This is a genomic window from Leifsonia sp. 2MCAF36 (genome assembly GCF_052115525.1).
In the GTDB taxonomy this organism is placed as follows: Bacteria; Actinomycetota; Actinomycetes; order Actinomycetales; family Microbacteriaceae; genus Leifsonia.
Genome location: NZ_JBFRGV010000005.1, coordinates 1 through 56,987, shown reverse-complemented (window position 1 = coordinate 56,987; position 56,987 = coordinate 1). Strand labels below are relative to the sequence as shown.

General features: G+C 65.0%; 56 protein-coding genes and 1 tRNA gene (1 of these 57 running past the window's edge). 40 read left to right on the top strand and 17 right to left on the bottom strand.

Annotated elements, in window-relative coordinates:
• On the top strand, positions 1–722 hold the 3' portion of the coding sequence (locus AB4079_RS09175) for an ice-binding family protein (protein ID WP_441786986.1). Its footprint begins 487 nt before the window's first position; only the last 722 of its 1,209 coding nucleotides appear in the window; its start codon lies beyond the left edge, outside the window; the stop codon is at positions 720–722.
• A gap of 122 nt (positions 723–844) precedes the next feature.
• On the opposite strand, the gene AB4079_RS09170 is transcribed toward AB4079_RS09175, so the two are convergent.
• Genes AB4079_RS09170 through AB4079_RS09160 form a run of 3 tightly spaced genes read right to left on the bottom strand, consistent with a single transcriptional unit; the run spans position 845 to position 1,729 of the window.
• A complete protein-coding gene (locus tag AB4079_RS09170; RefSeq protein ID WP_441786985.1) occupies positions 845–1,033 on the bottom strand; it encodes a hypothetical protein in 189 nt (62 codons plus the stop codon).
• Positions 1,034–1,061: 28 nt separating this feature from the next.
• On the bottom strand, positions 1,062–1,370 hold the full coding sequence (locus AB4079_RS09165) for a DUF7882 family protein (protein WP_441786984.1): 309 nt from the start codon (positions 1,368–1,370) through the stop codon (positions 1,062–1,064).
• Positions 1,371–1,372: 2 nt separating this feature from the next.
• The gene (locus tag AB4079_RS09160) at positions 1,373–1,729 is read right to left on the bottom strand and encodes a hypothetical protein (RefSeq protein ID WP_441786983.1); all 357 of its coding nucleotides are present in this window, start codon (positions 1,727–1,729) and stop codon (positions 1,373–1,375) included.
• A gap of 95 nt (positions 1,730–1,824) precedes the next feature.
• Between AB4079_RS09160 and AB4079_RS09155 the strand changes: the two genes are divergently transcribed.
• Positions 1,825–2,229 carry a DUF6855 family protein gene (locus AB4079_RS09155; RefSeq protein ID WP_441786982.1) on the top strand — a complete coding sequence of 135 codons (405 nt, stop codon included), beginning with the start codon at positions 1,825–1,827 and terminating at the stop codon, positions 2,227–2,229.
• A gap of 20 nt (positions 2,230–2,249) precedes the next feature.
• Here the strand turns inward: AB4079_RS09155 and AB4079_RS09150 are convergent, their stop codons facing one another.
• Positions 2,250–3,323, bottom strand: a complete 1,074-nt coding sequence (locus AB4079_RS09150) for a DNA glycosylase AlkZ-like family protein (protein WP_441786981.1) — start codon at positions 3,321–3,323, stop codon at positions 2,250–2,252.
• A gap of 36 nt (positions 3,324–3,359) precedes the next feature.
• On the opposite strand from AB4079_RS09150, the gene AB4079_RS09145 reads away from it, so the two are divergent.
• From AB4079_RS09145 to AB4079_RS09065, 17 genes are all read left to right on the top strand, one after another.
• Positions 3,360–3,977, top strand: a complete 618-nt coding sequence (locus tag AB4079_RS09145; protein WP_441786980.1) for a DUF1349 domain-containing protein — start codon at positions 3,360–3,362, stop codon at positions 3,975–3,977.
• Positions 3,978–4,040: 63 nt separating this feature from the next.
• Positions 4,041–5,045: a LacI family DNA-binding transcriptional regulator gene (locus AB4079_RS09140; protein ID WP_441786979.1), complete on the top strand. Its 1,005-nt coding sequence runs from the start codon at positions 4,041–4,043 to the stop codon at positions 5,043–5,045.
• A gap of 126 nt (positions 5,046–5,171) precedes the next feature.
• On the top strand, positions 5,172–6,482 hold the full coding sequence (locus AB4079_RS09135) for an ABC transporter substrate-binding protein (protein WP_441786978.1): 1,311 nt from the start codon (positions 5,172–5,174) through the stop codon (positions 6,480–6,482).
• A gap of 113 nt (positions 6,483–6,595) precedes the next feature.
• Positions 6,596–7,543 (top strand): carbohydrate ABC transporter permease, encoded by a 948-nt coding sequence (locus AB4079_RS09130; protein ID WP_441786977.1) that lies wholly within the window; start codon positions 6,596–6,598, stop codon positions 7,541–7,543.
• Positions 7,540–8,373: a carbohydrate ABC transporter permease gene (locus tag AB4079_RS09125; protein ID WP_441786976.1), complete on the top strand. Its 834-nt coding sequence runs from the start codon at positions 7,540–7,542 to the stop codon at positions 8,371–8,373. The genes AB4079_RS09130 and AB4079_RS09125 overlap by 4 nt, the downstream gene beginning before the upstream one ends.
• 37 nt (positions 8,374–8,410) lie before the next feature.
• Positions 8,411–10,699: a family 78 glycoside hydrolase catalytic domain gene (locus AB4079_RS09120; RefSeq protein WP_441786975.1), complete on the top strand. Its 2,289-nt coding sequence runs from the start codon at positions 8,411–8,413 to the stop codon at positions 10,697–10,699.
• A 129-nt stretch (positions 10,700–10,828) separates the two neighbouring features.
• Positions 10,829–11,839 carry an aldo/keto reductase family protein gene (locus AB4079_RS09115; protein ID WP_441786974.1) on the top strand — a complete coding sequence of 337 codons (1,011 nt, stop codon included), beginning with the start codon at positions 10,829–10,831 and terminating at the stop codon, positions 11,837–11,839.
• A 61-nt stretch (positions 11,840–11,900) separates the two neighbouring features.
• Entirely contained in the window at positions 11,901–12,536 is a 636-nt protein-coding gene (locus AB4079_RS09110) for a TetR/AcrR family transcriptional regulator (RefSeq protein ID WP_441786973.1), read from the top strand.
• A gap of 154 nt (positions 12,537–12,690) precedes the next feature.
• The gene (locus AB4079_RS09105) at positions 12,691–13,554 is read left to right on the top strand and encodes an ABC transporter substrate-binding protein (protein ID WP_441786972.1); all 864 of its coding nucleotides are present in this window, start codon (positions 12,691–12,693) and stop codon (positions 13,552–13,554) included.
• Positions 13,555–13,557: 3 nt separating this feature from the next.
• Complete coding sequence (locus AB4079_RS09100; protein ID WP_441786971.1) at positions 13,558–14,355, top strand: amino acid ABC transporter permease; 798 nt, start codon at positions 13,558–13,560, stop codon at positions 14,353–14,355.
• A gap of 19 nt (positions 14,356–14,374) precedes the next feature.
• Positions 14,375–15,151 (top strand): amino acid ABC transporter ATP-binding protein, encoded by a 777-nt coding sequence (locus tag AB4079_RS09095; protein ID WP_441787153.1) that lies wholly within the window; start codon positions 14,375–14,377, stop codon positions 15,149–15,151.
• 44 nt (positions 15,152–15,195) lie between these two features.
• Entirely contained in the window at positions 15,196–16,761 is a 1,566-nt protein-coding gene (locus tag AB4079_RS09090; protein WP_441786970.1) for a gamma-glutamyltransferase family protein, read from the top strand.
• Entirely contained in the window at positions 16,761–17,462 is a 702-nt protein-coding gene (locus AB4079_RS09085) for a YoaK family protein (protein WP_441786969.1), read from the top strand. The genes AB4079_RS09090 and AB4079_RS09085 overlap by 1 nt, the downstream gene beginning before the upstream one ends.
• 102 nt (positions 17,463–17,564) lie before the next feature.
• Positions 17,565–18,632: a sodium:calcium antiporter gene (locus tag AB4079_RS09080; RefSeq protein WP_441786968.1), complete on the top strand. Its 1,068-nt coding sequence runs from the start codon at positions 17,565–17,567 to the stop codon at positions 18,630–18,632.
• A gap of 109 nt (positions 18,633–18,741) precedes the next feature.
• Positions 18,742–19,065, top strand: coding sequence for a hypothetical protein (locus AB4079_RS09075; RefSeq protein ID WP_441786967.1), 324 nt, complete (start codon positions 18,742–18,744; stop codon positions 19,063–19,065).
• A 6-nt stretch (positions 19,066–19,071) separates the two neighbouring features.
• The gene (locus AB4079_RS09070) at positions 19,072–19,704 is read left to right on the top strand and encodes a DUF2510 domain-containing protein (RefSeq protein WP_441786966.1); all 633 of its coding nucleotides are present in this window, start codon (positions 19,072–19,074) and stop codon (positions 19,702–19,704) included.
• A gap of 70 nt (positions 19,705–19,774) precedes the next feature.
• Positions 19,775–19,863 (top strand) — tRNA-Ser (locus tag AB4079_RS09065).
• 736 nt (positions 19,864–20,599) lie between these two features.
• Here the strand turns inward: AB4079_RS09065 and AB4079_RS09060 are convergent.
• Complete coding sequence (locus tag AB4079_RS09060; RefSeq protein WP_441786965.1) at positions 20,600–21,181, bottom strand: TetR/AcrR family transcriptional regulator; 582 nt, start codon at positions 21,179–21,181, stop codon at positions 20,600–20,602.
• Positions 21,182–21,306: 125 nt separating this feature from the next.
• Here AB4079_RS09060 and AB4079_RS09055 point away from each other — a divergent pair, with 125 nt between their 5' ends.
• Genes AB4079_RS09055 through AB4079_RS09035 form a run of 5 tightly spaced genes read left to right on the top strand, consistent with a single transcriptional unit; the run spans position 21,307 to position 26,793 of the window.
• Positions 21,307–21,648: a cupin domain-containing protein gene (locus AB4079_RS09055; protein WP_441786964.1), complete on the top strand. Its 342-nt coding sequence runs from the start codon at positions 21,307–21,309 to the stop codon at positions 21,646–21,648.
• A gap of 9 nt (positions 21,649–21,657) precedes the next feature.
• Positions 21,658–22,995 carry a flavin monoamine oxidase family protein gene (locus AB4079_RS09050; RefSeq protein WP_441786963.1) on the top strand — a complete coding sequence of 446 codons (1,338 nt, stop codon included), beginning with the start codon at positions 21,658–21,660 and terminating at the stop codon, positions 22,993–22,995.
• A 31-nt stretch (positions 22,996–23,026) separates the two neighbouring features.
• A complete protein-coding gene (locus AB4079_RS09045; RefSeq protein WP_441786962.1) occupies positions 23,027–24,517 on the top strand; it encodes an APC family permease in 1,491 nt (496 codons plus the stop codon).
• 32 nt (positions 24,518–24,549) lie between these two features.
• The gene (locus AB4079_RS09040; protein ID WP_441786961.1) at positions 24,550–25,968 is read left to right on the top strand and encodes an aldehyde dehydrogenase family protein; all 1,419 of its coding nucleotides are present in this window, start codon (positions 24,550–24,552) and stop codon (positions 25,966–25,968) included.
• Between the two features lie 27 nt (positions 25,969–25,995).
• Positions 25,996–26,793 carry a MoaF C-terminal domain-containing protein gene (locus AB4079_RS09035; protein ID WP_441786960.1) on the top strand — a complete coding sequence of 266 codons (798 nt, stop codon included), beginning with the start codon at positions 25,996–25,998 and terminating at the stop codon, positions 26,791–26,793.
• 40 nt (positions 26,794–26,833) lie between these two features.
• On the opposite strand, the gene AB4079_RS09030 is transcribed toward AB4079_RS09035, so the two are convergent.
• The 4 genes from AB4079_RS09030 to AB4079_RS09015 form a co-directional block, all read right to left on the bottom strand.
• The gene (locus AB4079_RS09030; RefSeq protein ID WP_441786959.1) at positions 26,834–27,010 is read right to left on the bottom strand and encodes a hypothetical protein; all 177 of its coding nucleotides are present in this window, start codon (positions 27,008–27,010) and stop codon (positions 26,834–26,836) included.
• A 453-nt stretch (positions 27,011–27,463) separates the two neighbouring features.
• Positions 27,464–28,147 carry an SGNH/GDSL hydrolase family protein gene (locus AB4079_RS09025; protein WP_441786958.1) on the bottom strand — a complete coding sequence of 228 codons (684 nt, stop codon included), beginning with the start codon at positions 28,145–28,147 and terminating at the stop codon, positions 27,464–27,466.
• Complete coding sequence (locus AB4079_RS09020; protein ID WP_441786957.1) at positions 28,144–29,196, bottom strand: Gfo/Idh/MocA family protein; 1,053 nt, start codon at positions 29,194–29,196, stop codon at positions 28,144–28,146. Before AB4079_RS09020 ends, AB4079_RS09025 begins: the two co-directional genes overlap by 4 nt.
• A 105-nt stretch (positions 29,197–29,301) precedes the next feature.
• On the bottom strand, positions 29,302–30,840 hold the full coding sequence (locus AB4079_RS09015; protein WP_441786956.1) for an alpha-L-fucosidase: 1,539 nt from the start codon (positions 30,838–30,840) through the stop codon (positions 29,302–29,304).
• 150 nt (positions 30,841–30,990) lie between these two features.
• On the opposite strand from AB4079_RS09015, the gene AB4079_RS09010 reads away from it, so the two are divergent.
• The 9 genes from AB4079_RS09010 (at position 30,991) to AB4079_RS08970 (ending at position 41,712) form a co-directional block, all read left to right on the top strand.
• Complete coding sequence (locus AB4079_RS09010; protein ID WP_441786955.1) at positions 30,991–32,034, top strand: hypothetical protein; 1,044 nt, start codon at positions 30,991–30,993, stop codon at positions 32,032–32,034.
• Positions 32,035–32,087: 53 nt separating this feature from the next.
• Positions 32,088–33,443: a carbohydrate binding domain-containing protein gene (locus tag AB4079_RS09005; RefSeq protein ID WP_441786954.1), complete on the top strand. Its 1,356-nt coding sequence runs from the start codon at positions 32,088–32,090 to the stop codon at positions 33,441–33,443.
• Between the two features lie 153 nt (positions 33,444–33,596).
• Positions 33,597–34,610, top strand: coding sequence for a LacI family DNA-binding transcriptional regulator (locus AB4079_RS09000; RefSeq protein ID WP_441786953.1), 1,014 nt, complete (start codon positions 33,597–33,599; stop codon positions 34,608–34,610).
• A gap of 112 nt (positions 34,611–34,722) precedes the next feature.
• On the top strand, positions 34,723–36,000 hold the full coding sequence (locus AB4079_RS08995) for an ABC transporter substrate-binding protein (RefSeq protein WP_441786952.1): 1,278 nt from the start codon (positions 34,723–34,725) through the stop codon (positions 35,998–36,000).
• A 69-nt stretch (positions 36,001–36,069) separates the two neighbouring features.
• Positions 36,070–36,945 carry a carbohydrate ABC transporter permease gene (locus tag AB4079_RS08990; protein WP_441786951.1) on the top strand — a complete coding sequence of 292 codons (876 nt, stop codon included), beginning with the start codon at positions 36,070–36,072 and terminating at the stop codon, positions 36,943–36,945.
• 1 nt (position 36,946) lies between these two features.
• A complete protein-coding gene (locus tag AB4079_RS08985; protein WP_441786950.1) occupies positions 36,947–37,840 on the top strand; it encodes a carbohydrate ABC transporter permease in 894 nt (297 codons plus the stop codon).
• 2 nt (positions 37,841–37,842) lie between these two features.
• Positions 37,843–38,784 carry a glycoside hydrolase family 43 protein gene (locus AB4079_RS08980; protein ID WP_441786949.1) on the top strand — a complete coding sequence of 314 codons (942 nt, stop codon included), beginning with the start codon at positions 37,843–37,845 and terminating at the stop codon, positions 38,782–38,784.
• A 40-nt stretch (positions 38,785–38,824) separates the two neighbouring features.
• The gene (locus AB4079_RS08975; protein ID WP_441786948.1) at positions 38,825–39,787 is read left to right on the top strand and encodes an acetylxylan esterase; all 963 of its coding nucleotides are present in this window, start codon (positions 38,825–38,827) and stop codon (positions 39,785–39,787) included.
• A gap of 161 nt (positions 39,788–39,948) precedes the next feature.
• Positions 39,949–41,712 (top strand): right-handed parallel beta-helix repeat-containing protein, encoded by a 1,764-nt coding sequence (locus AB4079_RS08970; protein WP_441786947.1) that lies wholly within the window; start codon positions 39,949–39,951, stop codon positions 41,710–41,712.
• A 151-nt stretch (positions 41,713–41,863) separates the two neighbouring features.
• Here the strand turns inward: AB4079_RS08970 and AB4079_RS08965 are convergent, their stop codons facing one another.
• The 4 genes from AB4079_RS08965 to AB4079_RS08950 are packed head-to-tail and all read right to left on the bottom strand — an operon-like array spanning position 41,864 to position 45,426.
• A complete protein-coding gene (locus tag AB4079_RS08965; RefSeq protein ID WP_441786946.1) occupies positions 41,864–42,286 on the bottom strand; it encodes an RbsD/FucU family protein in 423 nt (140 codons plus the stop codon).
• Positions 42,280–43,164, bottom strand: a complete 885-nt coding sequence (locus tag AB4079_RS08960; RefSeq protein ID WP_441786945.1) for an amidohydrolase family protein — start codon at positions 43,162–43,164, stop codon at positions 42,280–42,282. Before AB4079_RS08960 ends, AB4079_RS08965 begins: the two co-directional genes overlap by 7 nt.
• On the bottom strand, positions 43,161–44,147 hold the full coding sequence (locus AB4079_RS08955; RefSeq protein ID WP_441786944.1) for an aldo/keto reductase: 987 nt from the start codon (positions 44,145–44,147) through the stop codon (positions 43,161–43,163). Before AB4079_RS08955 ends, AB4079_RS08960 begins: the two co-directional genes overlap by 4 nt.
• Positions 44,140–45,426 (bottom strand): enolase C-terminal domain-like protein, encoded by a 1,287-nt coding sequence (locus AB4079_RS08950; protein ID WP_441786943.1) that lies wholly within the window; start codon positions 45,424–45,426, stop codon positions 44,140–44,142. The genes AB4079_RS08955 and AB4079_RS08950 overlap by 8 nt, the downstream gene beginning before the upstream one ends.
• A 548-nt stretch (positions 45,427–45,974) precedes the next feature.
• Here AB4079_RS08950 and AB4079_RS08945 point away from each other — a divergent pair.
• Positions 45,975–48,410, top strand: coding sequence for a right-handed parallel beta-helix repeat-containing protein (locus tag AB4079_RS08945; RefSeq protein WP_441786942.1), 2,436 nt, complete (start codon positions 45,975–45,977; stop codon positions 48,408–48,410).
• Between the two features lie 82 nt (positions 48,411–48,492).
• Here AB4079_RS08945 and AB4079_RS08940 read toward each other — a convergent pair whose 3' ends face one another.
• On the bottom strand, positions 48,493–49,200 hold the full coding sequence (locus AB4079_RS08940) for a FadR/GntR family transcriptional regulator (protein WP_441786941.1): 708 nt from the start codon (positions 49,198–49,200) through the stop codon (positions 48,493–48,495).
• A 9-nt stretch (positions 49,201–49,209) separates the two neighbouring features.
• Positions 49,210–50,022 (bottom strand): alpha/beta fold hydrolase, encoded by an 813-nt coding sequence (locus tag AB4079_RS08935; RefSeq protein ID WP_441786940.1) that lies wholly within the window; start codon positions 50,020–50,022, stop codon positions 49,210–49,212.
• Between the two features lie 354 nt (positions 50,023–50,376).
• On the opposite strand from AB4079_RS08935, the gene AB4079_RS08930 reads away from it, so the two are divergent.
• From AB4079_RS08930 to AB4079_RS08920, 3 genes are all read left to right on the top strand, one after another.
• Positions 50,377–51,660, top strand: coding sequence for an ABC transporter substrate-binding protein (locus tag AB4079_RS08930; RefSeq protein ID WP_441786939.1), 1,284 nt, complete (start codon positions 50,377–50,379; stop codon positions 51,658–51,660).
• Between the two features lie 87 nt (positions 51,661–51,747).
• A complete protein-coding gene (locus tag AB4079_RS08925) occupies positions 51,748–52,569 on the top strand; it encodes a carbohydrate ABC transporter permease (protein WP_441786938.1) in 822 nt (273 codons plus the stop codon).
• A complete protein-coding gene (locus AB4079_RS08920) occupies positions 52,570–53,439 on the top strand; it encodes a carbohydrate ABC transporter permease (protein ID WP_441786937.1) in 870 nt (289 codons plus the stop codon).
• 218 nt (positions 53,440–53,657) lie between these two features.
• On the opposite strand, the gene AB4079_RS08915 is transcribed toward AB4079_RS08920, so the two are convergent.
• Both AB4079_RS08915 and AB4079_RS08910 read right to left on the bottom strand, forming a co-directional pair.
• Entirely contained in the window at positions 53,658–53,837 is a 180-nt protein-coding gene (locus tag AB4079_RS08915; protein ID WP_441786936.1) for a hypothetical protein, read from the bottom strand.
• 61 nt (positions 53,838–53,898) lie between these two features.
• Complete coding sequence (locus AB4079_RS08910; protein WP_441786935.1) at positions 53,899–54,678, bottom strand: IclR family transcriptional regulator; 780 nt, start codon at positions 54,676–54,678, stop codon at positions 53,899–53,901.
• Between the two features lie 63 nt (positions 54,679–54,741).
• On the opposite strand from AB4079_RS08910, the gene AB4079_RS08905 reads away from it, so the two are divergent.
• From AB4079_RS08905 to AB4079_RS08895, 3 genes are all read left to right on the top strand, one after another.
• Positions 54,742–55,623: a fumarylacetoacetate hydrolase family protein gene (locus tag AB4079_RS08905; protein ID WP_441786934.1), complete on the top strand. Its 882-nt coding sequence runs from the start codon at positions 54,742–54,744 to the stop codon at positions 55,621–55,623.
• On the top strand, positions 55,620–56,369 hold the full coding sequence (locus AB4079_RS08900) for an SDR family NAD(P)-dependent oxidoreductase (RefSeq protein WP_441786933.1): 750 nt from the start codon (positions 55,620–55,622) through the stop codon (positions 56,367–56,369). Before AB4079_RS08905 ends, AB4079_RS08900 begins: the two co-directional genes overlap by 4 nt.
• A 40-nt stretch (positions 56,370–56,409) precedes the next feature.
• Positions 56,410–56,987, top strand: a 578-nt coding sequence (locus AB4079_RS08895; RefSeq protein WP_441786932.1) for an alpha-hydroxy acid oxidase, incomplete at its 3' end; no start/stop codon positions are given.

Here is a 56,987-nt window from a genome sequence, read left to right as displayed (position 1 = left end):
CAAGCACGCTGATTACGAGCTCCGCGAGCACTATCACGCTCACCGGCGGGGCAACCTCGTGCAACGTCTTCTGGCAGGTGGGCAGTTCCGCCACGCTGGGGAGTTCGTCACTGTTCGTCGGCACGATCATGGCCGACCAGGCCATCACCGCGACGACTGGAGCAGCGATCGATGGGCGACTCCTCGCTCGGACTGCGGCTGTCACTCTCGACGACAACACCGTCACACTGCCTCAGGGGTGCGCAGCTCCTGGTACGCCCGTTCTCACCAGCGGCCCGGCGATCACCTCCGGTACGCCGACAAGCGGTGTCGTCGGCACCCCCTACAGCTTCACCGTGACAGCATCGGGCACGCCCTCGCCGACCTTCGCTGTCACGGCCGGCGCACTCCCCGTGGGCCTCCAGCTGAACGGAACCACCGGCCAGATCTCGGGAACTCCGGCAGCTGCCGGCAGCTCGACGTACACCATCACCGCCTCGAACGGGACCGTTCCGGACGTCTCCGCGCTCTACACCACGGCGATCGCGCCAGCGGCCGTCCTTCCCGCACCGATCGCACCTGTGGCGGGCTCGACAGCTACGGCGTCCCCAGCAGCCGCGGGTGAGTTGGCGGACAGCGGCTCGTTCGTGGGCGGCTGGTGGGCGGCAGGAGTAGGCGCGGTCGCGGCCGGCGCGCTCCTTTTCAGGATCGCCTCACGTCGCCGCGCGATGCACCGATCATGACGCCCGCGTTGCTTCACCGCAATGACACCTTCAGTGAACAGGGCGTGACCTGCCCAGTGTGCGGGGCGAGCGACGCCACAGTGGCAGAGAAGATTGATCCGGTGAGAGCGTACCTCGCGGCGCTAAGGTCGCGGTTCCTTATTGGTCTGCCGCGCCTTCACCCCGGCGGAGCGGCGAATGAAGCCGATAATGAGGGTCGCGATGACCAGGACTATTCCGATAAACCCCAGCCAGAGGAGCCCCTTGATCGCAAAGCCCACGATCGCGAGGATGACCCAGAGCACGACGAGCACGATCACCAAGATAAGCATGCCGCCAAGATACGCCGGGAATCCGTTCTCAGGTTGATTCCGGAGGTTCCGGGATGACGCGAAGCCCCGACGGGGAGTTCGCCAGCCGCACGAGTTCCTCCACCCATGCCCGGTTGAGGATCGGCTCCCGGCTGCCGGCGAAGTCGAACTGCAGGGGGATGGCAGGGTTGATCCAAATCGAGCTGTGCCCGCTTCCCGAAGAAGCTTTGTACTCCCAGGAGAACGAGAAGCTCTCCCCTCGGCGTACCTTCGAGAGGATCACAACCTTCAGGTGAGCGAGCACCCGATCGTCGAAGTCGACGGAGATCGACGGGGTCCCGTAAATGAACTTGCCCATGCCTATTGACCCAGTCCGTCGTCGATTTCCGCCATGACCTGATTGAAGTCGTCCGCCGTCCGGCCGGCGTGACCACCGGTCTCGACCACTCCGCTGATGCCTGTTCTCGGCAAATCCGGCACAGGGAATCGGATTGCCTCTTCCTCTTCTGTCAAACCGCCGACGTCAGCGACATCGAATTGGCTGGCCGGGCTCAACAGCAGCGTATGGATGGAGGTCTCGCCGTTCTCTTCCAGTACGGTGATGTCCACTGTGACACTGCTTTCTGCATCCGCGACCGTGGTCGTGTAATCCAGCAGCGCCGCCGTGATCGCGTTTCCAGTGACGATCGACCCTCCGCTGAAGGTAATCCGCTTCATCCCTTGACCGTACGCCAAATCCAGATTCGGTACAGCCCGCCAGCCAGCCCGACGCACTGGGGCTGCATACTCAGGGGAGAGAGTGAGGAGCCGCCATGCCCGACGGAACGAAAGAGGACCCGTGGGTCCTGACCACCGCACCGGGGACCTCCACATACACGATGTGGCGAGACGTCACGGCGGATCCGCCTGCGCTGGTCTGCCAGGTCGGTTCGACCACCCTGCGCTACCACGTGAGCGCGGTCGAGGATCTGGCGGCGTGGCTGGATCAGCAGGGCGACTGGGTGCCTCTCGGTGCTGCCGACGAGCAGAAGCCGGCGGCCGAGGGGACGGTTGAGGCGTGGGGGCGCTCGGAGGCCAATCCGGTCGGCGGCTGGTACGGGCTGCGCAAGGGATACCGCGGCCGGTTCGGCATGTACCTCCCGCCGCTCCTGGAGGAACTGGGTCTCGCCGAACTCACCCACAACCCCCGAAACAACCAAGTCCGGTCAACTCGCTGACTCCCGGGTTCCGGATCGCGTCACCACTCCGGGATCCCGACGCCCAACCACCGACCCAGGTCGGCGATCTCGGCCCGGACCATGTCGTGCTCGTCGTCGTCGAAGGGCGCGAACTCGTGAACGGCGGTGACCTTCAGCTCGTCGCGCTCCCTGTCGACCTCGGCGTCGAGCATCCCCACGAAGCGATCGCCCATCAGGATCGGATGGGCGAAGTACCCGAACTTCCGCTGCGGCTTCGGCTTGAACTGCTCGAGCACGTAGTCGAACTCGAACAGCTCCCGCAGCCGCGGACGATCGAAAAGCATCCCGTCGTACGGGCTGAGGAAGGCCGCCCGCCCACCCGAGTCGTTCTCGAGCGCGGCGAGTGCCTCAGGGTCGACGCGCCACTTCTGGCGCATCCCTTCGACCACCGCCGGCTCGCCGGCATCCCCGACCGGGCTCCACGGTGATCGCTGCTTGGCGATACCGACCGCCTGCAGCCGCCGCTCGTTCAGCATCCGCTCGGCCTCGTCCTCCTCGTATTCGGGCAGATCGCGCGGGTAGACCCGCTCGGCCAGATCCCAGCGCCGGTGGCGTCCGTCGCGCCCAATGACCGCCACCTCGCCCTGCCGCTGCAGAAAGTCGAGCATGTGCACGACCTGGTTGGGCCCGTACCAGCCATCCGGCGGACGAACCACGTCGGCGGTGTCCGGGATCTCGCTCGCCAGGAGGGGACCTTCCGCCCGCAGTCGCGCCAGAACCTCGCTGCGGAAGCGGTCGTTCGCCTGCAACCACTGCCGGCTGGTCTCGCGGCGCGGCCAGCGCCGCATGGCCGGCATCATCAGCGGCAGCAGGCTCACCGGACGGAAGGCGCCGTCGAACTCGAACAGCAACCGGTCCGATTCGACGGCCTTCGAAAGCTGCGCCCTGTCGTACGTCCAGCCGATCCGCGACCAGAGGATGGTGTGCTCGGCCGGCGCGATGGTGGCCGTCGGGTCGATCTTGATGGCGCCGAGCTGCTCGGCGACCCCGACGACATCGTCGGGACGATCTGCATCCAGGAGCTGCGCCTGCACCGCGATGCGGCGCGCTTGGTCACGGGTGAGCTGGTGCATGAGTGAGTTTAGGACCCGGTTCGGTACTGTGCACGGATGACGATCAACATTCCCGCCCTTCCACCGCTCGACTGGAGCGGCACCCACGGGACGGCCGAGTACGTCGAGCACGACTCGACTGCCGGCGACGGCCTGCTCACGGTGACGGCGGATGCCGGTTCCGATTGGACGAATGACGCGTTCGGCGGCCCGCAACAGCATGCCGCGACAGCGCTCGGCTTCGTGCCGACCGGAGACTTCTCGCTGTCTGCGCGCATCCGCGTCCTCACGGAGCGGACGACCTTCGATGCCGGCGTGCTGGCGATCTGGGGAGATCGGGATCACTGGGCGAAGTTGTGCTTCGAGTTCTCACCCCAGGGGGAGGCGATGGTCGTCTCGGTCGTGACCAACACGTTCTCCGACGACTGCAACTCGGTACGCGTACCGGAGGACGCCGTTTACCTACGGATCGTGCGCTCCGGCAGCGGGTGGGCGTTCCATTCCTCGGCTGACGGCCAGTACTGGCACTTCGTCCGGGTGTTCCGGCTCGCGTTCGACGGTCCCGTCCGCGTCGGCTTCCTCGCCCAGGCGCCCATGGGCGACGAATGCTCCGCCGCCTTCGACCACATCACGTACAGCACGACGATCCCGAGCGACTTTCGCGACGGCAGCTAGAACCGGCCCGCCACATCAGGCCAGCCGGGCGCCGGGCGACCGCCGATGCGGGAGAATGACCGTGTGGTATTCGTTCGGGTGGCAGACGTCGCGGCGCACGCCGGTGTGTCGCCGGGAACGGTGTCCAACTACTTCCACAATCCGTCACGCGTCGCCGAGGCGACCGCCGAGCGCATCCGCGGGGCGATCGAGGAGCTCGGCTACGTGCCGAACGACGCCGCGCGATCGCTGCGCCGCCGCGAGACGAAGACGATCGGCCACCTGGCGTTCGAGGTTGCGAACCCCTACTCGGCCGAGTTCGTCGCCGCCGCTGATCGCGAGGCGCGGCGTCTGGGGTACATCGCGCTCAACGTGAGCAGCGAGGGAGATCCAGAGCTGCAGACCGAGCTGCTCGACATCTTCGTCCGGCAACGGGTCGACGGTGTGATCCTGACGCCGGTCGGCGACGCAGAGGGCGCTGCGAAGCGCCTCACCTCGCAGGGAATCGCGGTCGTCTTCACCGACAGCGTCGACGGCTTCGCGTCGTCGGTATCGTACGACGACGTCGAAGGCGGCCGGCTTGCCGCTGAGCACCTCGTCGACGTCGGGCACCGTCGTCTGGCTTTCGTCGGCGACAACGATGGGATCGGCATCATCGGCCGACGGCTGGAGGGCGTCCGCACGGTCGTGGACGCGACTCCCGGCGCATCGCTGACGGTGATCCCTCTCGACGAGCGCAGCATCTCGAGCGGCCGTCGGGTGGGCGAACAGTTGGTGGCGATGCCGCCGGACGAGCGGCCCAGCGGCATCGTGGCCGTCAACGACCTGGTCGCTGTCGGCGTGCTGAACGCCGTCTTCGGCACGATCCGCGTCCCGGACGAGATGGGGATCGTCGGGTTCGACGACATCGACTTCGCTTCCGGAGCCGTGGTCCCGCTCACCTCGGTGCGCCGGCCGGTGGAGGAACTGGCCCAGCGCGCGGTGCAGATGCTGCACCGCAGCATCCTGAACCGGGACGAACCTCCGGTGATTTCGGTCGAGATGCTCGAGTCGAGCCTCGCGGTGCGGGGAAGCACGCTGCGTCCGTAACAAGCCGCGCTGAATCGTTACAGAATTTTTCTTGACGAACCGCGGCGAGTCCCCTACGGTCCTATCAAATCGATTTAATCGATTGTGCTACGTCACGCACCCAGGGTCGATACAAGGAGGTACTCGATGCACATCACTACGAGCACAGGGAGGGTCGTCGCCGTGCTGGGCGCCCTCGCGCTCGCCGGAGCGGCGCTTGCCGGCTGCAGTTCATCGGGCGGTTCGTCCGGCGCCACGACGATCTCGCTCCTGGCCGGCGGCAACGACCCCGCCGCCACGAAATTCGCCAAAGACCTGGCGACCGGCTTCCACAAGGCGAACCCGTCCATCACGGTCAAGGTCGAAACGCGTCCGGGAGGAACCGACGGCGACAACCTGATCAAGACCCGGCTCTCGACCGGAGACATGAACGACGTCTTCCTGTACAACTCCGGCTCGCTCCTCCAGGCGCTGCACCCCGACACCACTCTCCAGCCGCTGACCGACGAGTCGTGGGCGAAGCAACTGACCGACGACTTCAAGAAGACCGTCAGCACCGAGAAGGGACTTTACGGCGCCCCGTGGGGCACCACCTTCGACGGCGGCATCATGTACAACAAGAAGGTCTACGAGAAGCTCGGCCTCACCGTGCCGAAGACCTGGGACGAATTCATCAGCAACAGCGAGAAGATCCAGGCCGCCGGCATCGCCCCCGTGATCGTCTCGTACGGCGACACCTGGACCAGTCAGCTGTTCGTCCTCGCCGACTTCGCCAACGTCAGCGCCCAGGATTCGAACTGGGCCACGGACTACACCGACAACAAGGCGAAGTACTCGAACCCCCCGGCTCTCGCCGGGTTCTCCCACACCCGTGAGATCTTCGACAAGGGGCTGATGAACAAGGACTACGCCTCGCTCACCAACGTCAACGCGCTGAAGATGCTGGCGACGGGTGCGGGCGCGCAGTACCCGATGATCACCACGGTGATCAGCAACGTGGTGCAGAGCAACCCCGACCAGCTGAACGACATCGGCTACTTCGCGATGCCGACCGAGTCGGGCGACCCGCACGCGACGGTCTGGGAGTCGAACGGCGCCTACATCCCGAAGAGCACGACAGGCGACAAGCTGGCAGCCGCCAAGAAGCTCGTGGCGTTCATCAACTCGCCGGCCGGATGCGACATCCAGAACAGCGCAGGAACCCCGGCAGGACCGTTCGCCATCAGCACCTGCAAGATTCCGGATGACGCACCGGCGCTGGTGAAGGACGAGCTGAAGTACCAGGACGACAAGAAGACCGGCCTGGCGCTCGAGTTCCTCTCGCCGATCAAGGGTCCGAACCTCGAGAAGATCCTGATCCAGGTCGGCTCGGGCATCTCGTCGGCCAAGGAGGGCGCTGCCCTCTACGACCAGGATGTGAAGGCTCAGGCGCAGCAGCTCGGCCTGAAGGGCTGGTGATTCCCGCCCGGGCCGGTGATCCGTCGCCGGCCCGGGCGCCCCTCGCGGCCCCGAGCCGCAGGCGTCCCGGCCGGGGCGCAGACGCAGACAGAAGACTCGACGAGGAGCACACTATGTCGACGGCCACTCCCGCGACCGCCGTCCAGGCGGGCGACATCATCACAGAGGTCAGCAGCCCGCCCCCGCAGAGCACGCGGAGGGCGCGGATGCGCTCCCACTACCCCACCTGGTTCTTCATCCCGGCGCTCGTGCTCTACGTGGTGTTCTTCGCCGTCCCCACGATCGCCTCGTTCTACTTCTCGCTGACGCGGTGGTCGCTGTTCGACTCGCAGTTCATCGGGTTCGCCAACTTCGTTCAGTTCTTCCAGGATCCGCAGCTCTACACGAGCTTCATCCACACCCTGATCTACGCCTTCCTCACGTCGGCGGCGAAGGTCGTCATCGGGTTCCTGCTGGCGCTGCTGCTGACCTCGCCGGTGGTCGGGCGCGGCTACCTGCGGGCGGTGGTGTTCTTCCCGGTGCTGCTCTCGACGATCGGCGTCGGCATCCTCTGGAAGTCGCTGCTCGATCCGTTCCACGGCATGGTCAACGGGGTGCTGGGGTTCTTCGGGCTGCCCCAGCCGGGATGGTTCACCGACCCCAACCTCGCGCTGTACTCCATCGCCGGCGTCGACATCTGGAAGGGCGTGGGCATCGCAACGTTGATCTTCATGGCTGGCATCGTCGCCATCCCGAGTGAATACTTCGAGGCGGCGAGGATCGACGGGGCGAGTTCCTGGCAGATCCTGCGGAGGATCACCCTCCCGCTCAGCCGCGGGGCCACGGCGACCGTGATCATCCTGTCGCTGATCGGCGGCCTCCGCTCGTTCGACATCATCTGGGCCACCACCGGCGGCGGCCCCGGCTTCACCAGCGACGTGATCGCCTCCGTGATCTACAAGCAGTACCAGGCGGGCTTCTTCGGACTCTCGACCGCCGGCAACGTCGTCCTCTTCCTGGTGGTCACCATCATCATGGTGCCGCTGTCGTACGTCCTGAACAGAAAGCAGGTGGAGCTGTGAAGCGGCAGCACACGCGGGCCTGGATCGTCGGCGTCATCGCCATCGTCGTCTCTGCCGTCGTCTTCCTGGTGCCCCTCGTCTTCGTCATCCTGCAGGCGTCCAAGTCGCCGGAGGACGCGTCGAGCCTGGGGTTCACCTGGCCCAAGGAGTGGCAGTTCTTCCCGAACCTGGTCGCCGTGCTGCAGAGCGGCGACGGTCTCATCTGGCGCGCCTTCGTCAATTCGGCCGTGCTGACGATCTGCTCGGTCGCCCTCGTGGTGGTGCTCGCCGCCATGGCGGGCTACGTGCTCGCCCGCAAGCGCAGCAAGTGGGGTCCGGTGGTCAACTTCTTCGTGCTCGCCGGGCTGATCGTGCCGCCGGCGGTGGTCCCGACCATTTGGGTGCTCCAGGCCGTCGGACTGTTCAAGACCATGCCGGGGATGATCCTGATCGAGACGACATTCGGACTCTCGTTCTCCATCTTGCTGTTCCGCGCCTTCTTCAACACCGTGCCCCGCGAGCTCGACGAAGCGGCGGTCCTCGACGGCGCGGGCCGGATCCGCCTGTTCTTCCAGGTGATCCTGCCCCTGCTGCGGCCAGTGATCGTCACCGTCATCGTCGTACAGTCCGTCTTCATCTTCAACGACTTCCAGGGCCCGCTGTACTTCCTCCCCGGGGCGGACAACGCGACCGTGCAGACCACGCTCTACACGTTCTCGGGTCAGAACCTCAGCTTCTACAACCTGCTGTTCATGGACATCCTGCTGATCACCATCCCGCCCCTCGTGGCGTACATCTTCTTCAACCGCCAGATCGTCGCCGGCATCACCAGCGGCGCGGTCAAGGGTTGATTTCCGCATCACAATGAACCGACTGGAGAACGAACGCATGAACTGGAACGCCCGCATGATCGCCCCCGACGCCGCCTTCGACGGGGCACCCCTGCTGCGCAGGGAGTTCGCACTGGAGGAGGGCCACGGTGCCGTGACCGCCGCCACGCTCACCCTGACGGCACGAGGGATCGTGGAGGCCTGGGTCAACGGACGCCCCGTCGCCGACGACCTGCTGACCCCCGGCTGGAGCAGCTACCAGTGGCGGCTGCGGTACGCGACCTACGACGTCGCCCCGCTGCTGGAGGGCACCAGTGTTCTGGCTCTGGCCCTGGGCAAGGGCTGGTTCGGCGGCCGGCTCGGCTGGGCAGGCGGCGGGTCGTACTACGGAGACGAGCTCGGCGCCTTCGCCCAGCTCGAGGTGACCTTCGCGGACGGCGCGACGCAACTCGTCGTCACCGACGAGTCGTGGGCGTCCGGTCCGAGCGCGGTGCTCGCCAACGACCTGTACGACGGTCAGACGATCGACGCCCGCCTCCGGGACGACTCGTGGAAGCGGGCCGGGTTCTCCGGCGCCGGATGGACGGGCGTGCACGCGGTCGAGTTCGACACCGCGACCCTCCAGCCGTACATCGGGCCGAAGGTTCGGCGCTGGGCCGCGCTTCCGGTTCATGAGATCACCACATCCCCGTCGGGGAAGACGCTGGTCGATTTCGGGCAGAACCTGGTCGGCTGGATCAAGCTCCGTGTCCAGGGACCGGCAGGCACGGAGGTGACCATCCGCCACGCCGAGGTGCTCGAGCATGGCGAGCTCGGCATCCGCCCGCTGCGCAGCGCGAAAGCGACCGACCGGTACATCCTCAGCGGTGGCGTGGACGAGTTCGAGCCCACGTTCACGTTCCACGGGTTCCGCTATGCGGAAGTCTCGGGCTGGCCGGGGGAGCTGAAGGCCGAAGACCTCACGGCGGTCGCGATCAGCTCGGAACTGCAACGGATCGGTGAGTTCCGCACCTCCGACCCGCTGCTGAACCAGCTGCACGAGAACGTGGTGTGGGGGATGCGCGGCAACTTCGTCGACGTTCCGACGGACTGCCCGCAGCGCGACGAGCGCCTGGGGTGGACGGGCGACATCGCCGCCTTCGCGCCGACGGCCGCGTTCCTCTATGACGTCGACGGGTTCCTCAGCGATTGGCTCGTCGATCTCGCACTTGAGCAGGAGCATCACGACGGGATCGTCGGCTACGTCATCCCGGACATCCTCACCATGATCGGCGTTCCGGAGGAGATCGGACCGATCGAGTCGACCGCCGTCTGGAGCGACGCCGCCGTGTGGGTGCCCTGGGCGCTGTACGAGGCGTACGGGGACGAGGATGTCTTGCGTCGGCAGTTCGACTCGATGGCGTCGCATGTGCGCCGGGTCCACTCCCGACTGTCGCCGGCCGGTGTGTGGGACGGCGACTTCCAGTTCGGCGACTGGCTCGACCCGGATGCGCCGCCGGAGGACCCTGCCCGGGCGAAAGCGGACAAGGGTGTCGTTGCCACCGCGTCCGCCTACCGGTCGGCGTCGCTGGTCGCTGAGACCGCGCGCCTGCTGGGCCGGACGGCGGAGCAGCAGGAGTTCGAGTCGATCGCCGCTGGGCTCCGGACCGCGTTCAACGCCGAATACGTGGCCGCTGACGGCACCATCCGCAGCGACTGCACGACCGTCTACTCGCTTGCGATCGTGTTCGGCATCCTCGACTCCGCTGAGGAGACGTTCGCGGGCAACCGGTTGGCCGAGCTGGCGGCCGAGGCGGGCTACCGCATCTCGACCGGTTTCGCCGGCACCCCGTTCATCACCGACGCGCTGAGCCGCACCGCACACGTGGACGACGCCTACAACCTCCTCCTCGAGCGGGAGGAACCGTCGTGGCTGTACCCGGTGACGATGGGCGCCACCACGATCTGGGAGCGCTGGGATTCGATGCTCCCCGACGGTACCATCAACCCGGGCGAGATGACCTCGTTCAACCACTACGCGCTCGGCGCGGTCGCCGACTGGATGCACCGGGTCATCGGTGGGCTGGCGCCGCTAGCGCCCGGGTACTCCTCCGTTCTCATCGCCCCGGTACCCGGCGGCGGGCTGACGGAGGCCGAGACGTCACTGCTGAGTCCGCACGGCCCCATCGCCGTGCGCTGGAACCTCCACGGGGACGAGCTCACGGTCGAGGCGGAACTCCCCACGGGCGTCGATGCTGTTCTGCGCCTCCCCGGAGCACCCGACCAGCGGTTGTCCGGAGGTTCGTTCCGAGTGTCGGCGACGGTTCCGACGTCTCTCCCGGCGGGTGAGCTGCCCTCCCGAGGCTGACTCCGAGCCGGGCGGCGCCGATTGATCGACCGTTCGACTCAATTCGAGAAGAAGTCTCTGTTGGAGGTGTCGGATGCGGCGTGCCTACGATCGCAGTGGCGAAGCGCCGTGCCAGACGAAGGGAACGACATGCAGTTCAGGTACTTGGGGAACTCCGGTTTCAAGATCTCCGAGATCACGTACGGCAACTGGCTGACCCACGGGTCGCAGGTCGAGAACGACACCGCTACCGCGTGCGTTCGTGCTGCTCTGGATGCGGGCATCACGACGTTCGACACGGCCGATGTCTACGCCAACACCGCGGCCGAGACCGTGCTGGGCGAGACCTTGAAGGGCGAGCGCCGGCAGTCGCTGGAGATCTTCACCAAGGTGTTCGGGCCGACGGGACCGAAGGGCCACAACGACGTCGGGCTGTCGCGCAAGCACATCCTCGAGTCGATCGACGGTTCCCTGTCCCGTCTGCAGACGGACTACGTCGACCTGTACCAGGCGCACCGCTTCGACTACGAGACGCCCCTCGAGGAGACGATGCAGGCGTTCGCCGACGTGGTCCGGCAGGGCAAGGCGCTGTACATCGGCGTGAGCGAGTGGACGGCGGAGCAGCTGCGTGCCGGAGCGGCCCTTGCGAAGGAACTCAAGATCCAGCTGATCTCGAACCAGCCGGAGTACTCCGCTCTGTGGCGCGTGATCGAGGCGGAGGTCGTACCGACCTCGAAGGAACTCGGCATCTCGCAGATCGTCTGGTCGCCGGTCGCGCAGGGCGTGCTCAGCGGCAAGTACCTGCCGGGGGCGCCGCTGCCGGATGGCAGCCGGGCCACCGACGAGAAGGGCGGCGCCGGCGCGGTCAAGCGGTGGCTCACCGACGACGTCCTGACCCGCGTCCAGGAGCTGGCGCCGATCGCGCGGGAGCTCGGACTCACTCCTGCGCAGCTCGCGGTCGCCTGGGTGCTGCAGAACGAGAACGTCGCCGCGGCGATCATCGGCGCGTCCCGTCCGGAGCAGGTCGCGGAGAACGTGAAGGCCTCCGGCGTCACCATCCCGGGCGAGCTGCTCGGACGCATCGATGAGGTGCTCGGCGGAGTCGTCGAGCGCGACCCGTCGCGCACCCACGAACGCTCGCCGAAGCAGCGGGAGTCGTAGCAGTTGCCGCGTGGAGGGCCTCCGAAGAGCACCCTCCCGCGGCGCTGGATAGAGTGAGGACATGACAGGGGGCAGCACGCGACAGCAGATCCTGTTGCAGGCTGCGCGGCTGTTCGGCCGGCACGGGTACTACGGCACCACCACGCGCGACATCGCGGACGCGGTGGGCATCCGGCAGCCGTCCCTCTTTTATCACTTCTCGGCGAAGCACCAGATCCTCGCCGAGTTGGTGGATGCGGATCTGCGGCAGACCATGGACCGGCTGGTGCAGGCGGAGGCGCTGGACACATCCTGGGCCGAGCGGTTCCACTTCTTCCTGGCGGCGAGTTCACGGGACTATCTGACGCTTCCGTACGACGCCCGCGGGTATTACAGCGATGCCATTTTCACCGAGCCGGAGTTCGAGGGCCAGCGGCGGGAGATCGAGCGCTTCCACCAGCGCACTCAGCAGCTCGTGAGCGCGGGCGTCGAGGCGGGGGAGTTCCTGGGGGTGGACCCGGTGTTCATCCAGCGGGCGATCACCGGTTTGCAGTTCGAAGGGATGCGCGAGCGCGAGACGAACGCGACCGCCCCGGTTTCTGAGCGACCGCTGCAGCTTTCCGACTTCATTCTGCGCGCCGTTCTGTCGGACCCGGCCCGGCTGGCCGCCGTTCGGGCCGCGACGGAGTCCCGTCTGGACGCCGTCGACCCCGTCTAGCGACGTCCGCTTCGGGTTCTTCTTCGAGCCGAGACCTGCTCGAAACAGGTTGGCAACATCCATCGTCTATCAATTGATAGACAAAGAACCTATCGATTGATAGTCTGCTCACGGCTCATCCGAGCCGTGAGCATCGAGCATCGACGGAGATCCCATGCACACCACTACACGCTTCATCGCCGCTGCGGTCGCGACCGCAGCCGCCCTCACGCTTGTCGGCTGTTCCGCCGCTTCGGGCCAACCGGGGGGCGGCAGCACCGCCGTCGCAACGGTCGCGCCGCCGGCCATCCGGAGCGCCGGCACGCTGTCGATCTGCACGACCAACCTCGGCTCGCCGCCGAACATCTCGACAGACGCCAGCGGCGCACTGATCGGCAGCGAGATCGACCTGGCGAAGGCCGTCGCCGGTCGCCTCGGGCTCAAACCCGACTTCGTCACGGTCGACTTCTCTGCGCTCATCCCGAGCCTGCAGGCGAAGCAGTGCGACGTGATCATGGCGTCGCTGTACATCAAGCCGGCCCGTGAGAAGGTCGTCGACTTCGTCCCGTACCTGACCTCGGCTTCCGGCGTCGCGGTGAAGAAGGGCTCCAAGAACGGGGTCACCGGGCTGAATGACAGCCTGTGCGGCAAGAAGGTCATGGTCACCGTCGGCACCACCGCACAGTCGCTGGCCGAGGCGCAGTCCACCAAGTGCACCAGCGCAGGCAAGAGCGCGCTCGACATCAGCACCAACAACCAGGCGACGGTCGGCTTCCAGCAACTCGTGAGCGGCCAGATCGACGCCTACATGGACGCGGCGGAGCTGATCGGCTACTACCAGAAGCAGGGCACCGCAGGCATCCAGCAGGTGGGGAAGCCGACCGACGCGGTGGACATCGGAGCGGCCACGCTGAAGGGCGACGCGAAGCTGCATACCGCCGTCCAGAAGGCCTTCGACGACGTGGTGAGCTCGGGCGACTACAAGAAGATCCTCAGCCAGTGGGGTCAGTCGCAGCTCGCCTACACGCAGAAGGGCTGACGCATGAGCTTCGACTGGGCGTTCTTCTGGAAGAACCTGCTGACCCCCGGGGCGCCGTTCCTGCAGGGGCTCGTCCTCACGATCGTGATCTCCGTGCTGGCGATGGTCGGCGCGCTGATCGTCGGACTGGTGGTCGCGCTGATGAGGCGCTCGCGGTTCGCCCCGCTCAGGGTGGTCGCGAGCTTCTACATCTGGCTGATCCGGGGGACGCCGCTGCTGGTGCAGCTCGTCCTCATCTACACCGGGTTCGCGGCGGCGAATGTGTTCCGATTCGAGGATGTGGAGCTGGGCGGCCTGCTGGTGAAGGCGGCCGTGCAGGCCGCGATCGTCGGACTCGTGGTCAACGAGAGCGCCTATATCTCGGAAATCATCCGCGCCGGTCTCGACTCGGTTCCGATCGGTCAGAGCGAAGCAGCCGAAGCGCTCGGGATGTCCGGCGGCTCTGCGATGCGGTGGATCATCCTGCCGCAGGCGCTCCGGCTGATGGTCCCGCCGCTGGGCAACTCGTTCAACGGGCTGATGAAGAGCACGTCGATCCTCAGCGTCATCGGGGTCTCCGAGATGTTCCTCGTCTCCCAGAGCATCAGCGCGGCCACGTTCCGCACCTTCGAGATCTTCGCGGTCGTCGCCATCTACTACCTCGCACTCACCACGGTCTGGACGGTGGTGCAGGCCTCCATCGAGAAGCGGCTGAACGCGCGCGTCGGTATCGAGGCGACCGTCTCGCCGTGGCAGCGGCTCTTCGGCGGCCGCCGCGGAGCACCGCTCACACCCATCGCCGTCCCCCAGCAGGAGCTCTGACGTGAACGACACGAACACCATGGGCACGGATGCGGCCCCCCTCGTCACCGCCCGCAACGTCTGTCGCAGTCTCGGCGGTCGGGAGATCCTCCGGGACGTCTCCCTCGAGGTCCGGCCGGGCGAGGTGGTCGTGCTCGTCGGGCCGTCCGGCGCCGGCAAGACCACATTCCTCCGCACCATGAACGGCCTGGAGACCATCGACCGGGGCGACCTCCTCGTCGCCGGGCAGCCGGTCGGCTACCGCGTGACCGGTGACGGCAAGCGCACGGCCGCATCCCGTACCGCCCTCATGCGGCAGCGGCAGGAGATCGGCTTCGTCTTCCAGCACTTCAATCTCTTCCCCCACATGACGGCGCTGGAGAACATCTGGCACGCACCCGTGCGCGTTCGCGGAGTGGCGAAGAAGGAGGCACTCGCGCAGGCCGAGTCGCTGCTCGCCCGGGTCGGGCTGGTGGACAAAGCCGACGCGCGTCCGAACAAGCTGTCGGGCGGCCAGCAACAGCGTGTCGCCATCGCGCGAGCGCTGGCCATGCGGCCTCGCCTGATGCTGTTCGACGAGCCGACCAGTGCCCTCGACCCGGAGATGATCGGCGAGGTGCTCGACGTGATGAGGGAGCTCGCCGCCGACGACATGACGATGGTCGTCGTCACCCACGAGATGGGGTTCGCGCGCGAAGTCGCGGACCGCGTCGTCGTCATGGATGCGGGCAGCATCATCGAGGTCGCCACGCCCGCCAACCTCTTCGCTTCCCCGCAGCATGCGCGGACTCAGGCGTTTCTGTCGAAGATCCTCTGAGCGAACCGGCTGCTCCACCGCTGCCTCCGAAACAAGGGAGAACCATGCCTGCCACCACCCTCACCGGCGCCGTCGCCACCCCGCACTCCGCGGCCACCCGCTCAGCGGAGCGAGCGTTCGAGCGCGGTGGGAACGCCCTCGATGCCGCACTCGCGGCCGCGGCAACGCTCAGCGTCGTCTACCCGCACAACGTCAGTATCGGCGGCGACCTGATCGCGCTGGTGCGCGATCCCTCCGGGCGCACCCGGTGCGTCAACGCGTCCGGCCCGACCGGGTACGCGGTCGACCCGGTGAAGCTCCGGGATGTGCACGGCGAGACCCTGCCCTATCGGGGTATCGACACGGTCACGGTCCCGGGCGCGGTGCGCGGCTGGGACTCGATTCACCGGATGGGCGGGCAGCGTCCGTGGGACGAGCTCTTCGCCGACGCTGTCGACGCCGCACGCGACGGCATGACCGTGTCGCGGTCGCTGGCCGCGGCGTTCGTGGAGGAGCGGGACGCCATCCGATTCGACCCCGGCTTCCGGGAGGTGTTCCTGCCGGGGGGCCGTCCGCCGGCTCTGGGAGATGTCCTGCGTCAGAGCGCGCTCGCCGACACCCTCGACGCGCTTCGCAGCGAGGGTGCATCGGCACTCTACGACGGGTCGTTGACCGCCTCCTTCGTCGCCGGGCTGATCGGCCTGGGCTCGCCGATCGGCTACGCCGACCTCATGCTGTTCCACCCGGAGATCGTCGAGCCGCTGGTCGGCCGGTTCCGCGGCCTCGACCTGCTCACCAGCCCGCCTAACACGCACGGATTCGTGCTCCTGCGCGTACTGGAAGGACTGGAGAGGGACGGCGTCGTCGACCCGTTGGGGGCGTCGTTCGGGACGATGCTGGAGCGATTCTTCGAAGCCAACGCCGTCCGCGACGAATACCTGGGCGACCCGCGCCTCACCCACGGCAGCACGGCCACCCTCTTCGAGGAGACCGCCGAGGCGTCGACGGAAGCGGTCGCGCCGGGGTTCCGCCCGCCCCGGGGTGACACAGTGGGCATTGCGGCGTCGGACTCCTCCGGCTGGTCGGTGTCTCTCATCCAGAGCGTCTACCACGCCTTCGGGGCCGCCGTCGTCGAGCCGGCCACCGGCATCCTGCTGCACAATCGCGGTACCAGCTTCTCGCTCGACCCCGCCTCGCCGAACGCGCTGGCGCCGGGAAAGCGACCCCTGCACACCCTGATGCCGGTGATCGTCACTGAGGGGTCGGCCGTCCGCTACGTGTCGGCGGTGATGGGTGGCCAGGGGCAGCCGCAGATCCATGCGCAGACCTTGTTGCAGGCGATGGCCGGAAAGACGGCGGCCGAGGCGGTCTCCGCTCCGCGTGCGGTGGTCGGCGCACAGCGCGACGGGGACCGGCCGTCAGCCGTCTACGCGGAGGACGACCTCGCCGATGCTGCCCGGGTGTCGCTCGACGACACGGGCCTCAGTGTTACTCCGGCACCGCGCCTCAGCGAGCTGGTGGGCCATGCCAACCTCATCGTCGTCGGGCGGCCCGGGTCGATGGATGCGGGCAGCGACCCGCGCTCCGACGGTGCAGCCAGCGTGCGTTCGTATCCCGGAGGCGCGGCGTGATGCCGGGTGGCAAGGAGCGACAGCGGGACCTGACCGTGCTGCTCATGCTCGCGCTCACCTTCTCCACCGGGATCGTGGATGCCGTCGGCTACCTCGGGCTGGACAAGGTGTTCGCCGGCAACATGACCGGCAACGTCGTGGTACTCGGCATGGCGCTGGCCGGCGCCGACGGCCTGCCGTGGGTGGGTCCCCTCATCGCGCTTTTCGCCTTCATGGCCGGGGCGGTGATCGGCGGGCGGACCCTGCGTCGGGAGTCGACGGGGTGGAACACTCGCACCAGCTGGTCGTTCACCGCCGTCGCCGTCGCCCTGCTGCTGCTCACGACCATCACCATCCTGACGGGAGGCGTCCCACCCAAGCCGTGGGAGCTCGCCATCACCACCCTGCTGGCGGCGACGATGGGATTCCAGGCGGCCGTCGCCCGGCACCTCGCCGTGAAGGACGTCACCACGGTCGTGGTGACCTCAACGCTGACCGGCCTCGCGGCGGACTCGCGGCTCGCGGGCGGCTCCGGCCAGCCCTGGCGCCGTCGCGCCGCGGCCGTTGCGCTGATCGCGCTGGGCGCGCTGGTCGGCGCTCTGCTTCTGCGTCTGAACATCGCGGCGCCGCTGGGACTCGCCGCGGTCATCAGCGCGCTGGCAGCAACGGTCGGCCACAGCGCGGCGCACGAGAAGACCGTTCTTGCCCGCGACATGCGGTGAGTGCCGTCTCGATGCGCACATCCTGACGTCCAGGGGATTGCCTTTCTTTGCGCGTGTGCAATATTTGCATTTGAGTACACGTTCTCGGAAGGCTGATCGCCAATGGACTCCCTGCCGCTCTGGCTGTTGTTGCTGATCTTCGTCGCCGGCGCGGCCGTCATCTGGTTCGCCGGCATCCAACTGTCGAAGACCACGGATGTGCTGGACGGGAGGCTGCACCTGGGCAGCGCCCTCGGCGGCCTCATCGTGCTGGCGGTGGCGACGAACCTGCCCGAGATCGCGATCACGGTCAGCGCCGCCGGCTCCGGCTCCATCGACGTCGCCGTCGGCAACATCCTGGGCGGCATCGCCCTGCAGACGGTGGTCATCGTCGTGCTGGATGTGTTCGGCAAGCGCGGCGCCGGGGTCCAGCCGATCACCTACCGCGCCGCATCCCTTGGGCTGGTGCTGGAGGCCGTGGTCGTCATCGCCGTCCTCGCGGTCGTGATCGCCGGCAGCCAGCTTCCGTCCGGCCTGCTTTTCGCACGGCTGACACCCGACGTCGTCCTCATCGCCGCGATCTGGGTCGTCGGACTGTTCCTGGTGCGGCGCGCCGGCAAGGGCCTGCCCTGGCACGAGGACGGCGCAGCACCGGACACGACGACTCCGCACCCGAGCGGCCACCGCACCCGTACCGCGAAGGACTCCGACCGGATGAGCACTGCGAAGGCCGCGGTCATCTTCGGGGTCGCCGCCCTCGCCACGCTCGCCTCCGGTGTCGCGCTCGAACTCGCGGGCGACGCGGCGTCCAAGCAGGTCGGCATCTCCGGGGTCCTCTTCGGGGCGACCGTCCTCGCGTTGGCGACCAGCCTTCCCGAGATCTCCACGGGTCTCCAGTCGGTCAGGCAGGGCGACGACAACCTGGCGATCAGCGACATCTTCGGAGGCAATGCCTTCCTTCCGGTCCTCTTCCTCGTGGCCACGCTGATCAGCGGTCGATCGGTGCTGCCCCGGGCGAACGCATCCGACATCTACCTGACCGCAATCGCGGTGCTGCTGACCGTCGTCTACGCCGTCGGGCTGGTCTTCCGGCCCCGCAAACGAATCGCCGGGATGGGCGTCGACTCGCTGAGCGTCCTTGTTCTGTACTTCTTGGGCGTCGCGGGACTCATCGCGATCACGGTGAGCTGAGGGGGCATCGCCGAGCGTTGGCGGATCCGCGTTAGGATCGCGCCAGCGCAGTGGCGAGGGCAGGCTCGATTCGACCCTCCTTGAGCCGTTGCCGACTGAGAGGAATCGCATGACCGACAGCCCCGTACCCTCGTTCGAACTGCTGGCCGCCGGCCTCCTGGAGGACCCGGACCTGGACGTCACGGTGACCGCGACCGGTCTGCACGTGCACGGGAGGCTGTTCGCCTACCTCGACGGCACCGAGCTCGCGCTCGACCTTCCGCAGCAGCGCGCCGAGGACCTCATCGGCCGCGGGGTCGCCACCGCGGTCCCCGCCGGTCGCAGCGAGGCGAAGGGCGCCTGGGTGCGGATCGCGGACGCGCAGGACTGGCCGGAGCTGGCCTCCGAAGCGCACCAGTTCGTCGGCGAGCCCGCCGTCGGCAAGGACTCCTGAGCCCCGATGTCGGATGCTGCGGCGCCGCTGGCCGGCTGGTACCCGGACCCGCACGGCTCCGGCGGGCTCCGCTGGTGGGACGGCGTCCGGTGGACCGAGCAGGTCACGGCGTCCCCGTATGGTCGGTCGCCGTACGCGCCCGCGCAGCGCCGGCGGCTGCCCGACGAGACGCCCGTCTACACCGTGTGGATCTGGTTGGTCGCCGTCCTGCCTCTCATTTCGACGCTGCTGCTGTTCCTACTGCACCCGCAGCCGCTGTTCGAGGAGGCGGCGACGGGTTCGGCCGTTGTCGTCCGCGACCCGCTCGCCTTGCTCGGCGGACCGGCGTACTTCGCCGTGATGGGCATCAGCTGGCTGCTCGCGGCCGCAACCATCGTCTTTTCGTGGCTCGACTACCGTGAGTTGACCCGTCGCGGTGTCGAGCGACCCTTTCACTGGGCGTGGTCCTTCCTCGGGATCGTGTACCCGATCGGCCGCAGCATCATCGTCCGCGGCGTGGCCGGGGGCCGTGGAATGGCGCCGCTGTGGGTGGCGGTCGCGGTCTGCATCGCGAGCTACGCGATCGCCTTCACCTGGTTCATCCTGATGGTCAGCCAGATCGTGGGAACCGCAGTCGACAACGTCCCTGTCGGCACCTGAGAGCCCCCTGTTCGAACGGCCGCGCATCGTCCGATATGATGGTCGTCGTGCGTCCGCTCGCGGTCGCGCTGGAGACGTCGCATAGTTCGGCCTAGTGCACCACCCTGCTAAGGTGGAGTCCCCGTAAGGGGACCGAGGGTTCAAATCCCTCCGTCTCCGCCCTGTCATGAGTCGCGACATAGGTCTCACCTGAGTCGCGTCATAGGTTACTGAGGGAGAGCCCGGCCATTGGCCGGGCTCTTGTCTTGGTTGCGCCAGTAGCTGTGGTCGGGGTCGATGGTGTGGGTGGAGCGTGGCCGAGGTGGGTGTGCCGGCCAAGCCCGGGGGACGGGCCTCGGCTGAAACTGCCTTTCACGGTGCTGCGGAGAGGAGCCGCCCCGCGGCCTCGGCGTAGCGTCGGAGATCCGGACGCTATCGTCGGCGATCCGGCCGTTATCGTCGGAGACTCGCGCTCATCCGGGCCAGATCTCCGACACACCGCGGCCGGTCGGAGATTCGCGCCCGTTTCTCCGACACCGCGACACACCGCGGCCGGTCGGAGATTCGCGCCCGTTTCTCCGCCACCAGGCACGCCCCCGCCCGGAGGGAGAATGAGCGGATGGTCCCGCCCGCGTCCGAGCGAATCGTCCGCGTCCCGGTCAACCGGATCGAGTTGGAGGCTGCGGTCGCCTTCGGGACGCCGTGTCGCACCCTCGAGGCCGAGGCCCACCACTGGATGTGGCCCACCTGTGCGAACTGCGGTCAGCGACCGACTGTCGCCTATGACCCGACTCAGCTGTCACCTATCAACTGAGACCTATGTCGTGAACTCAGACACCTCCGTCTCCGCCCAATAAATATGCTGGTCAGGGCCTACCAACTAAGTGGCGACGTTAGTGCGCGCGCGCTCCGCCGATCATGATCGATTCGGCTGCCCGGCGAGCGCCGAGAGCTCGTTCCAGACCGCCCGGATGGCATCCCGGATGGATTCCTCATCGACTCCGGCGATGTACTGCATCACGAGCCCGTCCAGGCTCGCGAAGGTCATTCGGGCGACTGAGACGATGTTGTCGGTGATCCCGAATGCCGTCAAACCGTCCCTCATCGCCTCGATGTAATCCGCGTACAGCTTCTGCACTGCGGGACGAAAGGCGGGATTACGCCTGGCCTCCAGGATCATCTCGTACTGGAACGCATGGAGTTCGGGGGTGGATCTCGTGGTGTTCAGCAGGGCCTCGATGAACTCCTCTTCCGAGGTGGAGAACAGAATCAGCCGGGTCGAATCGATTGCGGCTTGCGTCACGCCGTCGAGGGCTGCCGCGAGGAGGGCGTCCCTACTACCGAAATGGTGCGCCACCAGGGTGTTGTTCACGCCGGCTTCCTCGCCGACCGCACGGTAGGTGAGCCCCCGGAGGCCCTTGCTCGCGACCACGCGGATCGCGGCCTCGATCAGCAGGTCGCGCCCCGTGCCGTACGCCGCGCGGCCGTTTCTCTTCATTCGTCGATGGTACCGACTCGAACGCACCTGTTGACACGGAACTAAGCATCTGCTTACATTCACTAAGCAGTTGCTTAGTTTAGCCGCGCTCCGCGCCGGCACCTCAATGTGGAGGAGAGACCCCGATGGCTGATCAAACTGAATTCTCCGCAGGTTCGTACGACGAATCGGCGCTCGAACCGTTCGAAGTCGGTCGGGTCCAGTGGGTCCGTCGTTTCGGCGAAGGAGGCCGTGTCACCAGCGCGGCCGGCTTCTGGGTCGTCAGCCCCGAAGACGCTCCCGAACCGTTCACCGTGGTGGGTGAGGCCGACGAGTCCATCTTCATCTTTCAAGGCCGTCTGAGCCTGGAGATCGACGGCAATCCGGCACTCGAACTCGGCCCGGGAGCAGGCGCGACACTCAACGAGGGCGTCTCGACCCGCTGGACCATCCATGAGCCGGTCGTCGAGTTCTTCGTCTACAGCTAGGCACGTGCGATGAACGAGAACCATTACGACGTCGTTGTCGTCGGCGCCGGGTTCGCCGGCCTGGTCGCCGCGCGCGAGCTCTCGCAGCGGGGACGCCACGTCGCCGTCGTCGAGGCACGGGACCGGATCGGCGGCCGCACCTGGACGCGTCCGGAGTTCGGGATCGAGTTGGAGCTCGGCGGCACGTGGGTCCACTGGACCCAGCCGTTCGTCTGGGCCGAGCTGCAACGCTACGGGATCGGGATCCTCACGAGCCCCACTCCTGAGATCGCTCACTGGTGGAGCGACGGACGCGCACACACGGGAACTCCTGACGATCTGCTCGAACTGCTGGATCTCCCCAACGTCCTCCTCGGCCGCGAGTCGCGCGCGTTGTTCCCGCAGCCCTTCGACTGCCGGGCGATCGGCGCGCGAGCTCTGTCCGACGCGGACAACATCAGCATGACGCGGGCGATCGCCGAACTCGACCTGCCGCCTGTGCAGCAGGAGCTCCTCGAGTCGTTCTGGACTCTGAACTTCAACGGGCGGCTGGACGACGCAGCTTTCTCCCAAGCGCTCCGCTGGGTCGCGCTGACCAACGGGGACTGGCGGGTCAACTTCGAAGCGTGCGCCACCTACAAGATCGAGGGCGGTACCCGACGGCTTGCCGAAGCCATCGCCGCCGACATCGCCGGAGACCTGCGGCTCGAGAGTGAAGTGCGACGGATCGTCGAGACGCCAGACGGTGCGACGGTCGAGCTGGTCGACGGCTCCGTCTTGCACGCCTCCGCTGTGATCGTCACCGCACCCTTGCACGCTCTCCGACGCATCGTGTTCGAGCCTGAGCTTCCGGCACCGTCGACGAGCGCGATCGAGCGAGGTCAAGCGGGCCTTGGCACCAAGATCTGGGCACGGCTGGAAGGCGAGCGGGCTCCGTTCGTCGCCCTCGGCTCCGCCGACTGGCCGCTCAACTTCTTCCAGACCGAGTACATCCGGGATGGCTCGACGATCGTAGTCTGCTTCGGCCCCGATGCAACGGCGGCCGGCCCAGCCGACCTGGGTCTCGTTCAGGAGACGTTGCGACGTCTGGTACCCGACGCGGTCGTCCTCGAGACGGTCGGCCACGATTGGGTCGCTGACCCGTACGCAGGAGAGACGTGGCCGATGCACCGAACGGGATTCCTTACGGAGTCGCTCGCGTCGCTCCAAGCTCCTGTCGGCACCATCCGCTTCGCAGGATCCGACCTCGCCGACGGCTGGGGCGGTTTCATCGACGGGGCGATTCAAAGCGGGCTCGCCGCAGCCCGCAGCACCATCCGCACTGACGCACCCCTCACCACCCACGCATCGGCGATCGCCGGCGCGTAACATTTCCCACCCGAGATCAAGGAAGATCCTCATGACCGCTTCAGCGTCACCCTTGCCTGTCGCCTCCGAGTCCGCCGAGCCGGCGTCGCCGTCGTCCGGTCTGCGCCGAAACGCCGTCGGCGTTCTCGGCATCCTGTTCTTCGTCCTCTCGGCGCAAGCGCCGCTGACCGCCATCGCAGGAGCCCTTCCGCTGACTGTCTTCCTGGGCAACGGTGCGGGAGCCCCCGGGGCGTATGTGGTCATCGGCATCGTGATCACCCTCTTCGCCGTCGGGTTCATCGCCATGTCGCGCCGAATCAAGGTGAACGGCGCGTTCTACGCATACGTCGGAGCCGCGTTCGGCCGACGTACCGGTTCCGGCGCGGCGTGGCTCGCGATCCTCGCGTATGCGACCGTGCAGGCAGCCATGTACGGGCTCTATGGCGTATCGGTCTCTGCCCTTTTCGCCGGCCTCGGGCTCAGCCTGCCCTGGTGGGTGCCGGTGATCGTGACGGTGGCGCTGGTCCAGGTCCTCGGATCGCTGAACATCGAACTCGGCGCCCGAGTGCTCGCGATCCTCGTTGCGTGCGAGGTGGCCGTCCTGCTGGCTTTCTCCTTCGGTGTCCTCTTCATGGGCGGCGGACCGGAAGGCTTCAACCCGGTCGCCAGCTTCTCGCCGAGCGCGGTTCTCTCCGGCGCACCTGGAGTCGCCCTCATGTTCGCCGTCGCGTCCATGTTCGGGTTCGAGTCGACCGCCATCTACTCCGGCGAGGCGAAGGACCCCCGTCGCACCGTGGCACGCGCGACGTACCTGTCGGTCGCCGTCATCTCGATCTTCCTGTCGTTCGTCGCGTGGATGTTCGTGAGCTACTACGGCGCATCGAAGGTCACCGCGGCCGCCGGCAAGGCGGTTCAGTCGGGCGACTCCACCTCGTTCGTGTTCAAGGCCCTGGACGGTGTGCTCGGCGGCTGGTCGGGAATCGTTGCGAGCATCCTGCTGGTGACTTCGCTGTTCGCCGGTATCCTCGCGTTCCACAACGGCATCAACCGGTATCTCCACTCCCTCGGCGTCGACGGCTCCCTGCCCCTTCGGGTCTCGCGGACGAACCGGCACCAGGCACCGTTCGCCGCAGCGTGGGTGCAGACCGTGATGTCGCTGGTGCTCGTCCTGCCCTTCGCCCTCCTCGGACTCGACCCGGTGCTCACCCTGTTCTCGTGGCTCAGCGGGGTCTCCGTCGCCGCGCTGGTGGTGCTCTACGTCCTCTGCTCGGCCTCCGTCGTCGTCTATTTCGCCCGAAATCGGGAGGGCGGCAAGCCATGGCAGACGGTCATCGCCCCGAGCCTCTCCGCCGTCCTCCTGCTGGGCGTGCTCTTCCTGGTCGTGTCGAACTTCACCGCACTGATCGGCGGCGAGCTGACGACCGCGATCGTGCTTCTGATGATCGTCCCGATCTGCTTCCTCGTCGGGTTCCTGGCCAGCCGGCCACGCCGCACCGCTCCCGAGGTGCCGGGTCCGCTCGCCTCCGCTTCCGACCACCACTGACCCCCGAACCGACGAGATCGAGGTTTCGCACCATGACCACCTACGATGAACTGCTCCAGCGAGTGCTGGGCGATGACACCTCCGGCAAGCCGGTGCGCGAACCCGCGACCGGCGAACTGATCGGCTACGCGCCGCTGCACAGCGCCGACGACCTGGAATCGGCGATCAGCCGCGCGGACAGGGCCCAACCCGGCTGGGCCGCCCTGGGTGATGCCGCTCGTGCGAACGCGCTCCGCCGGGCCGCCGACCTCGTCGACGGGTCGTCCGAGGCCCTCGTCGAACTCCTGGCCCGTGAGCAGGGAAAGCCGTTGAACGGCCCCAACGCCCGCTTCGAGGTCGGGGCCGTGTCCACCTGGCTGCGCGTCACCGCCGACCTCCAGCTCGACCCGCAGGTGGTGGTCGAGGACGAGAATCTCGTCGCCGAGCTCGTGTATGAGCCGCTCGGGGTGGTCGCCGCCATCGGTCCGTGGAACTGGCCCCTGATGATCGGCATCTGGCAGATCGCCCCATCCCTGCGCATGGGCAACACTGTGATCGTCAAGCCCTCCGGTTACACACCGCTGAGCGTGCTGGCACTCATCTCCATACTGAACGAAGCGCTCCCGGCCGATGTCCTCATCGGCATCTCTGCCGGCCGCGATGTCGGAGCGCTCCTCGCCGCGCACCGTCGCATCGCGAAGATCATGTTCACCGGCTCCACGGCCACCGGCCGGAGCATCATCGAGAGTTCGGCCGGCAACCTCGCTCGCCTGACGCTGGAACTCGGCGGCAATGACGCCGGCATCGTGCTCCCTGACACGGACCCCGAGGCCATCGTGGGTGACCTCTTCTGGGGCGCCTTCATCAACACCGGCCAGACCTGCGCCGCGCTCAAGCGACTGTATGTGCACGAGTCGCAGTACGAGAACGTCATCGACGCGCTCGTCCGTTTCAGCACCTCCGTGCCGCTGGGTCCCAGCCTGGATGAGACCAGCCTGCTCGGACCGGTGCAGAACCAGGCTCAGTTCGAGATCGTGAGCGGACTCGTGGAGGATGCGCGCGCCCGCGGGGCACGCATCGTCACGGGAGGCAGCCCGGCGAAGGAACTGGGCGACCTGTTCTACCCTGTCACCCTCGTCGCCGACGTCACGGACGGCGATCCCATCGTCGACGAAGAGCAGTTCGGGCCGGTGCTGCCGATCATCAAGTACACCGAGGTGGACGAGGCGGTGAGGAACGCCAATCGCCTGAACGTCGGTCTTGGCGCGTCCGTGTGGTCCTCCGACCTCGCGGCCGCATCAGAAGTGGCCGGCAAGCTCAAGGCGGGCTCGGTGTGGATCAATCGCCATGGCACCCTTCACCCGCTGGCGCCCTTCGGCGGCGTGAAGGGCTCGGGTTACGGGCTCGAGTTCGGCGTCGACGGCCTGAAGGCGGTCGCGGCTCCCAAGGTGATCCACCGCCCGAGAGCCTGACCGACACGACCACCAGAGGAGCTACCCATGAACACAGAAGATCGAATTCAGGACTTCGTTGCGGAGGCCGACTGGCCGAGCACCGCGACGATGCTGCAGGGTTTCGGCGAACCCGGGCTGCCTGCTTCAGGTGAGCTTGTCGGCCGCACGCTCGACGTCCTCTACGACGATGCACCGAGGACGACATACGAGTTCCTCACATCGGGCGAGATCGCCGTGGCCGAAGCGGGGCAGGAGCGCCGGATCGTCCGGTATCGAGCGGTCGAGGCGCGCCCGGGGATCTTCTACCTGGACCTGGTCGACGGCGAGCTGACCGCTACCATCAACGACTCTCTCGCCCTCGAACTGTCCGACGGTCGCGTGACTCGTGCGCGATCCAGCTTCGTCGATCGTGACGGCGCGGTGCGTACGACCACCGACTTCTCCTCGGGCCGGGTGGCCGGCACAGGGCCGACCGAACCGCGTCAGCGCACTGACGCACTGGTCGGGCTCCGCATCTTCTACCGCTACAGCGCCACCGAGGCCTACGAGCACATCTACCTCGACGCCGGCACCTTCGTCTGGCACTGCGTGCGGGGCGGAGAGGCTGGACTCGCCGACGTGGACCGCGCCGAAGCCTGGGAACTCGGCGACGGTCTGTACCTCCTCTACTGGCAGGAGTCCGTCATGGCCGTCGAGAGCTTCCTCATCGTCGATCTCCAGAAGGAGAGGTCGATCGGCCGCATGTTCTGCTGGGATGCCCCCACGCTCGACGCGGTGCACATCCCGTTCGACAGCCGATTCACCATCCTCAACAAGACCACCTACCCCCTCGATCCGAAGTGATGTCCGTCCGCCGCCTCGCGCATCCAATGAGATAAGAACGCTAGTGGACCATAGCGGCGTTTTCGCCGAGCGCCGGCCGCCGCTTGATGAAGAGCGAGAGAAGGACCGGGACAAGAGAGATGAATGCGCCCCAGATGAATGCCGTGTGCACGCCGGCAACCTGGGCACTGACGGGGTTCACCCCAGCTGCTGTCGCGTTGATGGTTCCGGTGGTCATGAGAGTTGATGAACAGGGCAGTGCCCGCAGCACCGCCGACCTGCTGCAAAGTGTTCACGATCGCGGACCCGTCGGAGTAGAGCCGCTTGGGGAGCGACCCGAGGGCTGACGTGAGAAGAGGCGTGAGCATGAATCAAAGACCGATGTTCAGCGCGACGTGGATCGCGATGACCACGACCACATCCGTTCGTTCATTGAGCATCGTCAGACCCCAGAGAGAGAGAGAGAGAGAGAGAGAGAGAGAGAGAGAGGCTGAGGAGCACTGCACCGGGCGTGACGAGGGGCCCGGGACCGAATCGATCGAAGAGTCGGCCGACGATCGGGGCCGCGACACCCATAGCCACCCCTCCTGGAAGGAGCGTCAATCCGATGCAGTGCGGCTGCACCGGAAACTCGTGAACGCCGGTGTCAAGACGGAACTGCACGTCTGGGAGGCGGCGCCTCACGGCCTCTTCATGGGGCAGGCACCCGAGGCCCGCGAGCAGCTTCAGCAGGTGAGAGAGTTTTTGCTGGCGCAAACGAAGTAGGCAGGAGTAGCCACGCCTGAGCGATGATGCGATGCCCGAGTTCGCTCGGATGGATGCCGTCCGTTGCAAGGTCACTTGCTTGCACCTTTTTCGCGGCCGTGTTGAGGAGCTTGTGCAGATGAATCACCGGCGCGCCATAGGTTGCGCCGAGATCGTTGACGATCGAGAGCTTCTCGCGAAGCTCGGGCAGCCAGTGCAGCTGCTCAGGGAACAGGGGCAGGAGGAATGGCTCCAGGAGAATGACAGGGGCACCTATCGCGACCGCCGCCTCCATGATGAAGGAGAGGTCCTCCCGGAAGGCCTCCGGGGAGGTGTGTTCGCCCTGGTCGAAGTGACGCCAGACATCGTTGATGCCGATGAGAACAGAGAGCACCCCCGGTTGTGCGGACTCGACTTCGTTCCAGCGAGCTCGTAGATCTCGGACTCGATTGCCTCCGATGCCCAGGTTCACCACTTCAGGTGCTCCGGTCGTCGAGCCGAGCGTTTCGGCGATGACCCGAACATAACCAGTCCCCAGATCGCCCTCCACGAGGGGATTGCGGCCGGCAGCGGTGACGCTGTCTCCGAAGAAGACCAGAGGCCGTCGGCCGCGGAGCCGCCGGGAACTCATGGTCGCGATCCTCTCCGCTGGTCGTCCAGGCCGACCGCGACACGCTCGCCCCTGGTAGCCGACAGCACTGCCGCCTCAACCATGGCGAGCGATGGGATGTTGCGATGAATCTCACCCGACGGTTCAACGCCTGTCCTGAGGGCGCCGACGAATTCGCTCAGCGATCCAGCGATCTCCTCGCGCATCTCGCCATCGTCGCCGGTTTCTCCTAGATCGACCGCTTCCCCGGCAATTGAGAGGGAGGGGGTGTTTTCGCCATCCCACAGAGCCGTCCCCTGCTCGCTTGACGCTCGCCATTCCCCGTTCCACGACGTCTCAAGCGATTGGCTGACCCAGCTGCCCTGATAGATGAAGCGGGTTCCGGACGCGAACTCGAAAATGACCGCGGCTGCGGCATCACCGCTGAACCAACTCCACGAAGGGTTGAAGGAGTCTGCATAGACCGAGATGGGGTCCTCGTCCAGAAGATAGCGCGCGACGTCGAATGGGTGGATGGACATGTCGACCAGAAGCGGTGAAGCCATTTCCTCTCTGAAGCCGCCGAAGTGAGGGGCTCTGAAGAACTGGTGAGTGAGGATGCCGATATGCCCGAGGCGCGTCAGTGCCGCCTTGTAGGCAGCGAGCGTCCGGTAGTACCGGCGTGACTGACTGATCATCAGCAGCTGTCCCGTGGTCTCGGAGATGGCGGCGAGCGAGAGAGCCTCCGCAACGGTCGGGGCGGCCGGCTTCTCCGAGAGAACGGGGAGCCCCAGAAGCATGGCCTCTCGATCGACCGAGTAGTGCGCGGCCGGTACGGTCACATTGAGTACCGCGTCGGGAGCGGTCGATTCGAACAGCTCGGTGATGCTGCGCGCGCAGGGCACATTCGAGAAGCCGACTTCGCTTGCGGCCGCCTTCGCGCCCGCCAGATCAAGGTCGACCAGGCCGACCAGCTCGATTTCGGGCGCGTCCTGGAGAGCTCGGAGCCACGCTTTCCCCATGCCGCCGGCACCGACCTGAATGATTCGGATCGCCCGGTTCGGGTCGTCGATTGTGGCGAAGCCGCTCATTCCACCAACCCCGCAGCTGCCTTGGCCTCGTCGCTGAGCGGCCCCTGATAGCCCTTCCCTCCGTAGACGGGATAGTCCTGGTCGTTTGTGCCGTGCATCGGTGTCCTATCCGTGGAAGAAGTCGTGACGGCGCGGCTGGGCTTCGTCTTCGAGGAAGAGTCGCACGACCGGACCCGCGGCCGTCTGCGATTGTGCCGGCAGGGTCACATCAAGCGACTCGGCGGATCGCTGCCAAGCGACGTCTTCGGCGGAACCGAGGACCCGAATCTCCCGGATTGCTCGAGTGAGGAGCCCCGCGCCGCTTCCAAAGGATCGGATTCGGGCAATGCCGTCCTGGGGTTGTGCGAGCAGTGTCGCGTAGACGTAGTCGCCGGTGACGTGGGTCCGTGTCGTGAAACGAATGTCGGCGCTGGTGTACTCGGGCGAGGTGCTGTCGATGAACGAGCCGGCCGACACCTCGGTCGGACCCTCCGCGGGAATGATCCACGGTCGACTGCCATAGATCGCTTCCCCGTTTCGAGCCAGCCACTCCCCGATCGCTGTGAGGAGCTGACGTTCCTCTTCTGCGATGGTGCCGTCTGGCTTCGGCCCGACATTCAGCAGGAGCACGCCGTTTTTGGAGACGGTGTCAGCCAACTCCGCGATCAGCTCGTGCGCGCCCTTGTAGACGTGCCCTTCAACCCAGCTCCACGATGTTCGCGACACGGACGTGTCGTTCTGCCAGACGTCGTCGCGGATGCCGCCCATGGCGCCGCGTTCGATGTCGTAGACAGCGCTCCCCGGCGCGAATGCGTTCCACTTGAAATTAATGACCACCTCACGGCCCCACTCGGCAGCGCGGTTGTAGTAATACGCAGCGAAGCGTCGCAGATAGGGCTCGAACGCGGCCGACTCGATCCACCAATCGAAGTAGAAGATTTGCGGGCGGTACTTGTCGACGATCTCCACGCATCTCAGCAGCCAGTCCTCGAGGAAGCGCTCATTCGGCGCGATCTCCTCACGCTGGGCCGGCCCATAAAAGTCCGCGTAGGCGGGATCGCGAACGTCGGAGTCGAACCGGCTACCTCCGTTCATGAAGAACCAGTGCTCTGCGCGATGACTTGAGGCGCCGAGAACCATCCAGGCGCGATCCACCGCGTCGCCGAGCTGACGGAATACGTCCTGGCGCGGGCCCATCTGTGTCACACTCCACCGCGAACGGTCGGTGTCGTACAGCGCAAAACCGTCGTGATGCTCAGCCACCGGCACCACGAACTGCGCGCCCGCCTGTTTGAACAGGGCGGCCCAGTCATCGGGCTGGAACGTGTCCATCGTGAAGCTCGGGATGAAGTCCTTGTACCCGAAGGTGCTCTGCGGTCCGTAGGTGGCGACGTGATGCTCGAAGGGCTTCGCCCCCTGCAGGTACATGTTGCGGGAGTACCACTCGTCTTCGAACGCGGGGACCGAGAACACGCCCCAGTGCAGGAAGATGCCGAATTTTCCGTCGCGGTACCAGAGGGGGGCCCGATAACCCTGAAGCGACTCCCACGTCGCGTCGTACGGCCCCGCTTGGATGACCTGCTTCACGCCGGCCAGGGCGGTCGTGTTGTCAGAAACGTCGACCTCATCGGGAAGATCGCTCGGGTTGATCGGGGGCAACGTCATTGTGGATCCTTCTCGCGTCCTCGAAATCCAGGTGGTACCGACCAGACTCCGACCCGGGTGGCGGGTTGACAGTATGGGCACTGCTGAGGAAAAGTGTACGAAACTTGGAGCGCTCCAAGTATGCACCGTTCACAGGAGAATGGAAATTCCATGCTGAAGATTCCGAAACATTCGCGAGGGATGCTTGCGCTCCTCGCAGCCGCGCTGCTCACGGTGGCGGCGCAGAGCAACGCCCCGGCGGCGAATGCCGCAGGATTAGACCACTACGTCGATTGCTCGGCTGCCGCGAACGGCTCGGGGACTCAGGCGAGCCCGTGGAACTCCCTAGCGCCGGTGAACTCCCTCCAGTTCGGCCCGGGCGAGCGCGTCCTGTTCAAAGCGGGAACGACATGCGTCGGCCAGGTGACGCCGTCCGGGTCGGGAGCGGCAGGCAGCCCCGCCGTTCTCACCAGCTATGGAACGGGCGCCAAGCCGATCATCGACGGCGCCGGTGTTGTGGGCTCGGTGATCCATCTCCTGAACGTCCAGCAGTGGGAGCTTTCGGGCCTCGAGGTGCAGGACGCCGCGGCGTCTCCCGCGTACAGGACCGGGGTCCTGGTCGAGAACTCCTCGGGAAGCACCCTCTCCCACATCTCCATCACCGACATGACCATCCGCAACATCTCCGGGTGGTCGGGCGGCTGGTACTCCACGAACGCGGGAGTCGGCATTCAAACCGATCACACCACGCCCATTTCGACGTGGAACGACATCCTGATCGCCAACAACACCTTCGATCACGTCGACCGCCTCGCGGTGGCCGTCACGCCTGACGGCAATGGGGACGCGGTCGGTCAGAGCACCAACGTCCGGATCCTCAACAACAACATCCGGTACTCGGGCGGTGACGACATCCTGGTCGTCCACGGCGATGGCGCGCTCATCGACGGCAATGACGCGGCGTACGGCGGGTCCAAATCGGCGACCGGGTGTCCGCCCTCCGGCGACGTCTGCAACGGGGCATCAGCCTCGATCTGGATGGCTGGCAGCGACGACACGACGATCCAGAACAACACGGTGGCCTGCACGATCAATCAGCAGGACGGCATGGCCTTCGACGTCGACTGGGGAAACCACAACTCGACGATCCAATACAACTACTCGCGCAACAACTCCGGCGGCTTCCTGATGATGATGCCGAAGATCTCGGGCTGACCCAAGAGCCCCGGTCTGCGCTGGCGAGCGATGGGACCGTCGTCCGGTACAACGTGAGCGAAAATGATACGAATACGGCCGGCTGCCCGATCGCCAGCAACTTCAACCGAGCGCACAATGTGTTCGACTTTCCTGGGGCCATCCCCAATCAGCCCGGCGCGGCCGCGCCCCTTCCGGACATCTACAACAACACGATCTACATCCCGTCCGGACAGGGCACCTCGGTGGTCGGAACGCGGAGCGGCAACACGCAGCCCGGCTCATACCAGTTCCGGAACAACCTCGTGCTGAACTTCGGAAGCAAGGGTTATCTGCAAACGACGGGTTCCGTGTTCGCCAACAACCTCCTGTATGGGCCGCGCAACAGCAACGAGCCGACGACCGGCACCGTCTACCTGTCACCTCAGTTGGTCGGTCCCCTGCAATCCGCGACCCAAGCGTCCGGCGGGATGGCGGCCTATCAGCCCCGCGAATCGTCGCCCGCCTCGGGCACCGGTGTCGCGATCCCCTCCAACGGAGGGCGCGATATCGCCGGCAACCCGATCGCGGCCGTTCCGAGTATCGGTGCGTACGAGAAGGCCAACACGAATCTCGTTCGAAATGGCAGCTTCGATTCTGGGGCTCTGACGCCATGGACCCTCAGTGGACCAGGGTCGTCGCTCACCACGAGCACGTCGTTCAATGGCAGCTCCGCACTGCAGACGGGAAACTCGAACAGCGGAGCCGAGAACGTCGTGAGCGGCCTGACCCCGTCGACCACGTACCTCATGTCGGCGTGGGTCAAGGTCGGGGTCGTCGGCGAGCAGCTGGCCATCGGAGTGAAGAACTACGGTGGAGCGGAAACCTACAGCAAATCGACCGACTCAGGGTGGGCACTCAATACCGTCCCGTTCACCACGGGACCAACCAGTACGAACGCGACGATCTACTGCTACAAGAACACCGGCTCGGGCCCGGGCTTCTGTGATGACTTCAGCATCGTCAGGTTGTCCAACCCTGCAAGCCTCGTGGCGAACGGAGGGTTCGAGACCGGATCGCTCGCACCCTGGGGTCTGTCGTCTTCGGTCGCCGTCAGCGTTACGGCGTCGGCTGCCCACAGCGGGTCGTTCGGGCTCGCGACGGGAGTGGCGAACAGCGGGGTGCAGCAGACGATCAGCGGACTCCAGCCGGGAACCACATACGTTCTCACGGGGTGGCTGCACGCCGTATCGGGGGAGCAGATCGCTCTCGGCGTCAAGGCGTTCGGCGCCGCTGAGTCGTTCCATGCGGTGACCGGGGCGACATACGCACCTGCCGCGTTGGTGTTCACCACGGGCACCGCCAGCACGCAAGCGACCGTCTATTGCTATAAGAACGCCGGATCGGGGGCGGGAGCGTGCGATGACCTGGCACTGACTGCCGTGGGCTAGTCATCACCGCGGGATGTGGCTGCGTCGAAAACTCACCGACACAGCCACATCCCGCGCGTGTGCCCTACCCGAGTGCAGTCTTTGGTACGCTCCAAATGAGCCTCTGGCCGAAGGACCCTGAGGCGCGACGGAGTAACGATCTAAGGACGGGGAATGGGTCGGCAAGTAACACTCGAAGACGTCGCCGCCGAGGCGAAGGTCTCCAAGAGCAGCGTTTCGAACGTGATCCGCAACCACCCTCACGTTCGGGAGTCGATGCGTCTGCGCGTCAACGCGGCAATCGACAAACTCGGCTATCGGCCGCAAGCCATTGGTCAGAATCTCGTTTCGGGGCGGACGGGGCTCGTGAGCCTTGCGATTCCCAATTTCGCGCAGCCCTATTTTGCCGAGTTGGCGCGGGCCGCGGTTGCCGCAGCAGGCGACGTGGGGATGCGCCTGATCGTTCAGCAGACCGATAACCTCTTGGAGCGTGAACGAGAGGCTGCGGACTCGTGGAATCTGGGCTCCGCGGATGGTCTCATCTTCAGCCCGTCCGTGATCGAGGACGAAGAGATCGAGGAGAGGCGCGGTCGGGCTCCGCTCGTGCTGTTGGGTGAGCGGTCGAAGCTGTCCTCTGTCGATCGCGTCGGTATCGACTCGGTGGCGATATCGCATGCTGCCACCAAGCACCTGTTGGATCAGGGCCGTTCGCGACTCGTGATGATCGGCGACAAGACCTTCGGTGACCCGTTCGTCGTGTCTGAGCGCGAAGCTGGATTCCATCAGGCGTTGGACGAGGCCGGCCTTCGCGAAGCCGGGCCTGTTGGGGCGGTTCGAGATTGGACTCGTGAAGACGGGGCTCGCGCCGTCGACGAACTCCTCGACGCGGGCGTCGTGTTCGATGGGGTCTTCTGCGCGAACGACCTGCTCGCGCTCGGGGCGATGTCGGCGCTTCGGCGTCGCGGGCTGAAGGTCCCGGAGGATGTCGCTGTGATCGGTATCGATGACATTGAAGACGGCCGGTTTGCCTCACCCACGCTGTCGACGATGTTCATCGACAAGGAGTGGATGGCGCGTGAGGCCGTCCGGCTGCTCGCCAAGCAGCTCTCCGATCCCGATTCGACACCGGAACAACTCAGCGTTCCCTTCCGCCTCATGGCGCGCGAATCGACCGCTTCGCACCGCTGACTTGACAAACCCGCCAGGGGTGGCGCACTCTTTAGGTGCGCCGTTTGGAGCGCTACAAATTCTCAATGGAGAGCACATCATGAAGCACAGCACCCGAAAAGTTCGCAGGGACGTGGATCCTGCGAACAGCACTAGACGTAGCCATGGACGCGTCGTTTCCATCGCGATGCTCGCGGTTGGCACGCTTCTTCTCGCGGGCTGCGCGCAGGCCGGCGCCAGCGGCGCCGACCACAAGACGGTCCTTACGGTCTACGGCTGGAAGGGTGGAGACGCCGAGCCGGCGAACGTGAAGCAGATCAACGCCGCGTTCGAGAAGGCCAATCCCGACATCACGCTCAAGTACTCCTTCATCCCCTCCTCCGCATATCCCCAGCGGGTGCAGTCCGAGCTTCTTGCCGGAAACGCCGCCGACGTCGTCATGACCGACTCGGCCAAGGTTCAGGACTGGGGATCGTCGGGATACCTCGAGGACCTGACGGGGCAGCCCTGGGTGAGCGGCGTGCGCAAAGAGCTCGCACCCTTCATCGAGAGCAAGGGCAAGACCTATGCGATGCCGATGGAGGTGATCGGCATCTCGCTGTTCGCCAACAACACCCTGCTTCAGAAGGCGGGCGTCACCGGGACTCCGGCGACCTGGCCCGAGTTCCTGACAGATCTTCAGAAGGCGAAGGACGCCGGAATCACTCCGCTGTCTCTGCCCAACAAGGGCGGGTGGACGGGAGACGCGGTGTCCAACGCCATTGCCGCCACCCTCGTGTATACCGACCACCCCACGTTCGACGCCGACTTCGTCAAGGGCAAGGCATCGTTCTCGACGTGGAAGTCGTCGCTGCAGCAACTGATGGACCTGCAGTCGAAGGGGTTCGTCGACTACAAGAGCGAACTCGGCGTTGATGAGTGGAGCACCGGCATCTCGGACTTCCAGGCGGGCAAGAGCGCGTTCTACGTGCAGGGCGCGTGGAACCAGTCGGCCTTCACCAAGGCTGGACTGGACGACTCGTTCATCCCGTGGCCGGCCACCGACAAGGACAACTCGAAGGCGAACCTGTTCGTCGGGACGATGCTCAGTGTCAACGCCAAGTCGAAGGTCAAGACTGCGGCCGAGAAGTACGTCTCGTTCTGGTCTGAGAACAAGAATGCCTCGCTCTATCTGCAGGCCGAAAGCGCCGTATCCCCGTTCACCAAGGGGGAGAGCCCGTCGGGAGCCGCGACCAAGACGTTCGTTGCGGCCGTCAACGCCGGACGGTACCGCATCCTTCCGTCCAACACGTGGCTCAGTGCCGCGGGCGAGACGACCCTGCAACAGCAGGTCCAGGCCCTCTGGCTCGGTCAGCAGAGCATCGATCAGACGGTCAAGAACCTCGACGAGAAGCTCAAGCTCGCGAAGTGAGCACACGCGGCGGGGACCGAGTGGCCCCCAGCTCGGCCCCCGCCGTTCCGTTCAATTGAAGGAAATCTGATGATCCACCGCAGACCACTCGTCTCCATAGCCTTCATGGCCCCGGCCGTGGCCATGTTCCTCGCCATCATTGTCTACCCGCTGGTGCAGGGGCTCATCTTGAGCACCACGGACAGCAAGATCGGCAATGCCGGCGACTTCGTCGGCGCGGCGAACTACGTCGCACTTGCGAGCGACAGCGACGTGATGCGAGCACTGGGTGTCACGATTGCGTACGCGGCCGTCGTGGTCATCGCACAGAATGCGATCGGTCTTGCCCTTGCCCGGGCTCTGTACATGCGCCCCCGCATCCGCCAACTGGGCAGCACGCTCATTCTCGTTCCCACTCTGATGTCGGCCGTCATGGCCGCGTTCGTCTGGAACTCTCTTCTCGCGCCAGACGGAGCGATCAACTCCCTCTTGAAATCGCTCGGTTTGGGCTCGCTCACGCACGTGTGGCTCGGTGATCCCTCGACGGCGCTCTGGGCGATCGCGCTGGTCAACGTCTGGATGTTCGCTGGCTATTCGGCCGCCATCTTCTTGGCCGGCTACATGAACCTTCCGGCCGAACTCATCGACGCGTCGAACGTTGATGGAGCATCAGGCTGGCGACGATTCGTCTCCATCGAGTGGCCGCTTCTCGCCCCAGCCACCACGGTGGCTGTCACCCTTTCGCTGATCGGGTCCCTCAAGGTCTTCGAACTCCCCTTTGTGATGACGAACGGCGGGCCGGCCGGCTCATCCACGACCCTGACCATGCTGATCTTCAACAAGATCTTCGGAGGACTGGGAAGCTTCGCCTACGGTGCGAGCATCGCCGTCGTCCTTCTCGTCGTCGTCGTGCTCTTTGCCGGAGTCACCCAATCCCTTCTTCGACGTCGCGAGGAGCGAATCTAAAATGGTGCTCACCACAATCCAGACAACCCAGACGGCGTCCCGCGAGGAACGTCGAGTTGGCCGGCGACGACCACGACGCGGACCAGCAGCGCTGATCGGCGACGTGATACTGAGCATCGCCGTCCTCCTGATAATCGTGCCGTTCGCCTACACGGTTGTGACGTCTCTGCGCCCCGCTTCGGACGTGATCAAAGATCCGCTCGGCTGGCCGGCGAGCCTGACGATCGATAACCTCACGAACGCCTATTCGAAGATGAACTACACGCAGGGGATGATCAGTTCGACCGTCGTCTTGGCCGGCGCGCTGATCTGCACCATCGTTCTCGGATCACTTGCCGCGTACCCGCTTGCGCGGATAACCCGGTCCTGGGCGACGTGGGTATACCGCATCTTCATCGGCGGTTCGACCGTGCCGATCTTCGTGTTGATCGCGCCGCTGTACATCCTGCTCCGAGACGCCGGCCTGTTGAACAGCTACGCAGGAATCATTCTCACCTACACGGCCATCAACCTTCCGGTCGCAATCTTCTTCTACACGTCGTTCTTCCGCCAGATCCCGATCGAGCTCGAGGAAGCCGCGGCGATCGACGGATCGGGACCGATTCGCACATTCATTGTCGTGCTGTTCCCGCTCCTTCGGCCGGTCACTGCGACCCTCGCCACGTTCCTGACCCTGAGCGTCTGGAATGACCTGTTCGTGCCGCTGGTCTTCGTACAGGATCCGGCGTTGAAGACGGTAATGGTGAACGCCTACTCCCTCGTTGGCACCCACAGCGTGGACCCGAGTCTGCTCTTCCCCGCCGCATTGCTCGGCGTCGCGCCGCTCCTGATCGTGTTCGCCTTCTTGCAGCGGCACGTCGTGAGCGGGCTCACAATGGGTGCCGTGAAGTCGTAACAATGGCGAACAACAACTCAAAACAGGCAAGCACACTCCACTCCACCTCCCCAGGCCACCAGATTCTCGATCGAACCGAGTTGCGCATCCGTGACCCGTACATCGTGGAGCACGACGACCGCTACATGCTCTTCGGAACGACAGATCCGAGCCCCTGGCAGGGACCGGGAGTCGGGTTCGACCGGTACGAGAGCGATGATCTCGAGCGGTGGAGGGGACCATTTCCCGCCTTTCGCCCTGGTCCCGGATTCTGGGGTGAAACCCAATTCTGGGCGCCGGAGGTTCATCAGTACAACGGCGGATGGTGGATGTTCGCGACCTTCGCCGACGGCGCGGGCCGTCGCGGCACCCAGGTATTGACGGCAACCGATCCGGATGGACTGTTCCAACCGTGGAGCGACGGACCCGTCACCCCACCGGAGTGGATGTGTCTTGACGGCACACTCTTCGTGGACAAGTCCGGCGCTCCATGGCTCATCTTCTGCCACGAATGGCTGCAGGCCGGGGAGGGCGCGATCTACGCGCAGCGTCTCAGTGACGACTTGCGCACCTCGACAGGCGCTCCGATCCTCCTCTTCGCTGCCTCCCACGCGCCCTGGACACGACCCTTTCGCAATGACGAAACGGGTTACGACGACATCGCGTTCATCACCGATGGTCCCTTCGTGGTGCGCGACGACGCGGGGCTCGCACTCCTCTGGTCGAGCGGCGGCGAAGGAGGCTACTCCGTCGGCGTGGCGCGCAGCTCCACAGGTCTCATCACTGGACCATGGGTGCACCAACCTCAGCCCCTCGTCGGGTCTGACGGCGGACACGCAATGCTGCTCACCACACGTAGTGAACGCTTCCTGGTGTTTCACCAGCCCAACGAACTCACCCTTGAACGCCTGACCATCAGACGCGTGGCTGAAACCAACGGGATCTATCTGATCCCACCTGCCTAGTGCCGGCCGTTCCAACCCATGAAGGTGAAAAGTCCTCCCGATGTATACCGACATTGCTGAAGCTGATCTGCCTGACGTCCGAAGCGACGTGAAGCTGCCTGATGACTTCGACGCGTTCTGGGAGGACAGTCTGGAGCAGGCGCGGCAACATCCGATCGACATTCGGCTGAGTCTCCATCCCTCTCCGCTTCGTACCATCCGAGTGCAGGCGGTCAGTTTTCGAGGCTTCGGCGGGGATACTGTGCACGGCTGGCTCAGAACGCCCGCCAACGCAGAGGGACCCTTGCCGACTGTCGTCCAGTACGTCGGATACGGGGCAGGACGAGGCTTTGCCGAAGACGACCTTTTCTGGGCGTCAGCCGGCTTCGCCCACCTCGTCATGGACACGCGAGGACAGGGTTCGGTGTGGAGCCCGGGAGTGACTGCCGACCCCCACGGCTCGGGCCCGGCCGCACCCGGGTTCACTACCAGAGGGATAGAAAGCCCCGAGACCGCGTATTACCGGAGAGTCGTCGTGGATGCGGTGCGAGCGGTGGACGCTGCAGCCGAATTGACGGTCGTCGATTCGGACCGCATCGCGACACTGGGCGGCAGCCAGGGCGGCTACTTCGCCTTGGCAGCTGCATCTCTTAACCCTCGGGTCGGTGCGGCGTTCTCGTTCGTCCCGTTCATGTGCGATGTCGCCCGCGCGATTACTCTGACCGACGAGGAGCCCTATCGAGAGATCGCTCGCTATCTCGCCTTCCACCGCAGCAGCGAAGCCACCGTGCTGCACACGCTCTCCTACCTCGACGGCGTCAATTTCGCACGCCGTTCCCGAGCACCGATCCACTTCACTGCCGGGCTGATGGACTCGGTCTGCCCGCCATCGACGGTGTTCGCCGCCCACAACGCCTACCGGGGCCCCAAGTCGATCACCACGTGGCGTTACAACGGGCACGAGAGCGGCGGAATCGAGGATCATCTGGCCGCGATCGGGCGTCTCGCCGAGTTGTGGGACTAACGGCAATGGCGGCGGCGCCTTCGGTGTCGATGGTCTTCGTCGATGCTCGAAGAGGGACCGATCGAAACGATGGAAGTACAAAGCGGCGTGCCGTTCAGTCTCTGGAGGAAGCGCAGAAGCGAGCACGAGAACTCGCAACCGCAGGAAGAGCCGACGTCGTCGTGAAACTCGCGGCCGGAGACTACCGGCTGTCGAAGCCACTGACCTTCGGCGCCCAGGACTCGGGCGTGAATGGGCATACCGTCACGTGGCAGGGACCGGACGAGGGCACGGCCCGCATCCTTGGCTCGAGTAGCGTCAAGAAGTGGAAACTGAGTAGCGTCGGCAACGGAATCTACGAGGCGTTGGTACCGCGCGGAACTCAGACGCGTCAGCTTTACGTCGACGGCGTACTCGCTCAACGCGCGAGGACTGAGCTCAACCGCGCCGACATGTCGGCGACGGATTCCGGGTACAAGCCGACGGGATCCGCGGCGTGGCTGCTCACCATGCCAGGCGTCGCGAATGCCGAGATCGAGGGCGCCGGCGCGTGGACGAGCCGATTCAGCCCCGTCGATGGGGTCGACGGCGACGTCCTCACTATGCAGCAGCCCGCCTGGAAGCTCAACACCTGGGGCTGGGACACGCTCAACAGCCCATTCCACGATGGGCCACTCGTTGTCGAGAATGCGCTCGCCCTGCTCGACCAGCCGGGAGAGTGGTTCCTCGACCAGAAAGCAGGAACCCTCTACTACAAGCCTCTCGCCGGCCAGAGCATGGACCGAGTCGATGTCGAGCTGCCCACAGTCGAATCCCTGATCAATGTCGCCGGCACGCTTGACGCACCAGTGCATGACCTGACGTTCTCGAACCTCGACTTCAGTGGAACAACGTGGAACGCACCGACCACAACCGGCTTCGCTGACCAGCAGACGAGTTCTTACCTGACAAGCCTCGATGGGATCGACCAGTCGAACTTCGAATCGACCCGCGGCAAAGTATCAGGGGTCCCTGCGGGTATCCAGGTGTCGGCGGCACACGACATCAGCTTCACTGACAGCACCTTCACGAACTTCGGCGCCAACGCTGTCGGAATCGGCAACGACGCGAACGCCACAGCCTCGGGGATCGGCCTGGCGGCCCGTAACATCACGGTCACGAGGTCGGTGTTCTCCCAGATAGCCGGGTCGGCTGTGACCGCGGGCGGATACCTGCCCGACGCGCACCACCCGAGCGACCCTCGCATGCTCGTCTCCAACATCAATGTGACGAACAACGTAATACACGACGTCGCCCGTTACTACACCGACAACGTCGGCGTGCTCATGACATATGTGGCGGACTCGACCATCTCGCACAACGAGATCTTCAATCTGCCCTACTCCGGCATCGCTGTCGGATACGGGTGGGGGATCCCCGATGCTGGTGGCAGCCCCGAGTACGAGAGACGAGGAACGTACAACTACTATCCGCTGTACAGCACCCGCACCACGATGAAGAACCTCACGATCGAGGGGAACTACGTCCACGACGTGCTCAAGCTTCACACGGATGGTGCGCCCTTCTACAACCTCGGCGCGTCGCCCGGCACTGTCATCCGGGACAACTATTTCGCCGGATCCACGAACTTCGGAATGTACTTCGACGAGGGGACTCGCTTCATCCACACAACGAACAACGTCGTAACGACAACCGGTGGGCGGTGGTGGCACGCCAACTATGCCAACAGCCCGCTCAACGGCGACATGGTCACGGATGGCAACTACTCGAACACCGACAGCAACAATTCAGATCCGGCTGGTCGCAACGACAGCTACTCCGGTAACACGGTCGTCTCAGACCAGAATTGGCCTGCACCCGCCCGTGCCATCATCGACAACGCCGGGGTGTCTGAAGACCGACGTGGCGGCGCCGCCTCGACTCCGACGGCGCTCTATCGGGAGTGACCCGGCGCGCGAGGACGCCGACGCGTAAAGTCGGACAACCGGCCCCGAATCTCCGACCCACCGCGGCCGGTCGGAGAAACCCGACTCACCGCATCCACATCTCCGACGCAAGCCCGCGAATCTCCGACCCACCGCGGCCGGGGCAACGGAATCAGGTCGCCGATCCTGGGGCGACCAAGCCTTTACGGAGCAGGGCATTTCCGTAGCTGCGCGACTCCCCCGTTCGGATGATGAGGAAGGCCTCGTCGGCGAGATCGTAAAAGGCGTGCCGTTCGACGAACGTCACGTCGTCGTCGCCGGCCCGTGCCGCGGCGATGAGTTCGTGCTGCACTGCGAGTGTGGCTCCGTCGGCTGAGCGCATCAGGTTCAGGGCCGGTGCATCATCGAGAGGGAGCACACTGCGAACCGCCGCGAGAACCTGAGGCGCGCTGAGTCCGGGGGTATCGACGACGCGAGCGCCGAGCCGTGCCGCTGGAAAGTGGGCGTCGGCGACGACCACGGCGTCCGAATGCCCCATCGCATCGAGATGCGCCAGCAACGTTCCCGTGAGGATCGGATCTATCCCACTCAGCATTTCGAGACTCTCTTTCTTCGGGACATCGGATCATTGAGGGAATAGGTCGCGACGGCGGTATTCCACAGGATGTGCTCCTGCTCTGCGGCGCTGAGCTCGCCGATCCATTCCGAGTAGACCGCCCACGCGCGCTGGTATCCGCCGAACTGCACCGAGATCGGCCAGTCCCCGCCGTACATCAGGCGCGGCGGCCCGAACAGATCCAAAGCCGCGTCCCACGCAGGTCTCAGAGCCTCCGCCGTGAACGGCACACCGGGAAGGGTCAGCCCCGACACCTTCGCCACTGTGTTCGGAAGGGCGGCGACGGCATCGAAAGATGAATGCCACGAGCCGAAATCATCACGGCCCACCGGTGGTTTCGCCAGGTGATCCACCACCACGGTGAGTTCTGGAAGCGCGCGCGCCACGTCGCGCGCCTGATCAAGGTGGGCCGGCCACGCATCCGGAACCTCGAAGGCCAGACCCCGGCGCGCCAGCAACGCGAGCGATGATCTGACCTGCGCGAGTTCCAGGAAGTCGGTTCGGGGGTCGTTATGCACCAGATGCCGAACGCCACGAAAGGCCGGATTCTCACCCCAGCGATCAAGCGCGGCCTCGGCCGCGCGCGGTTCGTCCAGGGGCACCCAGCCCACCACGGCGGCAACCCACGGGTTCTCCTTCGCCACACCCAGCAGGTAGTCGGTGTCCCGCAGCGTGTCCTCGGCCTGAACCAGGATCGCCCACTCGACTCCGGCAGCGTCCAGTTCGGCTCTCGCCTGCTCGGCTGTGAAGGTCGAGTACAGCGCGCCGTGCTCGGGCGTCAACCAGGCGTATCCGCCGGAGTCGAGATCCCACAGATGAAGGTGTGCATCGATGCGGCGCGTGGACGCGAGGGTCACGGGATCAGTTCCCGGTCGCGAAGGTCGGTCCACAGCACTTCGGGGATCGCCGAGTGCATCCGCCCTACCGTTTGTTCGAGCTGCGCGGCGGAAGCGGCACCGACGACGACGGTGCGAATGGCCTGGTCGCGCAGGGTGTACTGCAGCGCGGCGGCCGGCAGTTCCACGCCATGAGCGGTGCACTCGGCGGCGATCGCGCGTGCCCGCTCGAGAACCGCGGAAGGTACAGCGCCGTACTCGTAATGGGCGGAGGGATCGGGCGCGCTTTGTGCGAGCAGACCTGAGTTGAAGACGGCCGCGTTGACGATCCCGATGCCGCGTTCGGCCGCCTCCGGAATCACCTCCTCCAGGGCGGGTTGCTCGAGAAGGGTGTAGCGGCCGGCGATCATCAGCAGATCGAGTGCGTCGGTTCGCACGCCCGCGAGCAGCGCGGCCACCGACTTCGAGCCGAGGCCGACAGCCCGCACCAGGCCCTCGTCGCGGAGCGCGGCCACAGCAGGCACGCCGTCCGCGATCGCCGGTTCGAGATCGAACTCCTCAGGGTCGTGAAGATACAGCACATCGACGCGGTCGAGACCGAGACGGATGAGCGAGTCGTCGAGGCTGCGACGCACGCCGTCGGCGCTGAAATCCCAGACACGCTTCAGGTCGTCGGAAACAGCGAACCCGCTCTCGTCGTCGAATCCGTGGCCGCCTCCCGGGTTGTCGACGAGCAACCGTCCGACCTTCGTCGACAGGATGAACTCGTCACGCGGTTTCGTGGCGAGGAACGCGCCCAGCCTGCGTTCAGACAGACCCATGCCGTAATGCGGCGCCGTGTCGAATGAGCGGATGCCCGCCTCCCAGGCGACCTCGAGTATTGCGTGGGCGTCCTCATCGCTCATCACGCGAAAGAGGTTGCCCAGGTTCCCACCGCCGAACGAAAGCGGTCCGAATTCGAGTTCGGATGCCCGAGCCGGTCGGGGCGGGACGGCTTCAGACACGGACGCCCCGCGTGTATTCGATGATCGATGCCTCGTGCATCTCGGCGCCGGACCCGGGCGCACTCGGCGGCCAATACCGCCCGTCGTGGACGTCAACGGGGCTGACGAAGTGCTCGTGCAGATGGTCGACGAACTCGATCATCCTGTCGTCGCTGGTGCCCGAAACGGCCAGGAAGTCGAACATCGACAGGTGCTGCACGACCTCGCACAGCCCGACCCCGCCCGCGTGCGGGCACACGCGAACACCGAACTTCGCCGCAAGCAGCAGGATGGCAATGTTCTCGTTGACACCGGCGACCCGGCTCGCATCGATCTGGAGCACGCCGAGAGCGTCCGCCTGCAGAAACTGCTTGAACATCACCCGGTTGGCGCCGTGCTCTCCGGTCGCCACCGGGATCGGCGCGATTCCGCGAGCAATCGCAGCGTGCGCCAGAACGTCGTCCGGGTTCGTGGGCTCTTCGACCCAGGCGAGGTCGAAGGGTGCGAGGTCCGCAATCCAGTCGATCGCCTCCGCTACATCCCACCGCTGGTTCGCGTCGATCGCCAGCCGGATGTCCGGGCCGATCGCCGCACGAGCGATACCGAGGCGACGAACGTCATCGGCCCGATCCGCTCCGACCTTGAGCTTGATCTGGGCGAACCCGTCTGCGACGGCCTCACGGCACAGCCGGTCGAGTTTGGCGTCGTCGTAGCCGAGCCACCCGGGCGAGGTCGTATAGGCAGGGTAGCCCGTAGCGAGCAGCTCCGCGCGGCGCGCGTCCCGGCCCGGCACGGCGTCACGCAGGATCTCGAGTGCCTCGCCAGGAGTGAGAGCGTCGGTCAGGTAACGAAAATCAACCAGCGACACAATCTCTTCCGGCGTCATCGCCGCGAGGAGCGCCCAGAGAGGCAGACCGGCCCGCTTCGCCTTGAGGTCCCAGAGCGCGTTGACGACGGCACCGATGGCCATGTGCATGACACCCTTCTCGGGTCCGAGCCAGCGCAGCTGGGAGTCGTACACGAGGTCGCGCCAGGTCCGCCCCATGTCGTCGAGCAGTTCCTCTACTTCGCGTCCGAGCAGGTGCCCCTCGAGCGCGCGGATCGCCGCCTCCTCGACATCGTTACCGCGCCCGATGGTGAACACGAACCCGTGGCCGGCGAGGCCGTCGTCGCTGTCTGTGACGATGCGCAGGTAGGCGGCCGAATAGTCGGGGTCCGGGTTCATCGCGTCCGACCCATCGAGCATGGTCGAGGTCGGGAAGCGAACATCGTAGGTGTCAAGTGCTGTGATCGTGCTCACGTGGTTCCTTTGTTGGACTGTACACACGAGCTTAGACATCCGATGTCTGGCTGTCAATCGAAGACTGATTTGGCCAAGTTAGGCACAGATGGGGCGAAACCTCACCTCATAGTTCGGATGTCCGGGATGTGGTGCTGGAAATCGTGCCAAGCCCACCATTCTGCGGCCCCCTCGCCACGCGCATCCGCAATCACCACGGCAGACCTCATATGTTTGGTCGCAGATCGCCGGTGGAATCAGCAAAAACGCCGCTGATTGAGGGCTATTGTCTCGTACACATCCGATGTATGCTTTCGCGATAGCCAACCGAACTAGTGGTCCAATGGAGGTCCATCGTGTCGTCGACTCGTGCCAAGCGCGCACTGCTCGCCATAGCCATTGCGGCATCATCGATTTTGACAGCGACGGGGTTGACGGCAAACGCAGCTTTTGCTGCCGTTCAGACGACGCTCTACGTGTCTCCTACGGGGACAGGCACTGCATGTTCATCCGCATCCCCTTGCTCCCTCACCACCGCACACGCGCAGGTGACCTCGCTAGCCCCCTCGATGACTGGCGACATTGACGTGCTGCTTGCGGGGGGCACGTACACGGTGACCAGCCCTCTCACTTTTGGCGCGGCCGATTCTGGTACCAGCGGGCACAGAGTTTCTTGGGAACCCGTTGCCGGAGCAACCCCAGTCCTTTCGGGTGGACAGATCCTGACGGGATGGACGCAGGTGCCAGGAACGGGCATTTGGCAGGCCTCGGCCGGCGCGGGAGTCGACCCTCGTGAGTTCTACATCAACGGCGCTCGACAAGCTCAAGCGAGCATAGGCGGTAGCGTGGTCAGCGCGCTGGGTCTGACGACGACCTCAAGTGGCTATACCTCAACCTCGGCGGCTCCCCTTTCCTGGCAAGACCCAGGCAACGTCGAGATGATCTGGAATTCCACCCACCTCTGGCAGAACTCTCGGTGCCGAGTCTCGTCGATCGCCGCCAACGGGTCGGGAGCCGCGATAACAATGGTTCAGCCGTGTTTCGCCAATGCGGTCACCGTGGGAAATTCGCTGCCGTCAACCGTTTCGGGGTCCTACTCGTTCATCTCTGCGCCAGGGCAATGGAGTTACAGCGCCAGCACACAGAAGGTTTACTACGAGCCTCGAGCCGGTGAGACGCTTTCCAGCGAGACAACGGTCATCCCTCGCGCCGGCAGTTTGCTGGATTTCGCAGGCAGCGCGTCCTCTCCGGTCCACGACATCACGGTGCAAGGCCTCTCGTTCCAATACGCAACGTGGACCCAGCCCAGTAGCCCGGCAGGTCAGGTCGAGACGTACGGAGATCTTCAGTATGTGGATTCCTCAACCCTCAGCACAACTCCCGGAGACGTCTCGGGGGAGGGAGCTCGAAATATCTCGATCTTGGGCAACACGTTTTCGCATCTGGGCGCCGCTGGACTTTCGTTCAGCAACGGAAGTCAGTCCGACACGATAACGGGCAATAGCTTCACCGATATCTCGGCCAGCGGAATAGTGCTCGGCAACGCGCGAGACGCGGCGGCTGGCACGAACGACCAGAACGGTGGTTTTACGGTAACCGACAACTTCATCGCGAGCGTTGGCCAGCAGTATCTCGGATCGCTCGGTATATACGCGACGATGGTTTACGGAACCACGATCTCCCACAACTACCTCACAAATCTTCCTTACTCGGGAATCTCGACCGGATATAACGGGCACGTCACAGCCGGGATTCCTGGCGGGACGAGCACGACCGCGACCTACGCGCACGACAATGTCATCTCCCACAACCGAGTTCAGAACACAATGTTGTCGAAGAGCGATGGCGGGGCGATCTACGCGTGGGGTCCGGAGAGCTCCGGTCCCACGACTGGACGCCTCCAGGTATTCGGCAATTACACCAACCACACCCTGAATCAAGGTTTGTACGCCGACGAGAACAGCGCCTACGAGGACTGGCATGACAACGTCTTCGAACGCGTCGGCGCCAACTGGCTCAACCTTTCGCCGACGGCCATCCACGATTTGACAGTGCAGAACAACTACTCTGACAACGCTAGGCAAGTGACGAACGGCACCAATGTCGTCGTTAGCGGGAATTACACTTCGGGTAGGCCTTGGCCCTCAGCGGCACAGGCGATCATAGGTGCGGCGGGTCTCGAACCCGCATACGCATCGATCGTCGCCGGGGCTACCGCAGTAGACGACTCTGCTTCGTCGAGCGTGGTTTATTCAGGGTCTTGGGTGCACTGCACGAGCAGTTGCAATACGACGTTCGGAGCGAGCTACGTAGGTGGCACAGTTTCGTATACGAATACTGCCAATGCCTCAGTGACAGTGACGTGGACCGGGACGCAGGCTGACTACATTGCGAGCGTCGGCGCGAGTGGTTTCGCCGCGGTTTCTGTCGATGGCGGCCCTGAAACGATGGTCGATCTGTACGCGCCGTCTAACGCCAGCAAGTTGGTCTGGACCACTCCACTCCTGGCGGATGGTACCCACACCATGACCATCCGGGCCACGGGTACTAAAGATGCCACGTCTACTTCTACATACATCGCCCTCGATGCGGTGATCGCTCATGCCGCCAACTATGTGGACGATTCCTTCCCGGATGTCTCGTACTCGGGTACGAGTTGGGCCCACTGCACGCTAGATTGCAACGCCGCTCTTGGGGCGCAACTGATTTACGGCACGACCTCATACAGTTCGCACGCCGGCGACAGCGCGACATTGAGCTGGACGGGGACTCAGATTGCCTACTACGGGGTGACTGGGAACAGCGGGATCGCAGGCGTCTCGGTCGATGGCGGTACCGCGACGAATGTGAATCTTTCATCCGCTTCCAACGTGGGAGGTGTTCTGCTCTACACGAGTCCCGTACTGGCCGCGGGCGCGCATACGATCACCGTGACGGTGACCGGAACTCATACTGGATCTAATGCGAACTGGGTCTCCATTGATGGTTTCGTCGTGGCACCGTGACGAGAGGGTCCATCTACGAGCGAATGTCGGGTATCGTCCACCGCACCGCCGAGCGCGTTTATGGACTGCGACCGTCGTAGCGCTACAGTCCGGCGAGCTCGTCGAATGCGTCAGGCTGGCTGGCCCGCGAACGTATCCACTGCTCGACCCCGGAGATGTGGGTGACCGCCAGGGACTCGGCGAGCTGGACGTCACCTATTTCCAGGGCATCGACGATTGCGCGGTGCTCGTCGAGGGTGCGCGCGACTGCGTGCTCCTGTGTTAGTCCCCGCCACACGCGGGCCCGCAGGGTTCGCCCCGAAAGGGATTCGACGAGAACAGTGAGGTATGAGTTGCCAGCCGACTCGGTAATCGCCGCGTGGAACGCGAGATCGTGTATGACCAGGTCCTCGACGCTTGTCGACTCGTTGACCTCATCGATTTGACGCCGCAGAGCCGCCAGTTCTTCCGCACTGATCCGAGCGGCCGCCATGCCTGTCGCCGCTCCTTCGCAGATTCGCCGCACGGCAAACAGGTCGAGAATCGATCGGTCCGCGTGCAAATCGATCACGAAAGCGATAGCTTCCACGAGCAAGCGTGGTTCGAGACTGGTGACGAATGTGCCATCACCTCGCTTGACATTGAGCACGTTGATGATCTCGAGCGCTTTTACCGCTTCGCGCATCGAACTGCGTGAGAGCCCGAGCTTCTCGCTCAGTTCCTTCTCGGGAGGCAGTCGGTCACCCGGGCGGAGTTCCCCGCGCAGGATCATCTCTTTGATCCTGAGTATCGCTTCATCGGTAACGGCCATGGGGTCAGCTTAGTTACGAGACGCTGACCGGCTGAGGGCAACGTTGCGGTCGACCATCTTGATGAAGTCGCCCCAAAGGGCCGGCGGTAGCTCGTGTCCTACGTGGCTAGCCAGATGCAAATCGGCGTTGGGAAGAATCTCCCCGGTCGAAAGTGCAGCTCGGTAGCTGATCAGTCTGTCGTCGCGACCGTGAAAAATTGCCGTAGGTATTTTCACCGAAGCGAGGGCCCCACGGCGATCGCCGTACCCTTCTAGTGCTGCGGCTTGGCGTGCTGTTCCGTCCGGCCGATACGCGCGATCGTATTGCTCCTCCGCGAATCGCCTCCGCGAATCCTCAGTGAACCCGGTGACTCCGGCGAAGGTCTCTTGGTACAAGTACCTCTCGATCACCGACTCCCGATCCATTGGCGCCTCTGCAGGGAGAACGCGAGAGGCGAGAACTTCCGGGTCGTCAGTCCAGAACTCGACGGAACTCATCGTGCACAGCAGGAGTTGGCTAGCAATGCGGTCGGCAAACGAGATCGCGAACTCTTGAGTGATCATTCCTCCCATCGAGATGCCGACGAAATGGGCTCGTTCAATCCTGAGATAGTCGAGCAATTCCTTGACATCGCCAGCGAAGTCGCCAATTTCGTAAGCGTCGGGGACCGGGCGCGTCCACTGCGTCAGACCCGCATCCCGGTTGTCCAGCCGGATCACGCGGTAGCCGGCGGATTCAAACGCGAGGACGAGCCCGGGGTGCCACTGCACAAGTTGGCAGCCCAATCCATGCACCATCACCAGCGGAGTTCCCCACTCCGGACCAGAGACCTCGTAGTACATCCGCACCCAACTCAGATCAGTACTCGGCATAGTTTGTCCATTCAATCGCGCCTATCCCACCATAATAAGCCACACCTCCGATGTCTTCAAGGACAGACTTGCCCCAGATGTGCCCCTGCGGCCCCTAAAATAGGCGATTTTTGGAGAGTTAACACCACTCCGGGCGGCAGCCAGTATTAGGACATTGACAGCAGACATCCGATGTACGTAGCATTGGCCTATCTCGTCAACCAATGACAGACACCGACCTTCGCTTACCCCGGCCGCGGTCCGAACCCGGCTACCAGCAGGTCATTGACTGGGGTCGGATGAGCGCAAAACCTCACAGCAAGCCCCGCATCACAAAGGAGTGAAATGAAGAAGAAAATGCTCGCCGCCGCCGCGGCAGCTGTCCTCGTGGGTCTCGTCATGTCCGGGTGTTCGGCCAGCCCTTCGCCGGCGAACGACTCGAAAGCACCCATCACCGTATGGGTGGACGCCACCCGCCTGCCCGTCGCTCAGGCATACGTCAAAGCTCACCGCAAAGAGAAAATCAAGATCGAAACGATCGACGAAACTCAGGGGTCGAACACATCGAAGCTGACCCTCGCTGAGAAGTCCGGAACCGGGATCCCGGACGTTGTCTTCCTCGGAACACCCGACGAAATCGCAACCATTGCAGCGAACCCGATCAACTATCCGATGGCCCTCAATACCGCGGTGCCGAAAAAGGTCCTCGATGGATTCCCCAAGGGCACCATCTCGCGGTGCACGTTCGGCGGCAAAATCTACTGCCTCTCCAACGACATCGGACAAACCGTACTCTGGTACAACAAGAAGCTGTTCACCCAGTGGGGGTACACCGTTCCCACCACGATGGAGGAATTCAAAGACCTCGGCATCAAGCTCGCAACCGAGCATCCCGGTTACAGCCTCGGAACCGTGAACGGACGCTACGGCGTCGACGCGTTCTTCGGCTCGAGCGGCTGCCCGATCTATAACGCAACCACCACAGCGGTGAAGATCAACACGGCCTCCCCCAAGTGCACCCGCGTCGGCGATGTACTTTCGCCACTGCAAAAAAACGGCACGCTCTCCCAGCTGGACCTCTTCGACAAGAGCTTCACCGCGCAGGTGGCAGCGGACAAGGTAGTGGCCATGGTTGGCGCGTCCTGGGCTGGCGCCTTCGTGTTCAAATCGAATCTGCCGAAGAACCCCGGAGAGTACACCGCCGCAGCAATGCCGAGCTGGGGTGACAGCACGAACTATTCGGGCGCGATCGGCGGCGGAATTTGGATGGTTTCGGCCAAGTCGAAGAACTCGGCCGAGGCGGTCAAATTCACTGAGGCGATGACCACCGACCCCACGTATGCGGCGTCCGGAGTCACCTACCCCGGGTACACCCCGGCGGCAACGGTCTGGCTGAAGGCGGTGTCTTCTGACTCCTGGTATGCCTCCGATCCGGCACCCGCGATGGTCTCTGCGGCGTCCAAGATCAACCCGGCTATCGGCTACGTACGCTACGAGACGGGATTGCTGCAATCCTTCACGGACACCGTTGTGAAGAACGGTGGAACCGACATGCCCGGTGCCCTCCAGCAATGGGGCACACAAGCCACACAGCTCGCCACTTCGGCCGGCTACACCGTGAGCAAGTAGGCAATCATCAAAAGTTCGACTCAAGCAGGGGCGCGGCGCCACCGTCGCGCCCCTGCGTGGGCTTTTCTGGCCCCATACCTGTTCCTGTTGGCCGCCTTCGGAGTTGTACCCGCGGGCTATGCGATCTATGAATCATTCGTTGTAACAAGTCCGTACGGCGCACCGACCTTCTCGCTCATCCAAAACTTTGCCGATGTGTTGGGCGACTACCGCCTCCCGCAGTCCAGCTTGCACGTGATCGAGTATCTGCTCGTATGGCTACCCGTCCTGCTCGTCGTCGTATTCGCGCTTGCACTCCTCATGGACGCGAAGCGCACCCGATTCGCGCTCCTCACACGCTTCGTCGTGTACGTGCCCGGGGCGGTCACCGGCGCGGCTGCTGCCCTGTTATGGCTGTTCATGTTTTCACCGGCAGTGAGCCCAATCGGGCCTCTGATTGAGTTATTCACTCCTCAAGGCGGATCGTTCCTCTCCGACCAGACGCTCGTCATCGTGCTCGCGGTGATGGGAGTATCCGCAGGTGCAGGGGGGTGGATCGTGGTCGTCTACGGAGCGCTCACCAACATTCCGGAGGAGATTATCGAGTCAGCAACACTCGACGGGGCAAGCGCCTGGCAATCCGTCTGGCACATCAAGCTCCCGCTCATTCGCAGCTACCTTGCGTTCATTCTCATCGTCTCGACCGCGCAGGGGTTCCAAGTCTTCGTCGAACCCACTGTCCTCGGCGCCGGAGCCCCCGGCCAGGTGTCGAACACGTGGTCGATCAACCAGCTCGTCTTCAACTACGCCACCACCCAAGCAAACTATGGCCGGGCGTCTGCGCTATCGATCATCCTTCTTGCCGTGTGCATCGCTCTCGCAGTCCTTGTCATCACACGAACAAAGTTCTACTCGATCGGGGACAAGTAGATGGCGGCCAAATTCAGCGGGACTTTCGGGAGAAATCTCTTCCTCGTCGGCGCGATCGTAATGTTTGGTTTTCCGATCGTCTGGTTGCTTCTCGCACCCACAAAAACGGCCACCGAGTTGAGCACGCTAAACCCGTTTGCCTTCGGCAGCTGGTCGCAGTTCGGCCTCGCCGCTCAACATCTATTCAGTTACCAAGGGGGAATAGTGTGGAGATGGATCGGCAACTCGATTTTCTATACCGCCGCCAGTCTGGTACTGGCGCTGGCTACAGCGATCCCCGCCGGTTACGCGCTCGCTAAGTTCCGGTTCAGGGGTCGGACCGCCGTACTGTTCACCACGCTCATCACGATGATCGTGCCGCCCGCAGCCCTCATCCTCCCCTTGTACCTAGAGATGTCTGTCGTGCAACTTACCAACACCCCCTGGTCGATCATCCTGCCGCTTTCGTTCTACCCGTTCGGGGTTTACATGATCTATCTCTTCGCGACCGCGAGCATGCCCGACTCTCTCATCGAAGCGGCGCGGCTCGACGGGTGCGGCGAACTTCGAATCATGATGCAGATCTTCGCGCCAATCGCACGTCCCGCAATCATCATGATCGCGTTTTTCGCGATCGTCGCCTCTTGGACATCCTTTTTCCTCCCGTACATCATGCTCACCGACCCAAACCTTGCTACCGTCCAGTCGGGTCTCCAGCTCCTCGTAAGTGGCACCGGTGCGATCCGAGGCGACGTGCCCGTGAACAGCTCGATCAAAGCGCCGGAAGTCGCCCTCGCCGCGATCGTCACAATCCTGCCGATTCTTGCCGCGTTCCTGTTCGCTCAGAAACATTTGGTTGCCGGTCAAATCGCTGGCGCCGAGAAGGGGTAGCCGAGGTCATCTAAACCACCACCGGGCGAAAGAGTGGCTCACGCCCAGAAGGGTCGAACGCTCGAGACAGAGGACGTGGTCTGAATCGGCACCGAGCCCGCCAATGGGGTCGACCGACACCTCACCGATCCGCTAGGGGGCGACAATGTTTCCGGGCCGGGGTGTTTCGGGACCCTCGGCCCGGGAACCCATCCCAACGGCCCCGGTGATCGCGTCCCTCAGCGAGGGTCCGGCGCGAGCCCGCTCGCGTCCAACTCCTCCCAGAGCGCCTCCGGAACGCGCGCCTGGTAGCGGTCGACCGTGCTCAGAACGTGCGCTTCGGTGCGCATCCCGGTCACCACGGAGACCACCGCCGGGTGCCGCAAGGGATACTGGATCGCCGCCGCGGGCAGGCTCACGTCGTAGCGTGTACACGCGTCAGCGAGCGCGGCTCGTTCCAGCAGAAAGCCCAAATGTCGCTTAGCCTCGAAGAATACTTGACATCGCCGCGGCGGCCGAGAGTGCGACCTGGGCGAGGAGCTCGATCGGGTCTTCGCCGCCGATGCTGATCGTCGTTGCGCTGATCGCTGCGACGGGTGCGTCGCGCCCCTCGAGGAAGACGGGCGCCGCCGCCGCGATGACGCCGAGCATCGTCTCCCCGCGGTCGATCGCGTAACCGGCTGTTCGTGCAACGGCCAGTTGGGCGCGCAGCGCATCGAGAGTGGTCACGCTCGCGGGGGTCAACGGCGGGAGCAGATCGTCGCGCGGGTACAACCGAAGGAGCTCCTCGTCGCGCGCGTGCATCAGTGTGGCCTTTCCCACGGCGGTGGTGGAGGCGGGCAACGGCCGGCCGGTGGCCGTCACCAGCGAGAGTGGTTGGGTGCCGTCCCGCCGGGCGAGGTAGATCACCTCGCGACCCGTGCGTTCGGCCAGTTGGAGTGTCCAGCGCAGGTCGCCCAGCCCATCCACTGTGCGTGCGAAGGCGCTGGCGAGGTCGATTTCGCCGCCGTATCGATGAGCCAAACGAACGAGGCGGGGGCCGACGAGGTAGCGACCGTCCGCGTCCTGCCGGAGCGCATCCTCGGCGACGAGCGCCCGGCAGATCCCCAAGGTGGAGCTGCGGGGGAGGGAGAGCTCTCGGCTGATCGCGTGGAGGGGGAGCGGCTCGCGCCTTCCTGCGACGAGATCGAGCACGGCGAAGGCCCGGTGAATGGCCGGCACCGAGTTCGAACGCGGTTCGTGGGCATTGACCTCGGGCATGGCACTCCCTACACTGTTCGAAATAGCGAATATGCGTTCAGCATACTGAATGATCGGACGAACGTGAAATTTGTACGTATCGGGGATCGCGGACAAGAACGTCCAGCGGTCATCGACGGCTCCCGCTATCTCGATATCTCGCCGATCACGGCGGACATCGATGGTGACTTCCTCTCCGGAGACGGCGTCGCCGCAGTGCGTCGCGCGCTCGCCGAAGGCTCGCTGAGCCCGCTCAGCGTCCCCCAGGGCGCACGAATCGGAGCTCCGATAGCGCGCCCGTCCGCGATCATCTGCGTCGGGATGAACTACGCAGCCCATGCGGCCGAATCAGGCTCGGAACCGCCGAAGGTTCCGATCATCTTCCTGAAGACACCGAACACGCTCGGCGGCCCGGACGACGACGTCGCCATCCCGCGCGGCAGCCGCAAGACCGACTGGGAGGTCGAGCTCGGCGTGGTCATCGGCGCGCGCGCGTCCTATCTGGACTCGCCCGCGGACAGCCTGCGGCACATCGCGGGATTCGTGGCGGCGAACGACTTGTCCGAGCGCGAATGGCAACTGGAGATCTCCGGCGGCCAATGGTCGAAGGGCAAGAGTGCTCCCGGGTTCAGCCCGGTCGGACCATGGCTGGTCACGCCGGATGAGATCGATCATCGCGGACTGCGACTTCGGAGCTGGGTCAACGGCGAGCTCCGTCAAGAGTCCACGACCGCCGACCTGATCTTCGACGTCGAGACCATCGTCTGGAGCCTCAGCCAGTACCTCACACTGGAGCCCGGCGACCTCGTCCTGACCGGGACGCCGCAAGGTGTCGCACTGTCCGGCCGATTCCCCTACCTGGTGGCCGGTGATGTCTGCGAGATCGACATCGAGGGACTGGGACACCAACGCCAGACGTTCGTCGCCTGGGCGCAACCAGACGGCTCGAAGGAGAGCATCCGATGAACGAGTTCGAAAACCTCGTCGCCGTCGTGACCGGCGGCGCGTCCGGAATCGGCGCAGCCATCGCCGAGAGGCTGTCCGCCGCCGGGGCGACCGTCGCAGTCCTCGATCTGGCCCCCGAAGCGGCGAACCCAGCACTTTTCGCGCTGGCGGTGGATATCGGCGACGACGACTCCGTTCGCGCCGCCATCCAGACCGTCGCCGAGCGATTCGGGCGTATCGATATCCTCATCAACAATGCCGGCATCGGTGCCACAGGAACCGTGGCGGACAACTCGGATGCCGAGTGGAACCGCGTCTGGGACATCAACGTCGTCGGGCTGGTTCGCGTCACCCGCGCGGCCCTCCCGCATCTGCGGCAATCGCCTGCCGCCGCGATCGTGAACACCTCCTCGATCGTCGCAACGGCCGGGCTTCCGCAGCGCGCCCTCTACAGTGCGTGCAAGGGAGCCGTGCTGGCGCTCACCCGAGCGATGGCGGCGGACCATCTCCGAGAGGGCATCCGCGTCAACGCGGTCAGCCCCGGCACGGTGGACACCCCCTGGGTCGAGCGGCTGCTGTCGTCGGCCGCTGACCCCGCAGCCGAGCGCGCCGCGCTGAATGCCCGGCAGCCGCACGGCCGACTGGTCGCGCCGCACGAAGTGGCAGACGCCGTCGCCTACCTGGCGAGCCCCCGGTCCGGATCGACGACCGGCGTGTCGCTCGCGGTCGACGGCGGGATGCAGAACCTGCGCCTTCGACCGGAATGACCTGCCCGACTTCTCGCTTTAGCCCTCGTTAGGATTTTCTATGGTCACGCGTCAATTCCCGAAGCCGGTTGAACTGTTGGAGTTGATGCAGTTCAAGAGGCCGGAGCTGGATCTGAAGAAGCGTCGGCTTGAGTCTGCGTTGACGATCGAGGACCTGGCCAGGATTGCTCGTCGGCGGACGCCGAAGGCGGCGTTCGATTACACCGAGGGCGCGGCGGAGGGTGAGTTGTCGTTGGCGCGGGCCAGGCAGGCGTTTCAGGATGTGGAGTTCCACCCGTCGATCCTGAAGGACGTGTCGCAGGTGGACACGTCGTGTCAGATTTGGGGTGGCCCGTCGGCGTTGCCGTTCGGGATCGCACCGACCGGGTTCACCCGGTTGATGCAGACCGAGGGGGAGACCGCGGGTGCCGGGGCGGCTGCGGCGGCGGGCATCCCGTTCACCCTGTCCACGTTGGGCACGACCTCGATCGAGGAGGTGAAGGCGGTCAACCCGGCCGGTCGGAACTGGTTCCAGTTGTATGTGATGCGGCAACGCGAGATCTCCTACGGGCTGGTGGAGCGGGCAGCAGCGGCGGGGTTCGACACCCTGTTCTTCACGGTGGACACCCCGATCCCGAT

Coding starts and splice junctions, on each gene's coding strand:
- AB4079_RS09085 (WP_441786969.1), top strand. CDS start 16,761: ATGCCGGGTGGCAAGGAGCGACAGCGGGACCTGACCGTGCTGCTCATG.
- AB4079_RS09075 (WP_441786967.1), top strand. CDS start 18,742: ATGACCGACAGCCCCGTACCCTCGTTCGAACTGCTGGCCGCCGGCCTC.
- AB4079_RS09105 (WP_441786972.1), top strand. CDS start 12,691: ATGCACACCACTACACGCTTCATCGCCGCTGCGGTCGCGACCGCAGCC.
- AB4079_RS08940 (WP_441786941.1), bottom strand. CDS start 49,200: ATGGCCGTTACCGATGAAGCGATACTCAGGATCAAAGAGATGATCCTG.
- AB4079_RS09095 (WP_441787153.1), top strand. CDS start 14,375: ATGGGCACGGATGCGGCCCCCCTCGTCACCGCCCGCAACGTCTGTCGC.
- AB4079_RS09035 (WP_441786960.1), top strand. CDS start 25,996: ATGAACACAGAAGATCGAATTCAGGACTTCGTTGCGGAGGCCGACTGG.
- AB4079_RS09165 (WP_441786984.1), bottom strand. CDS start 1,370: ATGGGCAAGTTCATTTACGGGACCCCGTCGATCTCCGTCGACTTCGAC.
- AB4079_RS09135 (WP_441786978.1), top strand. CDS start 5,172: ATGCACATCACTACGAGCACAGGGAGGGTCGTCGCCGTGCTGGGCGCC.
- AB4079_RS09150 (WP_441786981.1), bottom strand. CDS start 3,323: ATGCACCAGCTCACCCGTGACCAAGCGCGCCGCATCGCGGTGCAGGCG.
- AB4079_RS08975 (WP_441786948.1), top strand. CDS start 38,825: ATGTATACCGACATTGCTGAAGCTGATCTGCCTGACGTCCGAAGCGAC.
- AB4079_RS09110 (WP_441786973.1), top strand. CDS start 11,901: ATGACAGGGGGCAGCACGCGACAGCAGATCCTGTTGCAGGCTGCGCGG.
- AB4079_RS09030 (WP_441786959.1), bottom strand. CDS start 27,010: ATGACCACCGGAACCATCAACGCGACAGCAGCTGGGGTGAACCCCGTC.
- AB4079_RS09090 (WP_441786970.1), top strand. CDS start 15,196: ATGCCTGCCACCACCCTCACCGGCGCCGTCGCCACCCCGCACTCCGCG.
- AB4079_RS08900 (WP_441786933.1), top strand. CDS start 55,620: ATGAACGAGTTCGAAAACCTCGTCGCCGTCGTGACCGGCGGCGCGTCC.
- AB4079_RS09080 (WP_441786968.1), top strand. CDS start 17,565: ATGGACTCCCTGCCGCTCTGGCTGTTGTTGCTGATCTTCGTCGCCGGC.
- AB4079_RS09100 (WP_441786971.1), top strand. CDS start 13,558: ATGAGCTTCGACTGGGCGTTCTTCTGGAAGAACCTGCTGACCCCCGGG.
- AB4079_RS09025 (WP_441786958.1), bottom strand. CDS start 28,147: ATGAGTTCCCGGCGGCTCCGCGGCCGACGGCCTCTGGTCTTCTTCGGA.
- AB4079_RS08990 (WP_441786951.1), top strand. CDS start 36,070: ATGATCCACCGCAGACCACTCGTCTCCATAGCCTTCATGGCCCCGGCC.
- AB4079_RS09070 (WP_441786966.1), top strand. CDS start 19,072: ATGTCGGATGCTGCGGCGCCGCTGGCCGGCTGGTACCCGGACCCGCAC.
- AB4079_RS09040 (WP_441786961.1), top strand. CDS start 24,550: ATGACCACCTACGATGAACTGCTCCAGCGAGTGCTGGGCGATGACACC.
- AB4079_RS09015 (WP_441786956.1), bottom strand. CDS start 30,840: ATGACGTTGCCCCCGATCAACCCGAGCGATCTTCCCGATGAGGTCGAC.
- AB4079_RS09170 (WP_441786985.1), bottom strand. CDS start 1,033: ATGCTTATCTTGGTGATCGTGCTCGTCGTGCTCTGGGTCATCCTCGCG.
- AB4079_RS09160 (WP_441786983.1), bottom strand. CDS start 1,729: ATGAAGCGGATTACCTTCAGCGGAGGGTCGATCGTCACTGGAAACGCG.
- AB4079_RS09130 (WP_441786977.1), top strand. CDS start 6,596: ATGTCGACGGCCACTCCCGCGACCGCCGTCCAGGCGGGCGACATCATC.
- AB4079_RS09155 (WP_441786982.1), top strand. CDS start 1,825: ATGCCCGACGGAACGAAAGAGGACCCGTGGGTCCTGACCACCGCACCG.
- AB4079_RS08980 (WP_441786949.1), top strand. CDS start 37,843: ATGGCGAACAACAACTCAAAACAGGCAAGCACACTCCACTCCACCTCC.
- AB4079_RS08985 (WP_441786950.1), top strand. CDS start 36,947: ATGGTGCTCACCACAATCCAGACAACCCAGACGGCGTCCCGCGAGGAA.
- AB4079_RS08965 (WP_441786946.1), bottom strand. CDS start 42,286: ATGCTGAGTGGGATAGATCCGATCCTCACGGGAACGTTGCTGGCGCAT.
- AB4079_RS09050 (WP_441786963.1), top strand. CDS start 21,658: ATGAACGAGAACCATTACGACGTCGTTGTCGTCGGCGCCGGGTTCGCC.
- AB4079_RS09000 (WP_441786953.1), top strand. CDS start 33,597: ATGGGTCGGCAAGTAACACTCGAAGACGTCGCCGCCGAGGCGAAGGTC.
- AB4079_RS09020 (WP_441786957.1), bottom strand. CDS start 29,196: ATGAGCGGCTTCGCCACAATCGACGACCCGAACCGGGCGATCCGAATC.
- AB4079_RS09055 (WP_441786964.1), top strand. CDS start 21,307: ATGGCTGATCAAACTGAATTCTCCGCAGGTTCGTACGACGAATCGGCG.
- AB4079_RS09120 (WP_441786975.1), top strand. CDS start 8,411: ATGAACTGGAACGCCCGCATGATCGCCCCCGACGCCGCCTTCGACGGG.
- AB4079_RS09010 (WP_441786955.1), top strand. CDS start 30,991: ATGCTGAAGATTCCGAAACATTCGCGAGGGATGCTTGCGCTCCTCGCA.
- AB4079_RS08935 (WP_441786940.1), bottom strand. CDS start 50,022: ATGTACTACGAGGTCTCTGGTCCGGAGTGGGGAACTCCGCTGGTGATG.
- AB4079_RS08910 (WP_441786935.1), bottom strand. CDS start 54,678: ATGCCCGAGGTCAATGCCCACGAACCGCGTTCGAACTCGGTGCCGGCC.
- AB4079_RS09145 (WP_441786980.1), top strand. CDS start 3,360: ATGACGATCAACATTCCCGCCCTTCCACCGCTCGACTGGAGCGGCACC.
- AB4079_RS08945 (WP_441786942.1), top strand. CDS start 45,975: ATGACTGGCGACATTGACGTGCTGCTTGCGGGGGGCACGTACACGGTG.
- AB4079_RS09045 (WP_441786962.1), top strand. CDS start 23,027: ATGACCGCTTCAGCGTCACCCTTGCCTGTCGCCTCCGAGTCCGCCGAG.
- AB4079_RS08920 (WP_441786937.1), top strand. CDS start 52,570: ATGGCGGCCAAATTCAGCGGGACTTTCGGGAGAAATCTCTTCCTCGTC.
- AB4079_RS09115 (WP_441786974.1), top strand. CDS start 10,829: ATGCAGTTCAGGTACTTGGGGAACTCCGGTTTCAAGATCTCCGAGATC.
- AB4079_RS08930 (WP_441786939.1), top strand. CDS start 50,377: ATGAAGAAGAAAATGCTCGCCGCCGCCGCGGCAGCTGTCCTCGTGGGT.
- AB4079_RS09060 (WP_441786965.1), bottom strand. CDS start 21,181: ATGAAGAGAAACGGCCGCGCGGCGTACGGCACGGGGCGCGACCTGCTG.